Below are 54,822 nucleotides of genomic sequence, written 5' to 3' on the forward strand. Positions count from 1 at the left end.
CGGCACAAGCCGCGCCAGAAACGCTGAACGGGCTGTATTTTGCCACTGCCGAGGGCCGCGACGATCTGATCGTGCGCGGCGTGACGCTTGGCAGTCTGTTCGTGGTGTTCAAGGCCGCATCGCACGAGCTGTGGTATAATACCGGCGGCGCGGGCGCACAGGCGTTTGCACGCGTCACAGGCGGCGTTCGCGATGTTGGGCTGGCAGGTTATGACCTGATAGCCAAGCTGCCGTCATCGGGCAGCGGGCAGGCGGCCTTTGTGGGGTCTGACGGGCGGCTTTACCTGTTCACGGGCGGCACGGCCAATGCGGTGTCAACGCGGCCTGTCGAGACAGCCATCGCCCAGTGCGAGGCGCTGTCAGTGCTGGCCTATGAGGACGAGGGCCACACATTCGTGGCGCTGGTGTTCCGCGACGAGGTGGCGTGGGTCTACGATCTGACAACGGGTCTGTGGCATGAGCGGGCCGAGGGCGCGGATCAGCGGCCATGGTCGGCGCGGCGGTCGGTCAAGCTGGGCCGGAAATGGTATGTCGGCCAGAATGGCGGGCAGATCGTGGAACTTGTCCGGTCGAACCGCGACGGGGTGACGCCGCTGTTTCGCGAGGCCACATCGTCCACGCTGACGATGGACGGGCAGCGCTTTTTGACGCGTGAGCTGGAGTTTTTTCCGCGCCAAGGCATCAGCAGCGCCGATGTGCAGCTTTCGCTGTCGCGCGACGGCGGGATGACGTGGACACGTGACAAGCCGCGCCCGATGGGTGGGCAGGGCAACTATGGCAAGCGCCTGATCTGGCGCAATCTGGGGCAGGCCCGTTCGCTGACGGCGCGCATCAGATGGACGAACCCCGAGGACGTTTCGTTTTCGGCAGAGGCAAGGGTGGTGGTGGGATGATGAAGCCGTTGCAGCCCACGACACCGGTCACGCAAGGCGGCGATCTGCCGTCCGTGGATCTGGTCATCATCATTCAGCAGCTGGTGCGTGAGATCGAGGCGCTAAAGGCGCAGGTCGCGGCGCTGACACCATGACCCGCGCCACATTGGACGACTTGCCCACGCTGATCCAGCGCATGGGCCGGTTTCACGCGGCATCTGGGCTGGCGTCACGGTTTGATCCCGAGGCGACCGGCGCTTTCCTGACCGCCTGCGTCATTCAGGGCGCGGTGTTTCTGACCGATCGCGGCTGCATTGGCGGGATGCTTGCGCCGCATTGGTGTGACCCGTCCCACATCATGGCCGTGGAAATGTTCTGGCACGCCGATGGCGACGGGCTGGCGCTGCTGCGGGACTTTGAGGCGTGGGCCAAGGGCGCGGGCGCATCGGAAGTGCGGATGACCTCACTTGCCTCTCTGCCGCGCGCTGATCGGCTGCTGAAAGCCAAGGGCTACGCGCCCTGTGAAATCTCTTATTCGAAGGTGGTCTGACATGGCGATTGGAACCGGCACGGCCCTGTTGGGCGGCTCGCTTATTTCCGGCCTGATGGGCGGCAGAAGCGCGAAAAAGGCCGCGAAGGTGCAGGCACAGGCGGCCACGCAAGCGGCGGACCGTTTGGAAAGCGCAGCGCGTGAGGGGGCGACGGCCCAACAGAACGCCTACACCAACGCAGGGCAGCTTGCATCTGACGCGCTGGGGCAGTCGGGCAATACGCTGACCAACGCAAGCAATGCCGCGCTGCAACAGCAACTGACCGGCGCGAGCGGCGCGCGGGATGCGGCGCTGGCGGGCGTGAATGGCGCGCAGGCAGCTTACCAGACCGCTGGCCAGCAGATGTTGGATCAGAACCAAGCGGTTTATGACGGACAGAGCGCGCTTTATAACCCCTACATCCAGAGCGGCACGAACGCGCTGAATGCGTTGAATTATGAGCTGGGCCTTGGTGCTGCGCCCGACGGGTATAGCGGCTACAGCGCGACACCGGGCTTTCAGTTCGCCTTGGACAGCGCAAACCGCGCCATCGAGGGCAGCGCATCGGCGCGCGGCGGGCTTTTTTCCGGAGCGACCATGCAGGCGCTGTCGGACAACACCGTCGGCATGGCGCAGCAGGATTACGGCAACTTTCTTGATCGGCTGACTGGTCAGTCAAACGTCGGCTACGGCGCGTCGGGGCAGATGGCAAATGCGCTGGCTGGCTTTGGCACCAGCAACAATGCGGTTTACGACTATCTAGGGCAGGCAAACGCCAATGCGGCGACGCAAACCGGTAACATCAATGCCGGATATGCGGAAAATGTCGGCAACCTCGGCGCACAGAACGCGCTGGATATCGGCAATATCGGGTCGAACGTTCTGCTGGGGCAGGCTGATGCGATGGGGCAAGCGGGCGTGAATTCGGCCAATGCGCTGGCCAATGGCTTGAATACAGCTGCGCAGGCTGGGGCGGCGGGCATCACCGGCGCGGCCAATGCCAACTCGGCGGGCATCATCGGGGCCAATAACTCGTGGCAGAATGCACTAGAGGGTATCACCGGCGGGATCGGTATCATCAACGGACAACTGGCCGGACAGAACAAGCTGGCGCAAAAGCCCGCCAGCGGAACCTCAGCAACAACCACGACGACAAGCACCCCGTTCTGGAGGTTCTGATATGGCCGACTTCCGCAATGCGCTGGCCATGGCCGAAAGCGGTGGCGATTACGGCGTCACCAACACGCTGGGCTATATGGGGCGGTATCAGTTCGGCGACGACCGGCTGACCGACTTCCAGCGTGCCACGGGCCAGCAGTTCACGCGCGAACAGTTCCTTGGTTCGCCCGATCTGCAAGAGGCGGCCTACGCGTGGCACATCGCGGATATCGATCGGCAGCTTGCGCCGCTGGTTGGGGCGGTGGTGGGCGGCCAGACCATGGACAGGGACGCATTGCGCGGCATGGCGCATCTGGGCGGGGTGGGCGGCGCGCGGCGCTATGTCGAGAGCGGCGGGGCCTACAACCCATCTGACGCCTACGGCACGGCGCTGAGCGACTATGCCGGCCGATTTGGCGGGCAGGGCACACAGGAGGCCCCAGCGGCCACTGTGAACGCGCTAGCGACGACCCCAGCGCCGCAAGAGCCGCAGCAGAACGCACTAGCCCTGCCGCCGCGCTGGCAGCCAAACTACCTCGATCCGCAAGCCTTCCAGCTTGACCTAAGCCAATTCGTGAGGCGCACATGAACGCACTGAACATCGACCACCGCATGATCCTTGGCGGCGAACAGCCGAACCTGACCAATGCACTAGCGGGCGGGGTGACGCTGGGCGGCCAGATAGCGGACATGCAGCATCAGGGCGCTTACCGCAACGCGTTGGCCGAGTACGGCGCGGGCGCACTGGGGGGCGAGCAAACCGCGGTCAATGCGCTGGCTGGTTTCGATCCTCAGGCCATGCAGAACCTGCAAATCGGCAGTTTGGGTATGGATCAGACGCGTTTGAGCATGGACAGCACCCGTCAACAGATGCACCGCCTTGACGCGCAAGAACGCCGTGCTGCCGAGGAATATGCACGAGGGTTGGCTGCTGACGAAGCCCAATCCATGCGCGCGCAGACCGAAGACATGTTGAAGCAGGCTGCATATCTATACATGACAGGGCAGCGGGATGCGCTGCCGGATTTTCTGGAAACGAACGGATTTGCCCGCGATGCAATCGCATGGGATGATATTCCGCGCGAAATCTACCGCCAAAACGAGTTTACTACCATTCTAGGGGATTTGTTCCCTGCGCAGCCAGAATACAGCCTAGTCACAGGCGATCAGGCTGCCGCGATGGGGCTTGACCCCGCTGGGGCATATAACCTTGGTCGCGACGGTAAGGTGTCGGCAGTCGGCGGAGGCGGCACGAATGTGACCGTGAACAACGGCGGTGAAATTGATCAGGGCAAGCTATACGAGACGCTCGATAAGGCCATTGGCGATCAGTTTGCGGGTCAGATCACGACGGGCGTCCAAGCGCAACGCAACCTCGCGCGGGTCGATGCGCTGGAGCAGATGCTGCAAGGCGCGCCGGGCGGGTTCATGGCTCAAGCCCAGATGCTAGCTGGTAACTTCGGCATCCAGACCGAAGGTCTCGCACCCTTGCAGGCGGCCCAAGCGTTGATCAACGCCATGGTGCCTGAACAGCGCCAGCCGGGTTCAGGCCCAATGTCGGACGCCGATCTGGAATTGTTCAAACAGTCACTACCGCGCCTTGTGAACACCCCCGAGGGCAACGCCTACATCATCGCGACCCTGCGCGGGCTGAACGGTTACGACATGCAGATGGGGGATATTGCCCAACGGGTCGCAAACCGGCAGATCACACCAGCCCAAGCGGCAACACTGCAATCGCAGCTGGAAAACCCACTCGCAAACCTTCGGCAACAACTGGATGTGGCGGGAACGGCGCCACCGGCAGCGCCCTCGTTGCAGCCCGCTACTGCTTTGCAATCTGCGCCGCAGCCGGAGGCCGAGCAAGGCGGGTACCGCCCGGGGCGTGGCGGCACAGGAAACACGCCGTCACAGCGTCGAAACCAAACGCTTGCTGCCCCGCAGGGCATCGATCCCAGTGAATGGGAATACCTGACCCCCGAAGAAAGGGCTTTGTGGCAATGACACCTGAACAGCAACGCGCCCTTGCTCTGGCCCGTGCCCGCCGCCGCCGCGCCGAGGCAGAGGGAACGCCGCGTGAAAGCCGTGGCTTTTGGACGGAACTGGCCGACAACGTGATCGGCTTTGACGACGGCGTGGACACCCCCGGAGAGAACATCGGCAAGTGGGTCAATCGCGCGATTGAAAGCGCCACGTTCGGCCTCGTCGGTGACGAAAGTAACGCCGCCGCCAACGCGGTGTTGCTGGGCCGCGATTACGAGAACGAACGTGACCGCTTCCGCGCGAACGAGGAGAGCCTCGGCACAGCAGGCCAGATCAGCGCGGACATTGCGGGTGCGCTGGTGCCCGGGCTGGGCATGGCCGGTGCGGCTGTGAGGGGGGCAAATGGAGTGGGCCAGATGGCGATCCGTGGCGCGGCGATGGGGGCCGCCGGTGGGGCAACTCATGGGTTTATGGAAGGCGAGAGCGGGGCTGAACGCGCTGTCGGATTTGGTGTCGGGACGGGTGTCGGTGGCATCCTCGGTGGTGCCGCACCCTATGTCGGCGCGGGCATCCAGCGCGGCGTTCGCGCCTACCAAGAGGGCGCGCGCAATCGTGCTATCGGCAACCAATTCGCCAATGAGTTGGGCATTGACCCAATTGCGGGGCGATACGTTCAGCAGACGCTTGCAGCTGAAAACCCCGAAGTCATTGCGGATGCAATCCAGCGTGGCGGACCGCGCGCTATGCTGGCAGATTTGCCTAGCATTGCAGGAGATGTGCGATCGCATGTCAACGCACCGGGGCCCGCGGCATCGCTTGCCTTTGGCAGGCTGAACGAGCGTGCCGCCGCCGAGGCCCAAGACCTCACCGCCGCACTGGATCGCACCATGGGCACCGCGACGGGCGTTCGACAGGCGCGCGGCGATGTGGCCACCCGAACCGCCGACGCCCGCAGGCAAGCCTATGACGCCGCCTATGCGCAGCCCATCGACTATAGCGCCGAGGCTGGCTCGCGCCTGCTGGGGCTGCAATCTCGCCTGCCTGCGCGTGCCGTCAGCTATGCCAACGAGCTGATGCGCCTGCGCGGCGAGCAATCGCGGCAAATCATGGCGCAGATCGGGGAAGATGGGGCGGTCGCATTCTCGCGCCCGCCGGATGTTCGCCAGTGGGACTTCATCAAGCAGGCCCTCGACCAGATGGCGGAGAGCGGCGACGGGGCAGGTGCCTTGGGCGGGCAGACCCGCATGGGGGCGGCGTATCAGGGCCTATCCCGCGATATCCGCAACAGCCTGACTGAGGCCGTGCCAGCCTATCGGACGGCCATCAATACGGCGGCGGATGCCATCGGCGAGAGCAACGCCATTCGCTATGGATCGGAACTGCTGCGGGACGGCGTGACGCGCCATGACGTGACGGCTTGGATGCAGAACGCCACGCGGCCCGAGATTGAGGCAGCACAGACCGGACTTCGCAGCCAGATCGACCATATCCTTGGCCGCGTGCGTCAAACCCCGAGCAATCTTGACGACGATGCGCAGGAGATTTCGCGCGTCTGGGGCCAGTTTATGAGCCGCAACAATCAGGAAAAGATGAGCGCCATTCTGGGCGACGAATGGCCGTCGCTGCTGGAGCAGTTGGAAAGGACAGGTGCGGCGATTGGGACGCGGCGCGGCGTCAGCGGTAACTCTGCCACCGCAATGAACCAAGCCACGCAAGACCGGCTCAACGAAATGACCCAGCCGGGGCCGATACGTCAAGGTCAGGTGCTGCCGACGGCGCGCGGGTTGTGGCAAAACCTAACAGGCGCAAGCCCAGAGGCACTGGGGCGTTTCCGCGCGGATCAGAGGCTGGATATCGTTGATGCCTTCACACGGGGCAGCCCGCAAAACGTGCTGAACCTCGCCAACCAGTCGATGCTGACAAATCCGCCCGTGAACGCGCTTGCAGGAGTAGGCCCACTAAACGCCGTCAATGCGCTTAGCCTAGGATACGCTCCACAAGCGGCGACGAACTGGCTGTTAGGCATACTACCAATAGGGCAATAGATGCGAAAACTAGGGCATAGATCGCATAGCCTCTATGCCCTGGGCGCTTCATGAACAGCATGGCGTAGATGAAGCCAAGAAAAATACCGTTGGCCATGAGCCCAGCGAGTACAGCTTGTGAAAACGTCATGTGGTCACCCAGTAGAGGCATGTCGATCGTGATCTATTTCGGGTTCGGCTGCGTGCATTGTCACGGCCAGCCGCAGCAAGGCTTTCATTCAGTGGCAGGAGGATTAGTTGGCGGGAAATAGTGAGATTTCTTAACCTTTAATTCCTTCGACAACTCGTTGATTTGCCTCGCGATCCTATCGCGCTTGATCGGGTCATCCGTATCTTGATAAGCATTTAAGGCGCTTTCGAAGAGATCAAGAAACCTATCGAATGAAGCCCAGTCCATCTTGGGAGCGGGATACTTTTCCTCCAGCGTCGCCACGATCTCGGCATTCATGCTGCGATTGTTAGCCTCGGCGGCAGCCTTGATCCGGTCGCGCAGTCCATCAGGGAACCGGACAGTATATTGCTCTGCGCCTCTGCCTACGGTTGCCATGCGATTCTCCTTTGGTTGATCGCATTACTGTAATTTTTTTTTGTTGACGCGCAATCGCATCACTGTAATGTAAGGTTACGGTAATGCTACATGGAAGGATTGGCGAAGTGACGTTGCAGCGCACCCCGTTCGGGCTTCGGATGCCTAAGGATTTGCAGGACTGGATCAAGATGAAGGCCGGGCGCGAAGATCGTTCGCAGAACTATGTGATCAACCAAATTCTGATGAAGGCGATGGCAGATGAGCATGCAAAGGCATGAAACGAATGAAGGCGCCGGGACGGCCATCCCAACGCCTTCGAAGAACCCAACCACTACGAAAGGGCTTCGGCCATGAATATGATCGTAAACCAAGACGATTTCAACGGGCTTGTTAATTCCAGCCTGAAAACGAACAGCCGTATCATCGCGGAGAAGTTCGAGAAGGAGCATCGCAATGTGATGCGCGATATCCGCGCACTGATCGACGCGAACCCAGATTGGGGTCTGCTCAATTTTGAGCAGACCCCCTATGTCGATGCCCAGAACGGCCAGACCTACCAGATGCATGAAATGACCCGTGATGGGTATTCGATGCTGGTAATGGGCTTCACTGGTAAGAAGGCGATGGATTGGAAGATTAAGTTCCTCGCCGCGTTCAACGCGATGGCAGAACAGCTGAAGCGGACGGCGGTGTTGAGCGGTCCGCAGTTGATGGCGGCGGCGCTGATTGAAGCCAACGCCACTATGAGCGCTCAATCGATCCAAATCGAAGCGATGAAGCCCAAAGTTGAAGCCTACGACGACCTCATGAACGCCGACGGTCTCTACGGGCTGCAAAATGCGGGTCGCGCCCTAAGCGCCCGTCCAAATCTGTTCGTTCGCTGGCTCAAGCAAGACTATCTGTTCTATCGCGGAAACGCCTTGGTTGCGCGAACACAGTTTGTCCAGCGGGGTTACTTCGAGGTGCGGAGCAAAATCATCGATGAGACAGCTCGACCTGAGACGTTCGTGACACCAAAAGGCCTGCTACATCTTCGCGACAAGGTACCATCCGAAATTCTGATCAGACTTTGAGCCAACCCGACGAAATACGTCGCCTTGGTTTCCATATCCGACGTATTTCGTCGGATGTTGTCAAAGTTTAGGTAGCACGTGCCCCATTGGGGGGTGTCGATATTTCTCGCTCATCCCCCATTGGGGGTTGGACGATATCGGCCCTTGGACGGTCTAGACCACCAACCAAGGGCCTAACCACCAATCAGAGAGAACCTGACCAATGGCTAAACCCCATACTAATGTCGCTTGTGCGGCAAATGAAGTCTCACGCAGAGGTATTCTTGCCGCGCTGCCATTTCTGGCACTGGCACCCGCTGCGGCAGTCAAAGCCGAACCAACCCGAAAGGAGCTTATCGAACAGCATGCCCAAGCGCTGCTAGACCTGATCCGCGAGGAATATAGCGGGCAGGTGGATGCGCTCGGCATTAGCATCCGCAGCAACCCTGACCAGCCGCTGGACGTGTCCGCATCGGCCAATCGCATCACCATATCGGAGCGCGGTTATCCTGTAGCCAATGCCGCCGGGGACTGGTCGCTCAAGGTCGGCTGGATCGGCTGACGCAGATATGAAAAAGCCGCGTCCCTAGCGGGGCGCGGCGGGAAATACGAGGTAGTCGCCTTGGATGGTCATTCAGCCGCGAGCAAATGCAGGCGCGCTGCGGGTATTTCCGCGACATCCAGTTCCCGACGGCCTGCTGCCAAGTCGTAATTCAGCTGCATATTCAGCCAGAATTCTGGTGTCGTCTCGAATAGCGCAGCGAGGCGAAGCGCGGTGTCGACCGTGACAGCAGTCTGCTCCTTCACCAACCGCTCAATGCGCGTGCGTGGGACTTTGATTTCCTTGGCAACCACTCCTGCGCTTAGGTGGTAGGGGATAAGATACTCTTCGCGAAGGATTTCACCCGGGTGCGACGGTGTTACAAGCATGCTCATTTTCGCTCCTTTCAGTGGTAATCCACAATCTCAACATTGTCTGGGCCTGCATCAGTCCAGACAAAACATATCCGCCACTGATCGTTGATCCGTATCGAGTGCTGGCCAGCTCTATCTCCTGCTAGTGCCTCCAGTCGGTTGCCTGGAGGTGATCGCAAGTCATCCAAAACGTGGGCAGCATCGAGCATGGTCAGCTTTCGATGTGCGGTCTTTAACAGGTCCTGAGGGAAACGACGTGGGCGGCCACCGTCGGCAACCTCTTTCGTCAAGCGATCCCTAAATCCCTGTATCATGTCGTGATACATATCATTGAATATGTTTCCTGCAAGTAAAACGTGCAAACCAAAGTGAAATAAAACTGAATTTTCCCAAATCGACATTCGAAATATGCCGAAGAACAGCTGAAATTTAATCGCGATTGAGCCGAGATTTCGCCGAAGTCCAGCCGGACAGTCAACAAAATCGCTTCGTAAGCCACCCCCACGGGTGGCTTTTTCATTTTCCGAGAGGCCCCATGAGCAACCTCATCAACTTCAACGTCATTCGTGCGCTGGATCTGGACGGCGTGCCGGTGTCTGGCGCGCAGGCGTTCTTTTATGACAGCGGCACGGATCAGCCCCGCACAGTCTATGCCGACATCGGGGCCACGGTTCCGCACCCGCAGCCGGTCATCGCGGATGGCGACGGTGTGTTTCCGGCCGCCTATGCCGAGGGTGGAACGCCCGTGCGCGTGGTGGTGCGAGACGCGGATGGCGCTATGGTCGCGGGTTACCCCGTCGATCCGGTGATGATGACGCCCGCCGGTGATGCGCAGGCGTCCGCGATCTCGTTCAACCCCACGGGGTCGATCCCAGCGCTGAACGTGCAGCAGGCTATCGAGATGGTGCAGGCGTCCAACGTGGAGCCGCTGAACGACGTGGGCTGGGGTGTGACGGGCAACGCGGGGCTGATCGTTGATATTGACGCGATCAATACACCGTCCGGCGTCTATCGTTTCGACGGTACCACCTTGGGGTCATTCCCCGAGGGCGTGACCAAAGCTTGGTCCGGCATTGTCCGCGTCGAGCGGCGCTCGGCCGCCTATGTCTTGCAGACCCTGCAAGCGGGAACGGAGGCCGTACCATACAGCCGAGTGCTGGACCAGAGCCTTGGCGGCTGGCAGCCATGGTTCCGCTTTTTGGACGCCAGCACGCACAATCAGGCAACGTGGAACGCTGGCCTGAACGCGGTGCCGAAGGCCGTGTCGCCGCTGGCCCTGCGCGGCGCGGCGCTGTCGCTACCAATCGCCACGCGCGAGGCCAAGGGGCTGATGGATGCGTGGCAGGTCAACCAGCTTACATTTGGAACCGCCCCCATCGGTGCAATTTTTATGTTTGCTGGGACAACCGCACCTGATGGTTGGGCGTTCTGCCGTGGGCAGGTTTTTTCCCGCACAAATGACTCCGCTCTGTTCGCAGTCATTGGTACCACATATGGCGCCGGAAATGGTACTACCACCTTCAATTTGCCGAATTTTTCAGGCCGGTCGCCTGTAGGGGCGGGCGCGGGGGGCGTCTACGGCGTGTCACAGCGGTGGCTCGGCCAGATGGACGGCACCGAAACTGTCGCGCTAACCGAGGCACAAATGCCGCGCCACAACCACTGGTTTTCTCGCCTGACGTCTTGGGCGGGCCGCCACAGGCACCGCATCCCTAACGTCGAGATAATTAACGGTGGTTCGACATTCCGGGGGCGATGGTCCGAGGGGGTCGGTGAAATGTGGACGGATGAGGTTGGCGACCACCAGCACCTTGTTGAAGGCGACACTGACGCCCGAGGCGGCGGCGAGGCGCACAACAACATGCACCCGTTCATCGGCATCAACTTCATCATTCGGGTGCGCTGATGGAAATCGTAAACCTTCCCCCTCTGCGAATGATCCAAGGGCAGCCATTCACCCAGACATGGCTGTTCCGCGACAAGGCAACGGGTCAATCGGTCAACATGGCGGGCTGGACGGGGCAGGTCAGCTTTGCGTGCGGCCAAGCCATCGAACCACTGCCGCTGTCGATCCTGCCTTCGGGCCGCATCATGCTGAACTTGACCGCCGAGCAGGTCGATGACCTCGGCCACGGCACCTATCAAATCAATCTTAACGCGCCGTCACCGGACTTCAATGAGGTCTGGCAAGGCACAGTTTTCGTTGCGGAGGCCGTATAATGGCGAAGCGGTATGAAGTTATTGTCGAGCGCGACAGCGGAGCAACCAGTGTCGCTGTTTTGGAGGTTATCGACGCTCTGCCGGTGATCGAAGCCGCTCCACAGGCGGCACGTGATGCGGAAGCTGCTGCGCTGGCTGCTGAATTGTCGCGCGCTTCGGCACTTGCTTCAGAGGGGGCTACACGAGCCAGCGAACAAGTCGCATCTGAGCACGCGGATAATGCGATGCGGAATGCCGCACGGGCGACCACCGCTGCTACATCCTCCGAAAATAGCGCTACTGCTGCCATTGCTGCAGCGACCGCAGCCGAAGAAAGTGCGGAGCGAATTGATCTTGGCGCATTAGATGATGCAGTTGCCGCCACAGCGGCGGATCGCGCTGCGACAGGTGGCTATCTCGCATCAACGCAAAGCCTAACTGTTGATGCCGAAAACGCAGCTTCGATCGCGAATGCAGCTAAGGAACAATCCGAAGCTAACGCGGCGACTGCGGCAGGATTTGCGGGAGATGCGGCCGCATATGCTTTGCAGGCACAAGCCAGCCAGTCCAGCGCAGCAGATCGTGCAACGATGGCAGCCAATAGCGCGGCCAGCGCTGCCGAAAGCGCGGAGGAAGCCGCAATAAAGGCGGGCACTGCTCAAACCAGCGCAGCATCGGCGGCAGTTTCAGCGACATCAGCGGCGAGCCAAGCAAGCGCAGCCGAAGTGGCGGCGTCGGATGCGGCATCTAATGCAACCAACGCATTGGCGGCGGCGAGATTAGCGGAAGATAGCAGGGATTTAGCCGCTGCGAGTGCTTTTGCGGCTTCCGAAAGCGCTGAAAACGCAGAGGCGCTTCTTGCGGGGAAGGCGGACAAGGCGGTGGTCGATGATCTGGCGGCCAAAACTGTCGGGCCCCGTGATGCAGATAGCGGGCAGGGTGTGACGTGGATCCTGTTTGACCGGAATAGCAACGCGCTAGCGGGATGGGACCAGACCGGCGCGCGGATCATCCTGTCGGACGAGACGGTAGCGGACATCACACGCCGTATAGATTTGCCCGAAGTTGATCTGGATGCGAAAGCAGACAAGGCAGATGTTGAGGCGCTGGCGGCCGAAACTACCGGCCCGCGTGATGCTGAACGGTTCGATGATGTCGCGTGGGTTCTGTTCGACGTGAACGAAAACGCGTTGGTCGGATGGGATCAGACGGGCGCACGCATTGTCTTGTCGGACGATACTATCGATAACATCGGTCGCCGCCTCGATCTGTCTGGGCCGATCGATACCGACTTCGATGTATCGACCGGCTTTCGACTATCCGGCCTTGCTTGGGATAGTGACGGTAATGTCGTAATCGCCTCGCGACCAGACGGCCTCGACATGATTATGGCGCAAGCGTTCTGGGATCGGGGCCGTGCGGCGTTGGGGATTGATGATCCGCCACCTGAGCCACAGCCGGGGGATGCGCTGTCAAAGACTGCGTGGCAGATCATCAGCGTGCAGGGGCAATCGCTGTCGGTGTTCGGCCCATATTCCGACCTCTGGAATAAGGCCAGCGTGGACGCAACGAACGCATCGCTGCCGGGCTATGCCTTGCAGCTTGCGGGCCTGACCGCCCAGCAGGAAACCGACCCCAGCCCTGTCGCGATCAACTCGACCGTAGGGGCGCGGGCGCGGGATTATGTGAAGACCACGCGGGCGTCAGGTGTCGCGCAGGCCACGACCGACGGGACGCTAGGGGCCGCGTGGCCGCTGGCGGCGCTGGTCAACCTGCACCGCGCCGACCTTGGCGTCGATCAGGTGCCGGTGTTGACCACGGCCCACGGCATCAGCGGGGTGGCGATCGAGAACATCGACCCCTATCCCGAGACCGGCACGGGTATCACTACGATCTGGGACAACATGGTGTTCTGGTATGGCGAGGCCGCGCGCGTGGCAGCCGAGGCAGGGAAATCGCTGACCGTCCCATGGCACGATTGGGTGCATGGCACATCCGCCGCGCAGTATCCGGCGGGGTCATACATCGACCAACTGTGGGACTATCGCCGCAACTATCTGGCGATGCTGCAAGATACGGGGATCGAGGGCGGCACGCTGATGATCCTGTCGCAGCCCGGTGGTAATGCCAACACGTCGCACGTCAACATGACGTGGCACTGTGTTGACGAGATTGAACTTTTCTGCGCGGCGGGTGGGGGTGTACTGGCGACGCCGGAATATGCCTACCAGATCGCCGACAACAACGTGCATCCCGACGCCTATTGGACGCTGCAGTTCCAAGAGGTGAAGGCGTGGGCGATTGCCGAGATCGAGGCGGGCCGTCAGTGGCAGATCCTGCGCCCGACCGCGAGTGTGGCGGGCAATGTGGTGACGCTGCAGTTCGACTTGCGCCCTGACGAATACCTCGTCGCGCACGACGCCAACCGCTACGGTGGCGTAGGGATCGACGGTAACCTCGGCTTTACGGCGGTAGGAGCCAACATCACCGGCACAGTGCTGCGCGGCCACCAGGTCGTGCTGACATGTGACGGGACGCCTACCGCCATCCATTACGCCTTCCAAAAGCAGGACGTGCGTGCCGTGCCGGATAACCTGTGGAACGCGCATCGCGGCCTGCTGCGCACGTCGCTGTCCAAGCCGTCTAAAGTTCTTGCTGGGGTGCAGCTTTACCGCTGGGCCCCGTCCTTCCGTTTGCCCCTGTAAGAGGATCGCATCATGCGTTTGCAGTTTGACTTCGTCGCCCCGACGGGCACTCACTTTGGCAAGGTCCAAAGCCTCGAGGAGGTGCTGGCCAGTATCAGCGCCCCTGTTGATCGCTGGGAGGATACCCCCTCATCCCTGACCTTGGTCGACGGGCGGGTATCGGAATGGGCAGGCCTGATCAATGGCCGCACGCTGACGCAGGCCAATGCCAACTTCCGCCCGCCTTATGCCGATGGCGTTGTCCAGTTTGGTAACCCAGCGACAGGGGCGGCTGCCGCCGCGATGGGTTTGACCGGCGCGGCTATCGGTCAGCAGGAAAAACTAACCTTGGCACTGCGGCTGAAGCTGCTGCCCGATCAACTGCTGACAGACAACCAAGGGATCGTCAGTTGCCAGACGGCCCCGCAACAGCGGTTGACCTATCGCTATACTGGCGGGGCGAAGCAGGTGCGCACAAGTTTTGCGGGTGTGTCGCCCTTCGTTGCATCGCCGCTGGATCTGGCGAATGACGGCAGCATCGGGATGGTGGTGGTCTATAACGGCCTGCGGTGCACGGCCCATATGCCGGGGGCCGATCCGGTCAGTGTTGAAATGCCAGCGCTGACGAATTGGTCAGAGTTCTATGTTGGCAGCATCAGCAACCTCAACAACCCCTCGCTGCGCGGGTCCATCAGTCGCATCGGCCTGTGGCAGTCAACGCCCACCGACGACCAGCTGGCCGCGCTGATGAATTGGGTGGCGTAACCGCACTCCGGCCCATTGTCGTCCCGCCCCGCCGCGGGCTTTTTATGCGCAGGAGGCGCTATGTCTGATCCATCCCCGCTGCGCAGTCCCGAGTTCTGGGGCGGCGTGGCCGTCGCGCTGATTGTGAAAGTGCGCACCAGCAAGCAGCTTGGCCCGTGGCAGGTCATCACGACGATTGTGGTGGCTGTGCTGGCGGCGTGGGTCGCCACGGAATGGGTGTCCGCCTTGACTGGCGTGCCCCAGCCTGTGGCGGCCGCCATCGTCACCCTGACGGCAGAGGGCGTCATGCGCTGGGTGCTGATCGCGGTGAACGACCCTAAGCAGGCCATCGAGTTGTGGAAGGCGTGGCGGAAGTAATCAGCCAGCGCCAACCAGCTCGCGGCGGGCGGCGCTGGCAAGGAATGATGAGCGGGTCATCTTACGCGACTTAGCGGTCTCATCGATCGCGCGTAGCAATCCGCGCTCGATGCTGATGTTCACGCGCTCGAGCGCGGTATCTGCGGCGATGTAGGGCACGGGCATCAGCACCGCGCCAGCGGCTAATTCTGCGGCGACATCGGGGCGTGCGCGAACAGCGTCCAGCGGAGCAGGGGCAACGTCCGGCTGATCCTCGAACCAGAGATCGAGGGCTTCTGTTGCAGCCTTGGGGATATCGTCCCATGTATCGGCGGCAGCGAAGGCACCGGGCAAATCAGGGAAGGTCAGGCCGTAGGCGCTGCCTTCGTCTTTGTGGATGATGGCGGTGTAATAACGCATTGGGGTTTCCTTTCCGGCGGGCGGGCGATGGTGGGCGGGGCTAGAGCAGCCCCGCCTGTTGGTAGATGCTTTTGACGGTTCCGAGCGGCAGGTCTTTCTTGGGGTGGGGCAGGATCACGACCTGATCCCCTTTACGTAGTTTGAGGTGTGATCCGCGTTTGGATACTTCCTCGAACCCTGCATCTTTCAAAACCTTCAGAAGCTTTCGTGAGTTGGTCTCTAACTCCATCGCCCTCCCTTTCATGTGTATTTATATACACAAGGGCAGCGGGATGCGCAAGGATAATGTGTAAATAAATATACAATAACTTCATCCCAGATCCCCATCAGCCCCGCCATCGTGCGGGGTTTTTCATTTCATAGGAGGCAGGCCATGGCGGTCAGCATCGACAGCGAGCACGCGCGGCGGATCATCATCGTCGCGCGTGAACAGCGGCTTACGCGCGCGCAAACGGCCTATGTGCTGGCGACGGCGTGGCACGAAACGGGGGCGTTCAAATGGCTGCGGGAAATCTGGGGCCCGACCCCCGCGCAGCTGCGGTACGAGGGGCGGGCCGACCTGGGCAACACCGTGCCGGGCGATGGTAAGCGCTTCATGGGGCGGGGCTATGTGCAGATCACCGGACGGCGCAACTATACCGATTGGTCAAAGCGCACGGGAATGGCCCTGATCTTCCAGCCCGAGCTGGCCGAACAGCCTGCCGTCGCCGCGCGCATTTTGGTGGAGGGCATGCGCCTCGGCACGTTCACCAAATATGCGCTGGCCGACTTCATTAACGACGCGTGCACCGACTTCGTGGGCGCGCGGCGGATCGTCAACGGCACCGACAAGGCCGCGCTGATCGCGGGCTATGCCGAGGCCTTCATGGCCCTGCTGCCCGACGACAGCGGCAGCCTGTGGGCGCGGATCATCAAAGCCCTGTGGGGCATCATCAAGGGGAATGCGAAATGATTGCACCGGTTGCACGGATCATCCTGCGCTATGTCGCCGCGGCGCTCGTTACCTATGGCGTGGTTGCGGCGGACATGGGGCGGCAGATTGCAAATGACCCCGACATCCTGAACGCGCTGACCATCCTGATCGGGGCGGTGGTGGGGGTCGTCACCGAAGCCGCATATTTGCTGGCCAAGCGGCTGGGGTGGACGACGTGATCGATTGGCTGATTGCGGCCATCATCGGGGCGGGGGCGCTGGCCCTCGCATGGTGGCAGGGGCGGCGCAATGGCCGCGCGGACGAACGGCAGCGGCAGGGAAAGACGAATGACCAGACACGCAAGCGCATGGATGACGTGGACAGCCCTCGGGGTGCTGATGATGCTCGTGAGTGGCTGCGCAAGCGCGGTCAGTCAGGGCGCGATCTGTGATGGGACGCGGCAGGCCCGCGCTGATCACGCCCGCGCACTGGCCGAAGATGGCGGCGATTTGTCGGTGGTGACTGGGGCGCGGTTGATCGGGCTGATCGACGCTGGCTGCGGCTAGAACTGCGTTTCCAAAACGCCAGCTAAGCTATTGATTCCTACGTGGGTTGGCTTGGGGTGTTTCCACGGCATCTTATTGAAAGATATGAACTTGCGCGCTCCTGTCGGGTGCGCCATCATCCAAATTCAGACATTTAAGACGCTGATAATTCAGGTTTTATTTTTCGAGTTGGAACTTATCTTTAAAAAGTTGGAACTATCGCGTTCGTCACTTGTTCCCATCAGGATGCGACGGCGTTCAGCCTTGCGGCTGTAATGGTCGATTTCCGCCAGAGATTCATGTCCTGTCCATGCCCCGATCTGGTGGGTCGTCGCGCCGTTTTCAGCAAGGGAAGAGGCGCGGGCCTTGCGTAGGCCGTGTGCCGTTTTGCCGACCAAGCCCGCTGTCGATGCCGCTTCTGAAAACCATGTGCTTGCCCCTTTGATCGACCGGGGTTTGCCATGTTCCGTCACCATGATGACCACATGGCGTTGCGGCCGTGCGTTCAGGGCATCGATCAGCAAAGCCTGATCTGTGGGATCTGCAAACTTGGGCGCTGGGGTCATAACGGGGATCGAAACCTCGCCGCCGGTTTTCTGTTGATTGAACGTCAGCCAGCCGTCGCGGCCGACCATACCTTCGGAAATTCTCACCGCGTCTGACATGCGCGCCCCCGTCCAATACAGCAGCTCCATTGCGAGGCGTTGTGAGAGGTGGTTCGGTTTATCTGAATATGTTCCGGGCGTTTTCCAAGTGGTTTTCCGCTTCGGTTAGGCGTCTGCCACTTCGGGCATTGGATGGTTGAAGTAAGCGTGATCGGGGGTTTTCCCGTCAAGCGATGAATGCGGACGGCGGGTGTTGTAGAAGTTCAGATATCGGCCGATCCCGGCGCGGGCTTCGGCCAAGCTTGCATAGGCCCGGAGATAGACTTCCTCGTGTTTGATGGTCCGCCAGAGGCGTTCAACGACGAGGTTGTCGCGCCATGCCCCGTGGCCATCCATGCTGATCTTGATTTCCCGGGCGTCCAGCACCTTGATGAAGTCTGTCGAAGTGAACTGGCTGCCGTGGTCCGTATTGAAGATCTCGGGCGTGCGGTATCGCGCCAGCGCCTCTTCCACAGCTTCTATGCAAAAATCGGCCTCCAGCGTGATCGACGCCCGTCATGCCAGGACGCGCCGTGTGAGCCAGTCCAGCACGGGCGCGAGGTAGATGAACCCACGCGCCATCGGAATGTAGGTTCCATCCATTGTCCAGACCTGATTGGGCCGGGTGATGGGCAGCTTCCTGAGCAGATAGGGGTAGCTCTTGTGCCCCGGCGCCGGCTTCAAGGTGTTCGGCCGGCGTTAAAGCGCCTCGATGCCCATGGTCTTCTCCTCGCTCGCAGCATCATGCCGCTGTTGCGCGGAAAAACCACTTATCCCAGATGTTCAGATTTCCGGAACCACCTCTGATAACCGCCGTTGGCCGGAGTGGCTGATCGAGGGCTGCCCGATTCACGACACAATCGACGCTGTGTGGGGTAAAAACGATGAACCTTGAAAACGTCCCAGCCCCCCGCAGCACCAAGGCGCAGGCCCAAGGCTGCCGGTGCGAGGTGCGCAATGTCGAGCCGCAGGACTACGCGAAATGGCCCAACTGGTTGACGCGCGGTTGCCACCTGCACGATGCCACGTGGCTTGCCGCCAGACATGGTCGTACTTGATATCATACCCGCCTCGTGCGGGCTTTTTTTATGCGCAGGAGGCGCTATGTCTGATCCATCCCCGCTGCGCAGTCCCGAGTTCTGGGGCGGCGTGGCCGTCGCGCTGATTGTGAAAGTGCGCACCAGTGAGCGCAGCTTGGCCCGTGGCAGGTCATCACGACGATTGTGGTGGCTGTGCTGGCGGCATGGGGCGCCACGGAGTGGGTGTCCGCCTTGACGGACGTGCCCCAGCCTGTGGCGGTCGCGATCGTCACCCTGACGGCAGAGGGCGTCATGCGCTGGCTGCTGATCGCGGTGAACGACCCTAAGCAGGCCATCGAGTTGTGGAAGGCGTGGCGGAAGTGACGCCCTTCACTATGATTGCATTACGCCGAGGCTTGGATCGACTTGTCGTTGGTTGCATGGCGTTCAATCAAGGTCTTGATAGCGCGACCTGACGGTACTGCGCGGGCCAGCTCTCGCTCTGCGCCGATTTCCTCCAGCTCGGGGAATATCGCAAAGATTTCGGCGCGCGACGCTGCTGGAAGGCTGGCGAGGGCAATCGGGCCGGTGTGAAGGCTTTCACTTTCAGCGCCATTGGCGAAGACGATTTCGTGCTGGTCAAATAGGATGTGGAAATATTCGACGCTCGCGGCGGCTTCATCGACGTAAATGCCGGGCAGGGCCGTCAGCTTGACTGCGGGCACCAGCACTTCGCCGCCAAACATACGCTCGGCGATTTTCGAACGCACAAGCATGCGGTGCTGCGGCGAGACGCGCAGGTCTTGGGCGGGTAGATTGTCCCCCAGCGCGCCAGCCGTGATGCAGATCGGGCGCATGTTATCAGTCTTCGTCCCCAAAGCAGCTCTCATTGCGCCGACCCATCTGATGGGCTGGGGGCCATGATCGGTCGTAAGGACCATATCACCCGCGCGGAGATCTTCGATTGTGCGATAACCTGTAGGGGTGGCAATCAACGTGCCGCGTGTAAAGCAGACGGCTTGTCCAGTCTTGGTATTAAAACCAACTTCGGAAAACTCGATTGTAACGCCAGGCGCGAACGAGACGGGACCAAGTGATATAATCGTTCCGACCTCTCCGATAACGTTGTATTCGGTTGCGGTTATTATAGCATATACATTTCCGCCCGACGTGCCCAGATATTCGATAGTTATTCCTGGCCCCGTTGGACTGTCAGGAAAGAGAATTTCGAGCTCATCTCCTACCCGAAAGACGGTGTCTGTCCCTTCTTTAGCAACTCCCCATGCGGTCTCCGGTCTTCCAAGTGAATAGGACCAGTAGGTAGAGGTAACGGTGCCGTCGTCGTTTGACGTGAATTCCGTGGAATACTGCACATTGAAGCGAATCATACTTCACTTAACCTTATCTATGCCATTGATTTCATTTAATATAATGCAATCAATAATGCTTGTCGTGTAGACGGGCGCTGTACGCCTCTTTCTTTAATCATTGGCGGGAGGGGACCTTAGTTCCCAATGCTAACCAATTCCTAACCTAGTATATAATTTCATATAAGCCCATAGCATATACGTATGATATTTGGCCGCACACCCCGCCATCGTGCGGGGTTTTCCATTTCATAGGAGGGCAGGCCATGACGGTCAGCATCGGCAGCGACCACGCGCGGCGGATCATCACCGTCGCGCGTGAACAGCGGCTTACGCGCGCTCAAACGGCCTATGTGCTTGCGAAGGCGTGGCACGAAACGGAGGCGTTCAATTGGCTGCGGGAAATCTGGGGCTCGACACCGGCCCAGCTGCGATACGAGGGACGGGCCGACCTCGGCAACACCGCGACAGGGGATGGCAAGGGCTTCATGGGGCTGGGCTATGTGCAGATCACGGGCCGCAGCAGTTACACCGATTGATCTAAGCGCACGGGCCTTGCCCTGATCTTCCAGCCCGAGCTGGCCGCCAGCGCCGGTGAAACTGCGTGCGGATGCACGGGCCAGCAGCTTCATTTTACGAAAGTTCAAGCGGCCGGCACTGGCTGTCGTGCTGGCTTTCGTGGTTTTGGTCGTGCTATTGTGGCTAGCGGCGCGCTGGGTTTTCGGCGGTTGAATTCAGTGCCTGCCGCTTTGATCCGATAGGCCGAAAGAAATGCATGCGCCCACCCATCGTTAATATATTGACATTTCATTCGCGCGGTGCGTCAAGTTGACGCATGGTAAGTCTAACGCGCTTGAAAGGATGGGCCAATGGTCGATACCAGAGCATTTAGAGACGAACAAACAACAGCTTGGGGCGCAGTCATCGCCGGTGCGGTGACCGTCTTCGCCATTTCCATGGTCGTGACCATGATTGGGGTCGGCCTAGGATTGGGGGCGGTAGATGTTAACGCCGCGAACCCCGTCGATGGCGTCGGAATGGCGTTCGGCCTCACCTCCGCCATCGGGTTGGTGATCAGCTTGGCCGCCGGTGGCTTTGTGGCGGGCCGCCTTGCCGGTCGCTCGGGGGCGATCCATGGCTTTCTGACGTGGGCATTGACGCTGTTCATCGCAGCGATCTTCAGCATCCTTGGTGCGGCGACAGTGCTGCGCGGCGCATCCGCGATTGTGGGCGGCGTTGCCAGTGGCGCTGGCCAAGTGGTGGGGGCTGCCGCGGATGGGGCAGGTGCCTTGGCGGGTGCGATCGACGGCGACATGCTGCCGCAAATCGACCTGACCGCCGCGACGCGCGACATCCGCGGCGCCCTGCGCAACACCGATATTGAGGCCTTGCAGCCCCAAAATATCGACGCTGCTGTTTCTGGGGCACGAGCCGATATCACAACCGCCGCGCGCCGCTTGGCGGTGACCCCCGGCGATTACGAGGCCATCGCGACCGATCTGGGCCAAAGCCTGCGCGGCCGCGTCGAAGGCATCGCAAACGACATAAACCGCGACGATATCGAGGCCGCACTGGTGCAAAACGGCTTTACGCAAGACCAAGCCAGCGATGCGACCGACCGCGCTATCGCCGCGTTTGATCAGGCACGCAACACCGCCACCGACGCGATCAACAACGCCGAGAAGATGATCGCCGACACGCAAACCCGCATCGCCGACCTGCAGGTTAAAGCGCAAGAGGCCGCCGCCCAAGCCGCCGCGGCCAGCGCCGCCGCAGCACTTTGGGCAGGCCTAGCGGCGATTGTCGGGGCTGTCTTGGCCGCCTTCGCAGGCCTTTACGGCGTCAATAGTCGTAACCGCGCCCGTCCGTAAGGCGGCTGCTTTACGGCAAAAGCCCCGCTTCGGCGGGGCTTTTTACCTTTGCCGCTGCTGGCGGCGCCAATCCCAAGGCGCGATGAATTCGCCCGCCCACATGCCGCGTTTCTCGCGGCGCGCGGCGCGCTCTTGGCCGTCGTAAACCGCACCGCCATATTGCCTGTAGGCTAGGGCGTGGCCATTGCGCACCATCACCGCGCCAACATCAGCGCCGTTCGCGTGACAGGTCGCCACGACGCGGCCATAGCGGTCGGTGTCGCGGTAGCGGCAGGCCACCGTCGCGCGCCCGATGAAGTCGGACAGGAACAGCGCAGCCTCGGTCCCGCAGCGATAATCATGCCCCCCGCGTGCGCAGGCCTGCCGCCCTTCGGGGGCGTCGATCCCATGTAAACGGATGCGCTGGCCGTGCATATCCAACGTGTCGCCATCGATGACCGAGACGACGCCGGTCAGGTTTTGCTGCGCATGCGCGGGCGTCAACGAAAGTGGCCAGATGGCGGCGAACAGGATCAGCATCAGTTTCATCGCGCCTGATTAGCAGCCGCTGCGGGGCACGGCATCAGGAAAATCGCTCGAATTTGCGCAGGTTTGCGCGTATTTCCGCGCGCGCGGCCCCGACCGGTTTGCACCCTTGGGCCTACTGCCTATCTTTACCCCCACACACTGACGAGATGCAAAACGCAGATTAAAAAGGGGGAAACCATGCGACTGACGGGCTTGTTCTACACCGCCCTTGCAGGGCAAATGGCCGCCACCGTGCCGGTTCTGGCAGATGATTTGGCCGACGGCGCACAGATTGCGGCGGCCTTTGTCGCGGGCGATACCGACCAAATCTGGGCCGCCGCCACGCCCGATATGCAACAGGCTTTCGGATCGGCCAAAGATCTGGCCGCTTGGCGCACTAGCCTCGGCACCGAATTCGGAACCGAGGAAGAGGTGATCGACGAACAGACCGCCGAAAGCGGCGGCTTCACCGTGTATAGCCGCGTTGCCCGCTGGTCGGACACACCCGACCCGATGGAAATCGTCATCTCGCTGGACGAGGGGCAGAAAATCGCGGGATTCGTGATGCGCCCGCAACCCGTCGCCGCCAATAGCGCCCAGATGGATTATGAAACCCAAGCCAATCTGCGGCTGCCGTTCGATGGGCCTTGGTTCGTTTATTGGGGCGGGCGCGACATCGCCGATAACTACCATGCTGCCGATCCTGTCCAGCGTTTTGCAATGGACTTTCTGGTCCAGCAAGACGGCCAAAGCTATGCCGGCGATGCATCGATTTTGGCGAATTACTATTGCTGGGGGCAACCGATTTTGGCGCCTGCAAATGGCACTGTGGTGGCCGCAGAAGGCGGCTGGCCCGACCAACCCATCGGCGAGACCGACCCCGTAAACCCGCTGGGCAACCATGTGGTGATCGACATGGGTAACGGCGAGTTCGTGTTCCTGGCGCATTTGCAGCAAGACAGCCTGACCGTTTCCGAGGGCGACACCATCAGCGCGCGCCAGCAAGTCGGGCGCTGCGGGAACAGCGGTAACTCGACCGAGCCCCACCTGCACATGCATATGCAGAACGATCCCACCTTTGGCCAAGGCGAGGGGTTGCCCGCCCAATTCAACCGCTATACCGCAGACGGCGAAACCGGCTTGCAGGGTGAGGTGCGCAAGGGGCAGACCGTCCAGCAGGATTAATTATATTTCAGGCGAGTCACCCTCGGCCTGTATCCGTGCGGCCTGTACCGCGTGCAAATGGCCGATCGACCAGCGGTGCAGGGCCGCCGGCAGCGTTTCCAACGACCGCCCCAGATTGGTGATTGCGTATTCAACCGAAACGGGCAAGCTGGCGATGAATCGGCGACTGATCAAGCCGTTATGTTCCATCTGCCGTAGGCACTGAGCCAGCGCTTTTTGCGTCACCCTCTCGATATGGCGACGCAATTCGTCAAAGCGTATAGGACCGGCTTTCAGAACGCTCAGCGCCATCATTGTCCAATTGCCGGTCACCTGTCCGAACAGAATCCTGCAGGGACATTCGGCCGAAAAATACGCGCAATCGGTCATGGGGTAGTTTACGCCGGTATACTTGGTTGGCATTTGGTGTCTAATTGACACTAGATTTACAAGATATACTACGCCTGATCTATGCCATAGCATCGGCTGTCTGTGTGGCGGCCGGTTGGATGGGAACGGACTGATAGCGTGAAAAACCTATTGATCTTCAATGGCCACCACAGCGTCAGCGCGTCTTCCGGCAGACTGAACTGCAGCTTCGTCGAGAAGGCAGAATACTTATTTGAATACAATGGGTTAAACGTATATAATTCGATTAGAAACGATGTATAGGGCATTCGCCCGGGGTCATCAAATCCATCCGCGCCGACGTCGTCTTCATGCGAATCTCGGTCAACTGGATGAGGTCTGGATGCTGGGCCTGCGCGGCACACTCTCGGCAGGCGACGGCGCACGGCTGCCGCCCCCAAGGAAAACTACGGCCTTGGCGGTAAGTTTACGGACAAATACATGCTCTCGGTCACCGGGAATACCCCTGAATAGGCGTTCAACAACCCCGCCGAGGATTATTTTGCTGCTTTTAGCGAAGTTGGCATGCTGCTGCCGCTGCACCTGGACTTCAAGTGAATCGGGCTAACACACTTCCCGACCTTCTTAGCTTGTGGTGTCGTGAAAGAAAATAAATTCAATAATGATATCAATATTTTATATTTCAATTTGAACGAGACATTTTAACACCACAGCGCGCGGATCAACCCCGCGCGCCGCTATCGTCAAAGCTTGACTGCCTAGCTTTGCAACAGGTTCAACAGGTATTGGCCATATTCATTCTTGCCGAACAGTTTGCCGCGAGCTGCCAGCGCGTCGGCGGTGATCCAGCCTTGCTCATAGGCGATTTCGTCGGGGCTGCCCGCTTGCATGCCTTGGCGCTGTTGCAAGGTCCGCACAAAATTCCCCGCATCCAACAGGCTGCTGTGGGTGCCGGTATCAAACCACGCGAACCCCCGGCCCATCCGTTGCACCGTCAGCGCGCCATCGTGAAGATAGCTTTCCAACAGTGTGGTAATTTCCAATTCGCCCCGATCGGACGGTTTCACCCCACGCGCACGTTCGGGTGCGGTACCGTCCATAAAATAGAGACCCGTCACAGCATAAGGCGAGGCCGGGACGGCAGGCTTTTCTATGATGCTTTCGACGCGGCCATCGCCATCAAATGCGACGACGCCATACCGCTCGGGGTCGGCGACGCGATAGCCAAAGACGGTTGCACCGCTGTCTTGCGCATCGGCCGCGCGTAGCAGGTCGGTCATGCCGTGGCCGAAAAAGATGTTATCGCCCAGCACCATGCACGACGGCGCTCCGTCGAGGAAACTTTCCGCCAACAGATAGGCCTGCGCTAGACCATCGGGCGAGGGTTGGACGATCCACGTCAGCGACAGGCCCCATTGGCTGCCATCGCCCAAGGTGCGCTGGAACTGGTCTTGATCTTGCGGGGTGGTGATAATCGCAATCTGTCGGATGCCGGTCAGCATCAGCACCGACAGCGGATAGTAGATCATTGGCTTGTCATAAACCGGCAGTAACTGTTTGGACACGCCGACGGTAATCGGATAGAGCCGCGTGCCCGAGCCGCCCGCCAGAATGATGCCTTTACGCTTCGTCATTGGAAATCTCTCAATTCTATCAATGTTGACGACAGATCGGCGCGCCAATCGGGGCGCGCCAGGCCGAAGATCGAAAGGGTGCTGCAGTCCATACGACTATTGGCGGGGCGCTGTGCGGGTGTGGGGTAGGCGCTGCTGGGTATATCGTTGATCGTGCAGGGTAATCCCGATTCGGCCATGATGGCGCGGGCAAAGTCGGCCCAAGATACATCGGGCGCGCCCGCGAAATGATACGTCCCGCTTTTGGTGGCATCTTGCTGCAGGGCTGCGGTGATTGTCAGGCACGCTCGCGCGATGGCTCGTGCCGATGTCGGGCCACCGATCTGGTCAGCCACCACGTTCAGGCTGGCCCGTTCCGCCCCAAGGCGGCGCATGGTTTTCACGAAGTTCTGCCCATGCGCTGAAAACACCCAAGAGGTGCGCAAGATGGCATAAACCCCACCTGCGGCGCGTGTGCCTTCCTCGCCCTTCAGCTTTGACCGCCCGTATGCGCCCAACGGTGCAGTAGGGCTGTCGGGGGTGAAGGCTTGCGTGCCTTGGCCGTCAAAGACGTAATCCGTCGAAATCTGCACGAAAGGCACGCCGATCTGCGCGGCGGCGGCGGCCATCGCGGTGGGGGCCTCGCCGTTGATGATCGTGGCGGTGGCTTCCTCGGCCTCGGCCTTGTCGACGGCGGTCCATGCAGCGGCGTTGATCACCGCGCTGGGGCGGTGGGCCAAGATCGCAGCGGCGCAGGTTGCGGGGTCGGACAGATCCGCAGCATCGCGCCCCAAAAACACCGCGTCAGGCGCCAGCTTCTGCAGCTCCAGCGCGACTTGGCCGGTGCGGCCAAAAACCAGAATCGTCATGCCTTGACACCCAAGCGGACACCAACACCCGCGCGCGCTTGCAGCGGGCGCCACCAAGCCTCGTTCGCCAGATACCAGTCTACCGTCCGCTCCAACCCCTCCTCGACCGTGACCGAGGGGGCCCAGCCCAGTTCAGCCCGAATACGGCTGGGGTCGATGGCATAACGCGCGTCATGGCCCGGGCGGTCGGCCACGAACGTGATCTGGTCGGCATAGCTGCCCGAAGCTTTGGGCAGCTTGCGGTCCAAAATCGCGCAGAGGGTTTTCACCAGTTCAAGGTTCGTCCGCTCGTTCTCGCCGCCGATGTTGTAGCTGCGCCCGACCGCCCCTTTTTCAACGGCCAGCAGCAGCGCGTCGGCGTGATCCTCGACAAAAAGCCAGTCGCGGATGTTCGCGCCATTGCCGTAAATCGGCAGCGGCTTTCCAGCCAGCGCATTCAGGATGATCACGGGGATCAGCTTCTCGGGGAAGTGGAAGGGCCCGTAATTGTTGGAACAATTCGTCAGCACCACCGGCAGGCCATAGGTTTCGTGCCACGCGCGCACCAGATGGTCGGACGCCGCTTTCGATGCGGAATAGGGGCTGCGCGGGTCGTAGGGGGTGTCTTCGGTGAACTTGACAGTGGGGTCGGCGGGCAGCGACCCGAACACCTCGTCGGTCGAGATGTGGTGAAAGCGGAATGCGTCGGGCTTGCCGCGGCGCGTCCAATAGGCGCGCGCGGCCTCAAGCATGTTGTAGGTGCCGGTGATGTTCGTTTCGACAAAATCACCCGGCCCGTCGATCGAGCGGTCGACATGGCTTTCGGCCGCCAGATGCATGACGACATCGGGCTGGTGGCGGTCGAACACCGCATCCAGCGCGGCGCGGTCGCGAATATCGGCTTGCTCGAACGCATAAAGCGGGCTGTCCGCCACACTTGCGACATTATCAAGGCACGCGGCATAGGTTAGCGCGTCGACATTCACCACAGCATGGCCGCGCTGCACCGCCAGCCGCACAACCGCCGAGCCGATGAAGCCCGCGCCGCCCGTCACCAAGATCTTCATCGTTAAGCTTCCCACTTAAAAGGGCTGTCAAAATCTGCCAGCATCGGCGCTACCGTGTCTTTGGCCGACAAGGTGGGCTGCAGGTCGCCCAAGCCCCAATCGATGCCGATGGTCGGGTCATCCCAGCGGATGCCGCCATCGCAGTCAGGCGCGTAAAAATCGCTGCACTTGTATTGCACTTCGCAATCGGGCGTGCGTGTGACGAAGCCGTGCAAAAAACCCTTGGGGATCAGCAGTTGATGGCCGTTCGCGGCGCTCAGATCGGCCCCGACCCACTGGCCGTAGGTCGGGCTGCCTTTGCGAATATCGACAGCCACATCGAAAATCACACCGCGCGTGCAGCGCACCAACTTGTCCTGCGCGTGGGGCGGGCGTTGGTAGTGCAAGCCCCGCAGCGTGCCGATTTGGGCCGAGAAGGAATGATTGTCCTGCACGAAGTCGATCTCGATCCCGGATTCGGCCATCTTGGCCGCGTTCCATGTCTCGGAGAACCAGCCGCGTGCATCGCCGAACTTGGGCGGCACGATCAACACGACCCCAGCCAACGCGGTCTTTTCAATTTGCATTCTGAAATCCCAGCATCTTAAAATTTTAACCCACGCGCTGTCACACAACCACACGCACGCTGTTATGATAGCTTTATTGCGACAATCTATACTATTGCGGCAATACGAATTTACGCATTTTTCTGCCTGAAAGTTTTTTTTAGGGCAAAGGCGATGTTGCGGGTGGCGCCGCAGGTGCGCCGCGTAGTGTCAGGGCGATGCCATGACGGGCGAAACGATCCGCGACCTTGTCCAGTGCGGCGCGGGCGGTAATGTCCATAAATTGCGCGCGGCGCAGGTCGATGGTGACAGGCTGGCTGTGGAAAGTGGGGTCGAACGCCTCGACAAAGGCATCGGCCGAGGCGAAGAAAACCGGCCCGCTGACGCGATAGGTGTCGCCATCGCGCACCACGGTTAGCAGCCGAGCCGCCTTGCTGGTAAAGAACACGCCGCTCATCAATACGCCGACAAGCACCCCCAGCGACAGGTTGTGGCTGGCCACGGTGACGGCCACGGTTGCGCCCATGACGCAGGTTGATAGCGGCGGCGTATGGGTGATTTTGCGCAGCGATCCCCAATTGAACGTGTCGATCGACACCATGATCATAATTGCTACCAGCGCCGCCACCGGCACCTGTGCGATAAATTGGCCAGCCGCAACCATAAGCCCCATCAGAATGACGCCCGCCGCCAGCGTGGACAGGCGACCACGTCCGCCGTACTTCACGTTCGAAACCGTCTGCCCGATCATGCCGCATCCGGCGATCCCGCCGAACAGGCTGGCGGCGATATTGGCAAGCCCAAGGCCGCGCGCCTCGGCGTTCTTGTCGGATGGTGTTCCGGTTTGGTCATCGACGACGGTAGCGGTCATCAGGCTTTCCAGCAGACCAACCATGGCAATGGCCAAGGCGGGCAGGGCGATGATCTGCAGCAGCGCCCAGTCGATCGCAACTTCGGGCAGTTTGAAGGCGGGCAGCCCTTGCGGCATCTGCCCCAAATCGTAAACACGCGGTACGGCGATGCCGAACACCCAGCACAGCGCCGTCAGGGCGACTACGCAAATCAACGGCGCGGGGATGGCCGTGGTCAGGCGCGGCGCAAGATAAATAATCGCAAGGCCTGCAGCCATCACGGCATACCCACTTACGCCCGCGTTGACGATATGCGGCAGCTGTGCGGCAAAGATCAAAATAGCCAACGCATTTACAAAGCCCGTTCTGACCGAGCTGGAGACATAGCGCATCAGCATCGCCAGCCGCCCGACCCCGAAGACAATCTGGAACAGCCCCGCCAGAATGCCCGCAGCAAACAGATATTCGATCCCGTAATCCCGCACCAACGGCGCGGCCACCAGCGCCACCGACCCCGCCGCAGCCGAGATCATCGCGGGGCGCCCTCCGAAGATTGCAATCACCACGCTGATTACAAACGAGGCATATAGCCCCACCGCAGGGTCGACACCTGCCGTGAACGAAAACGCGATCACCTCGGGGATCAGCGCAAAGGTGGCAACCGCGCCGGCCAATACTTCGCGCACGGGGTTATCGCGCCATTGGCGCAGATAAGTTCGGGTCATCATGCAGTGTCACACAGCCAGTTGTTGCAGATAGATGCGCACCGCATCTTGAATATGGCGAAAACGGTCGCCGCCCAAATGTTTGCCGCCAAACCAACGCGTCACAACGATGATGTGGTTTTGCAGATTATCACGCTCTAACATCCGCAGAATGACCATGCCTGCGCCAGCCTCGCCATCGTCGTTTTTGATGGGGGTGCCATCCAGCAAAAGTCCCCAGCTGTTATGCGTGGCCTTGGCGAATTTCTTGTTTTTCTTCAGCAAACGCAGAAATTCTTTTGCGGCTTCCTCGGTCTCGCACGGACCACCAGCAACCGCGTATTTTGAACCGCGATCACTGATCACCCCCTCTATTACCAGCATCAGCCCAAACCGATCCGCTGGGCTTTGGGCAGGCTGTCCCGCACCAGCGCGTAGGCGTCCGAGATCAGATCGCGCAGCAGGTCATCGTCGATATCTGGCCCGGCCAGAACCGAAATCCAATGCCGTTTGTTCATATGATAGCCGGTGCGAATGCTGGGCAGATGCTCGCGCAGGAAATGGCTCCGCTCGGGGTCGCACTTCAACGTGACGGCGGGGCGACCATCAACGGCGCCTATCAGGCAGAACATCTTGTCACGCAGCTTGTAAACGACGGCATCAGGGCCAAACGGAGTCGTTCTGACACTGGCCAGCAAGCTTTCGGCGTGTTCACTGGCAATGGCGTGGATGTCTTGGTCGCGCATGGGGCCCCCCGATTTTCACAACACCTAGCGCGGGCGGTGGGAACGGGAAAGGGCAGCAAAGCAAAGGCGGGCCGTTTTCAGGCCCGCCCTTAATTTTTTAGCGTGTCGCAGCAGCGTCAGCTGGCGTCAGAATGCCAGCATCATTGCCCCACGAATTGCGGATATAGGTGCTGACTGCGGCCACCTCCTCGTCGTTCAGACGGGTCGCGAACGAGGGCATGTACCCGAAACCATGGATGATCGTGCGCGGCAGATAGTCTTTGTCTTCCATCAGATCCGCACGGGCAGCCAGTGCGGGCCCTTGCATTCCCTGACCTGCGGCACCGTGGCAGGCGGCGCAGGCGCTGCCGTACAGGGTCTGACCTTGGGTGAACAGCGTGTCGTAATCAACATCGGCGGTGGCGGTTGCATCGGCGGTTGCAGCACCCTCGGTCGCGACCGAGGTGTATTGCGTTTGCGGTGCAGGGGCCGTCATCATGCCAGTTTGACCATCCGCATCTTCGCCCAGATAGGTGAAGACCAAAATGGCACCGGGGTTATGCAACACGTTGGTAAAGCCGGTGTTGCCGTATTTCTGCGCCGAGGTGCCGAAGTTGTCGGTCGCCACGAACACCTCGTTACCCGGCCCGATTTCGATATCGCGGTAGCGGTTTTGCGTGCTGAACCACAAGGTGGGCAGGCCGTCGACCGATTGGCCGTCATCGCTGAGGTGTTGCACATAGATGCCGCCGTGCTTCAGCGTCGGGATCAGGATCGAGTTGTCCCAAGCCGCAATCCCGTCTTCGCCCGCAGCATAGTAATAGGCCGACGACGGCGCGATGGTCGGGTTACAGATCCAGCCGCAGTTGGCGGTGAAGTCGTAATCGTTGTCGACCGTCCAATAGGTGGTCATCGGGTCGTGCATCTCGGGCGCAAATTCCAGCTCGGGGAATTGCGGCACGGTGTCGGGGATGCCTGCACGGCCGGTGTAGCGTTGACCCTCGGGGGCTTGGCTCCAGTCGGCATAAATATACGACTTACCGTCGCGATAGCCTGCAACGTTCGGCCAGCCGTAGTTGCTACCACCCGCGATGATGTTCAGCTCGTCATCGGTGTCGGGGCCGTGCTCGGTCGCGTAGATTGTGCCATCGGGGCCGAAGGTGATGCCCTGCGGGTTGCGGTGGCCATAGGTAAAGATGTGGCTGCGCACGTCGTCTATCGTCGGGTTGTCTTCGGGGATCGTGCCGTCCAGGTTCACGCGCAGGATTTTGCCGCTGTAGGCGACCCAGTCACCACCATCGACCTGTTCTTGCGTCGGCAGCAGTTGGGCGTGGTTCGGCTTGCGGTAGTTGCCGCCGAAGTTCGCGCCTTGCTCGCCCAGCGTGTAGAAGATGTGCTGGCCATCGGGGGCGAATTTGATGCGCCCACCGTTGTGGTCATTGCCTGCCGGAATACCCGAAATCAGGTCAACAGGGTTCACCAGTTGCTGCGCATCGGCGTCATAGGCGTAACGTACCAGCTTCTGCTTGGGGTCCGGCGCATCTTCGGTGCCCGTATTATAGGTGTGCACCAGATAGACGTAATCATTGCCTGTACCTTGCATGAATTCGGGGTGCAGTGCCAAACCCAGCAGCCCTTGGTGCTGCACATCGACCGAAAAGTCGGTCAGCGTCAGCAGCACTTGTTGCTCGCCCGTTGCGGGGTCGACGCGGGTTACCTCGCCCGAGGAACGCTCGGTCACCCACAGCATGCTGTCGGGGCCCCAGGTCACTTCCCACGGGTTCGACAGACCGGTGGTCAGCACGCGCGAGGTAAAGGTGTTGTTCGCGCCGACCTCGACTTCAACCGGGTTGACTTGGGCCATCGCGCCCGATGCGCCGACAACCACAGCCAGGACTGAAGCGGCCAGCAGCTGCTTGGCACGTGCTTGCGCTAACATGCCGGGCGCAGCAAAATGGGATAGTTTAGACATTTCCGTCTCCTTGCTTTCTGGCTTGGACGTCAGAATCGCTCGCGATGTGCGAAGATTCGCGACACTATGTCGCGCGCAACCTTTCAAAATTGTGATGGGATGTAAAGGTGCGGGGCATGTCGGGCGGCCCTTGCGCCGCTTCTTTGGGCAGAATATCCGGCGGTAATGAAAGTCCTATCACGCCTGCGCACCGCTATTCCCGAACTGTCCCTGATCGGCATTACCGTCATCTGGGGCGCCAGCTTTATTGTTGTCCAGTTCGTCGTCACCCAAACGGGGGTTCTGTTCCTGATGGGGGGGCGCTTTGCCGTGGCGGCGGCGCTGACCAGCGTGCTGTTTGCACGCTATCTGCGAGGGCTTACGGCGCATGAAGTGCTGGCCGGCGGCTTGATCGGGCTGTCGATTTTTATCGGCTACGGCCTGCAGGCCTATGGGTTGCAAACAATCCCCAGCAGCACATCGGCTTTTCTGACAACGCTTTACGTGCCGCTGATCCCGCTGCTGCAATGGGCCGTATTTCGCCGCCCGCCGCATCTGTTCAGTTGGTTGGGGATCGCGCTGGCGTTCATCGGCCTGTTGCTGATCACGGGCGAAGGGATCGCGACGCTCTCCCTCTCGCGCGGTGAAGTGGCGACGATTCTATGTGTCCTCGGCGTCGCGGCCGAGATCATGCTGATTAGCTATTTCGCCCCCACGGTTGACAGCCGACGTGTGACTATCGTGCAGCTGTGGATTGTTGCAATTCTGGCTTTCGGCACTATGGCGGCGACAAGCGCGCCGCTGCCAGCGTTTTCGTGGGGCTGGGTCGCGGGCTTGGTCGCACTGGGCGCGGCCAGCGCGCTAATCCAACTGGTGATGAACTGGGCCCAGCGCACCGTGTCGCCTACACGCGCCACGGTGATCTACACCGGCGAGCCTGTCTGGGCGGGCCTGATCGGGCGCATCGCGGGGGAACGGCTGGCCCCGCTGGCGTTGCTGGGCGGCGTTGTCATCGTAATTGGCGTTTTAATCAGCGAACTTGGTCCGACATTGTTCAAAAAGCCGCGGCGCAAGTATTAATACCGCCGCTGGGGCTTGCCGCTGCCGGCAAGGTGCGCGTATGAAATACGTATGAAAAAAACATACGGCACACCGGCGCGTCAGATGCGCAGTCTCTGCTTCGGGGCGGCGCTCGCGATGGCGACGGTGGCCAGCGCACAGGGCGCGCCCGCCCTTGTTCTTGCCATAGGGGGCGAGCCCGAGACAGGCTTCGATCCGCTTTTGGGCTGGGGCAGCTATGGCAACCCGCTGTTCCAATCAACGCTGCTCCGCCGCGACGCTGCACTGAAGACCGAACCCGATCTGGCGACAGGCCTGCAACTGTCGGACGACCGCCTGACGTGGACGATCACCCTGCGCGATGGCGTTTTTTTCACCGACGGCACGCCGCTGGATGCTGATGACGTGGCCTTCACCTTCAATCAGGCGAAAGCCGCCGCAGGCGCGCTCGACCTGCAAGTACTGCGCGAGGCCGTCGCTATCGACCCGCAAACCGTGCGCCTGACGCTGGATCGCCCTTGGATCACCTTTGCCGAGGCGTTCTTCACCCTCGGCATAGTGCCATCAGGCAGCTACGGGCCCGATTATGGCCGCCATCCGGTAGGGTCGGGCCCCTATAAAATGGTATCGTGGGACGAGGGCGCACAGCTGATCGTGTCCCGCAACGACGAATACTACGGCGCGGCCAGCGATTTCGCGCAAATCACCTTTCTCTTTACCGGCGAGGATGCTGGACTGGCGGCCGCGCAGGCGGGGGCGGTGCAAATGGTCGCCGTGCCTGCGCAACTAGCCGACAGCGTGCCGGCCGGTTTCCATGCTCGCAGCGTTGCGACGGTTGACAACCGTGGCATCAGCCTGCCGTTTCAATCGCCCACCAGTATCGATGGCCAAACCATCGGCAACAGCGTTACAGCCGACCCCGCCATCCGCCGCGCGATGAATATGGGGCTGGACCGCGCAACGCTGATCGATGTTGCACTGCATGGTCATGGTACGCCAGCCTTCGGCCCGGCCGATGGGTTGCCGTGGGGCGGCGCAGACGACCGTGTCGATTATGACCTGCCCGCCGCAAACGCGCTGCTGGACGGCGCGGGGTGGAAGGTCGGCAGCGATGGCGTGCGCGCCAAGGGCGGCCAACGCGCGGCCTTTGCACTGCACTACCCAGCCGGTGACACCACGCGTCAGGCGCTGGCCGAAACCGCCGCCGCTTTGCTGCGCCCCTTGGGTATCGAGGCGACGCCGACCGGCGGCAGCTGGGATGCGATCCGCCGCGTGATGCATACCGATCCGGTGGTTTTTGGCTTTGGCAGCCATTCACCCTACCAGCTTTACAGCCTGTTCGATTCCCGCAGGGCGGGCGTCGCCTACGACAACCCGTCCTACTACAGCAACCCGCAGGTCGATGCGCTGTTCGCGGGCGCGCAATCTGCCGTCGGGCTCGAGGCCTCATACCCCCTTTGGTCCGAGGCCGCGGCCATCTACGGCGTCAACGGCGATAACGTTTGGCTGTGGCTGGCCAACCTCGACCACGTCTATCTGATCAATGATTGCCTCGACATCGGCACCCCGCAAATCGAGCCGCACGGCCACGGCTGGCCCATCACGGCCACGCTGACCCAATGGCGCTGGACGTGTGACTAAGTGACCACCGCATTCCGGATCATCCTGCGCCAGCTTGCGCTGCTGGCCACCGTGGCGCTAGCCGTGTTCATGCTGATGAAGGCCGCGCCCATCGACCCGATCGACGCCTACCTCGGGCCGGCGATCGCCACCGTCGGCCCCGAACAGCGCGCGCAGATCGCGGCAGACTGGGGGCTGGATCAGCCCGCGTACCAGCAGTTTCTGGCGTGGGCCGCGCATATTCTGCGCGGTGATCTGGGGTTCAGCCACGCGTATAATGTGCCGGTCGCGCAGGTTCTGGGCGACCGGCTGGGGCCATCGCTGGCGCTGGCGGGTCTGGCGTGGCTGCTGTCGGGCGCACTGGGGTGCGTGCTGGGGGCGCTCGCCGCGCTGTTTGCGGGCCGCTGGCCCGACAGGGTGATCCGCCTCTACTGCTATGTACTGGCTGCAACGCCCACGTTCTGGCTGGCGATGATCATGCTGATGGTGTTCGCCGTCACATTGGGGTGGGCGCCCGTCTGCTGCGCGGGGCCGATTGGCGTGCCGCCCGATCAGGTTAGTTTCGCGGCGCGCGTTCATCACCTCATGCTGCCGCTGGTCGTGCTGACGCTGTTCGGTGTCGCGCAAATCGCGCTGCACACCCGCGTCAAACTGATCGAGGTGCTGCAAAGCGACTACGTCGCCCTTACGCGAACGCAAGGGGCGGGCGCACTCGACATTCTGCTGCACCACGGCGCGCGTAACGCCGCACTGCCCGCCGTCACTGCAATGTTGGCATCGGTGGGCGAGGTGATGGGCGGCGCTATTTTGGCCGAGCAGGTCTTTGCATGGCCGGGCTTGGGGCGCGCGACCGTCGCCGCAGGGATGAAGGGCGATGTGCCGCTGCTGCTGGCTATCGCGCTGCTGACCGCGCTGGTCGTGGCTGCGGCGACGGGGCTGGCGAATATACTTTATACCCGTATCGACCCACGGATGGCTGCCCGATGAACGCGCGCGGGTGGGCCGTTTTAACATCGGCTTCGGCCGCCAGCCTGATCGGCGCGGTCGCGCTGGCGGCGTGGGGATTGGGCGACGCGGGTGTGCAGCCCGACTTTGCCGCCCGCATGCTGCCGCCCAGCATGCGCCACCCCTTCGGCACCGACCAGATGGGGCGCGATATGCTGGCGCGCGCGGTGCACGGCCTTGCCCTCAGCCTGCAGGTGGGGGTTATCGCGGCGGGGCTGGCGGTGGCGATTGCGACTGGATTCGCGCTTGTTTCAACCTTCGGGCGGCGGGTCGACAAGATTGCGGCATTTATCATCGACGCGATGCTGGCCATGCCGCACCTGATGCTGCTGATCCTCCTCAGCTTTGCGTTTGGGGGCGGCACGCAGGCTGTCATCGCCGCCGTGGCGATTAGCCACTGGCCCCGCCTTGCACGCATCCTGCGGGCCGAGCTGCTGCAAATCGCCGCCGCCCCCTATATCGAGGCGGCGTATGCCATGGGTAAATCGCGCGCCTTTGTCGCGATGCACCATATTCTGCCCCACTTGGTCCCGCAGATGATGGTGGGTTTCGTGCTGATGTTCCCCCACGCCATCTTGCACGAGGCGGGGCTGACCTTCCTTGGCTTCGGGCTCGAGCCCTCGCGCCCGGCCATCGGCGTGATGCTGGCCGATGCGATGCGGCATATCAGTGCCGGGCGTTGGTGGCTGGCGCTGTTTCCGGGTCTGATGCTGCTGGCGCTGGTGCTGGCGTTCGATGCATTGGGCAACGCGATCCGCCGCCTGACCGCGCCGCGCGTGGCCCCATGTTGAGGGTCGCGGGCCTGTCCGTCGGCGTCGCCCGTCCTGTCGGTTTGCGCGGCACGCAGGTGTTGCCGCTGCTGACGGACATCAACTTGACCGTGGCTGCGGGCGAAATTGTTGTCGTGCTGGGGGCATCTGGCGCAGGCAAAAGCCTGCTAGCCCATGCGATCATGAACATTCTGCCCGCAAATGCCCAATGCAGCGGGACGATCGCCTTGCACGGGCATCCCATTACGCCCTTGCACCCCGTGGCGCTGCTTCCGCAACACCATGGTTTTCTGGATCCGCTGGCCCGCGTGGGCGCGCAGCTAAGCTGGATGGCACGCCGCAAGGGGCAGGCGGCGACCCCCGCCGCGCTGCTGGCCAGTGTGGGGCTGGACGCGAGCGTTAAACGGCTTATGCCGCATCAACTGTCGGGCGGCATGGCGCGGCGCGTGCTGCTGGCGCTAGCCCTAGGGGCCGCGCCCGACCTGATCATCGCGGACGAGCCCACGGCGGGCCTTGACCCCACCAACAGCACGATCGTGACAACCCATCTGCAAACCCTGGCCAAACGTGGTGGCGCGGCGCTGGTCATCACCCACGACCTGATGTCTGTGCTGCCCATCGCCACCCGCGTCATCGTGCTGGACAATGGCCGTATCGTCGCGGCGGCGCCTGCCGGCCAGTTCACGGGGGCAGGCGAGGCTTTGCCGCTGCCCGCACGCAACCTGTGGCGCGCCTTGCCTGAAAACGGCTTCACCGATGCTTGAGGCCCGCGCGATCACTGCCACCCATGGCCGCCGCATCGTGCTGGAAAACGCTAGCTTGGCGCTGCCTGCGGGCGAGATCGTGGGGCTTTCAGGGCCATCAGGGCAGGGTAAAACGACCCTTGGCCGCGTGCTGGCGGGGCTGCATCGCCCAAGTGCTGGCGTTATCACGATGGACGGGGCTGTGCCCGATTTTCGCGCTGTGCAATATCTCTACCAAGATCCATTGTCCGCCATGAACCCGCGCTGGCGGATCGGGCGGATCATTACCGAGGGGCAGGACACGTCCCCCGACCTGCGCGCCGCCATCGGCGTGCCAGCGGCGTGGCACGACCGATTTCCGCATGAACTCTCGGGCGGCCAGTTGCAGCGTGTTGCCCTGCTACGGGCCTTGGCGCTGCGCCCGCGCTATCTGGTTGCCGACGAGATCACATCCGCCCTCGACCCGCTGTCACAGCTGCATATCTGGCGGCTGCTACAGCGCGTCGCGCGCGATCAGTGTGTTGGCATTCTTGCGATCAGCCACGACAGGGCGCTGCTGGGGCAAATCTGCACGCTGGGTCAGGTTACACTGTAGCGATCAGCCAGGGCGCAAACGACCAAGCGGACGGCATCGGCGATCATAACCTCGACATCCGGCCACGCGGGGTCTTGGCCCATCATGGCGCTGTTGACGGCATCGGTCACAATCATGTCATGGAAAAAGATTGCTAAACGCCGCGCCTGCGCGTCGTCGCCCAGAAAGCGCGCGATCATCGCTTGGCTTTGGCGCGGGCCAACATCGTACCACTTCGCCATCAGCGCGGGGAACTGGTCCGACACCGCCAGCACCATGCGCTGAAACGCGATATGGCGGGGCTGTAACAACTGGCGCATCAAGGTGCGGGCCAGAATATCCAGCCCGACCGCAGGGGTCGCCCCGCCCAAGTCCAGATGGGCCAAGGGCGAGAGGAGCGTCGCGCAAAGCTGGGTCACAACCTCGGCGAACAGCCCCTCTTTCCCGCCGAACTGGCGGTAAACGCTGGTTTTCGACCCGCCCGCAACGGCCACCACCTCGTCAATCGTGACATTGGCAAAGCCTTTGGCCAGAAATAGCTCGGTCGCGGCGGCGATTAACGCTTCTTGACGGGCAGCGCCGCGCGAGGACAGTGGGGGGCGTGCGGACATGGTCTTTTCCTTAGCCCTTAGCGGGTTTGCGATCAGCAAACTGCCCCAGCAGCAGCGCGCCAATCACCACAACGACACCCAGGGCTTGCAGCGGGCTGGGCAAGACGCGATGTACCAGCGCATCCAGTACAAAGGCCACAATCGGCGTCAACAACATGAACGGTGCGATGGCCGACGGGCCCGCGCCCTGAATGCCGGTGAACCACAGCACGAACGGCACTGCGGTCAGCAGCACGGCCAAGATGACAAGGCCCAGCACGTTGGTCGCGCTCAGCGACGTGGGAACGTCGCCCATGATGACGGCCACGATGGCGAGTTCAACGCCGGCAATCAGCATTTGCCACGCCGTCAGGCTGACAACCGAGGACGGACGGCCCCATTTGTGCAGCAAAATTCCCCCCAGCGACAACGAAACAGCCGAGCCGAAAGCCGCCAGAATGCCGATCGCATCCAGACCCGCGCCGCCCCGCAAGACGACCATCGATACGCCGACAGCACCCGCCAACACAGCAATCAACTTAACGCGCGAAGGGGCGACCCCCAGCAGCGGCAGCGCCAGCAATACGGTAAACAGCGGTGTCAGCGCCTGAAACGTCGCCGCAACGCCGCCGGGTAGGCGCACAGCGGCTACAAACAGCAGCCCGAAGAACAACCCGTTGTTCAACGTGCCCAACACGGTCAACTTGCCCCACCAGGCGCGCGGCGGAACGTCACGCGCCAGGAACAGCAAAATGACCCCGCCCCCCAGCGCGCGCACAGCGGCAAGGAACATCGGGTTCGGCGGAAGCATGGTTGTCGTGAGGATGTAGGTGAAGCCCCACAAGATGGTTGCGGTCGCAGCAGCGGCCCGAGGTGAGAGTGGCATCTTATTGATCCATGATGAAGGCGGCGCAATGTGTACGATTGCGTCTACTATATGTACGAATTAGTATCATGACTGCCGCGGGTCAATGTTTTGGGGGCGCGAAGACTGTGCGCCAACGCGACGTAGTCTGTGCGCCGCCGCACAGCTTTGATGCTGGCGCGGGCGCCGCCTTTACACTAATTTTTCGCATAGTGACGATTTGTGTTGATTTTTGGTTCAAGTAAAACTATTGGCCCCTTCGCAGCCGCCAAACGGCTTGCGAGCGGGGCCAAGGTGCCTTCTGGCGCAGATAGAAAAAGCGCATAGAAAGCTATGCCATTTCTTCAATGAACAGCGCTTCTCACAACATCCATTTCCATTTTCTTCGTTAATAAATACGACGAATCTGTAATGAAAATTACGAACAATCGTATTAATACATTTTCACCTAGGGTTAATACAACCTAAAGTAGAAAATATCATGTTGATTACAATTTTAATAATCTAAAAATTGAGATCCGTTAACCAATTTCGGCTAAAACGGCATATTTTGGTTAACAAGTGGCATGCAAAATACGCAATGCAGCAATGCAAAAAGCGGCAACAGTTTCCTGTTGCCGCTTTTTATTTTCGTAAAACCTTAAGGTTCGAACCTTAAGCAGCGACCAACGGACGGTTGCGGCCAATGTGACGTACTACCAAGCGGCGCGCTTGGCGGCCGGTCAGCAGAACGCGGGCAGGGGTCGGCGCGTAGTCGCGGGCTTGCAGCTCGGGGAAGATCGCGAAGATTTCGGCGACAGCCTCGGTCGGCAGCGACTTCAGGGCCATCGGGCCAGTGAACAGAGACTCGGTTTCAGCGCCATTCGACACGACGATCTCGTGACGGTCGAACAGCATGTGGAAGTATTCCACACCGGACAGATCATCAACGATATCAATGCCTTCGATTTGCAGAAGTTGTTTGGCCGCGACCAAAACTTCGGTTGCGTCAAACATGTTACGCGCGATTTTCGAGGTCAGCAGGACGCGGTGCTGCGGCGACACGGTCAGGTCTTGCACGGGCATATTGTCACCCAGCGCACCAGCGCGAATGCGGATCGGGCGCAGGTTTGCACGCTCTTGCAGCTTGGCGGCGCTGACTTTGCTGGAGCCGATCCAACGCAGCGGTTGCGGGCCGTGATCCTTCGTCAGAACCAGATCGCCCTCACGCAGCGTTTCGATCGCGACGTCCCCTTTGGGCGTAGCGATCAGCGTGCCGCTGGTGAAGCACGCGATCATGTCTTCGTAGGGGATTCCAACGGCGGTATAAGAGCCGTCGGCGTTTTGCGTGCTGTCTTCTACCTTGGTGATCGTCAATTCGACGCCAACGGGGGGCACGCCGCCTTCAGCCGCAAACGAGAAGCCGATAACGTTGTTGTTACCACCGGTTGCGACAGCAACAGCAGTGTAAGTGTTTGTTCCGTCAGACAAAGTGATCAGATACTCGGCCTCGATCTTGGTCGTTGTACCCTCAATCGATTGGCCAACACCATCCTGACCCCAAATAGCACCTTGGCCTTCAATATCGTCGTCCGAGAACATCGGATCGTCGTCGTTGACCAGGACTTCTTTGAGTTCTGCGTTGGCGGCGATGGTGAACTTGCCGTTGAGCAAAGCGGCACCATCGCTGGAGTTCACGGGCCAGCTAGGGGAAATGGTAAGATCAGAAATCGCGTAGTAATGAACGGTATGGATCGCCACGGATTATCTCCACAAATACAATGTTAAGCCCCAAACAAAATGCCGGGGAACGCGTTAGTGTTAGAGATGAGGGAAGGTCGTTTGTGCCGGGTTGGGCATGTTCAGACGGCTATCAGCTCATCGATGCGGCCTTTGGGGCCAAAGCTTCTAAATCCCAGTTCCAGCGGCTTTGCAATACGTCATTAAAAAATTTTTAATGGATAATGTTTTCCGTTAATTCAAAAAATACCTAAGCAGATAGAAAATAATAAATTTCGGCGTCTTAAGATTAATGAAACGTAAACAATTCTACGTGTTTTTATCGCGCAGGCGCAGCAGTTCCCTCTCGATTCGCGCCAGCGCGTCGGGATCTCCCGCTTGGGCAGCCTTGATCGCAGAATCGATTCGTGACCAAGAGGGGTGATCATCCGCGATCAGACGGCCCTCCATATGCGCGACCATCACCGCATGCGCGTACACCGCGCGAAACTTCGCCTGACGAAAGGCCGCATAGCGCCACGTGCGCAGCCGCTGATGAATGGTTGTGCCTTGCATCGCACCGATATGGGGCGTGGCTACTGAAATACAACTCGCCTCAACTGGCCAGCGCGCGTCCCTAGGTGGCGGCTTCTTGCCGCCCCAAACCTGCCGAACCGGCAAGCTTTCGCCAAAACCAAAGAAACCCGCCCCGCCGCAAGTGATCTGCGGCGGAAGGGATTAACTTTCATCGATCAACTACAGAAGTGACCAAAGCATTTGAAGCGCATAGAAATCATAGACGGACTGCGGGGTTGGCTACTGATCAGCATGGTGCTGAGCCATCTCGTGTTCCCGCAGGGCTTTTGGCTTCTCAGCCTGCACTTCCGCTCGGTCATGTTTACCGAGAGCGCCCAAGCATTTGTTTTTGTGTCAGGGCTGGTCTTCGGACTGGTCGGCCAACGTCGTCTGTCGCAGCGCGGATACCCCTTCCTGCAAGGCATGGCCAAGCAACGCATTTGGCAGCTCTGGCGGTATTGTCTAGGCCTGCTTGCCGTCATCTTCCTGATGCGTCTGGCGCTGCCCGATGGGGGCGACATCTTCAAGAATTGGACCGGAACCGCCGAGCCGTGGGACCCGTGGCGTACTATCGCATTGCTGGGGTTGGTCTATCAGCCGACCTTTGCCGACATTCTTCCGATGTATATTTTGTTTATCGCAGCCTCGGTTCCCGCGTTGCGTTTGGTTGATCAGGGCCGCTGGAAAACCGTGATGGCTGCCTCGGCGCTGCTGTGGCTGTCGGTTCAGCTGAAGGTCTGGGTATATCCCGAGGTCGCGCTAGACTGGATCTTTGGCGCCTCGGACGGGCAGGGCCTGCGGATGGCATTTCACCCATTTGGCTGGCAACTGCTGTTCATGGGCGGGCTGGTCATCGGCGCACAGCTCAGCCGCGGGGCCTTGAACGTCGCCGCCATTCCGCCGCAACGCGCGGCTTTCTGGGCCGCGATCGCAACCGGCGTTCTGCTGCTGATGCTGCCGCTGCGTGTGCTGTCCGCAAACGTCCCCATGCCCGAGGCCTTCTATCACGTCTTCCGCGTGATCGAGAATCGCCGCGCGCTGGGGCCGCTGTTCGTGATTAGCTTCGCCGCCGTCGGCTACCTTGTGGCATGGCTGCTGGTCTATGGGCGCTATAGCCGCTTGCCGGTGGTCGGCCACGTTGGGCGCGGTCTGGCGCAGATGATGCAATGGCGCCCCGCCGTAATGATGGGGCAGCACTCGCTTCAAACCTACGTCTGGCACGTGCCGCTGGTGTATCTGGCGTTCTACTTCTCGCAACAGCTGGGGCCGCTGGGGCAGGTTGGCATGACTGTCACGGCTGTGGTCGTCTACGCCCTGCTGCCGCTGCCCGCGCTGTGGCGCAGCCACCAATTGGCACCAAACAGCCAAAAGAAATCTGCCTAGTAGCGAATCTTAAATCTAGGCTGTAGGCTGCTGCTATTCTTTCCCTTTTTCGGAGAAAAAACATGAAAAACCTCATCATCCTCGTCGCTCTGGCCGGTCTCGCCGCTTGCTCGACTATCGAGGGCGCTGGACGTGACCTGCAAAGCGCCGGCCAATCCGTCAGCCAAGAGGCGCGCCGCGCGCAAGCGGCCAACTAATCTTCGAAAAGCGCCCCGCGCAGTCCGTTGCGCGGGGCTGTTTGCGTTAGAACGTCGGCGGGGTGCACGCGCTGACAACCTCGCAAACGACGCTGCCTGCATTGCGAAACCTGTGCGGTAGCGTGCTGTCGAACGCATAAGCGTCGCCAGCGCCCAAAACCTTTTTGCGGCCATCGACGGTGACTTCCAATCGCCCGCTCAGCACCAAGCCGACTTCCTCGCCCGCATGGGTCAGGGGCACACGGCCGGTGTCGGCGCCGGGCTGGTAGACCTCTTTCAACATCTGCAGCGCGCGCCCCGCGCCGCCGTGGCCGACCTGCCGGAACGATATTTTCCCCTTTCCGATCTCGCGCAGCTCCTCGGCGGCAAAGAACACCTGCCGCTGGGCGTCGGGGTCGTAGGCAAAGAATTCGGCCAAGCCAATCGGCAGCCCGTCCAAGATTCGCTTCAGCGACCCGACCGAGGGGTTCGCGCGGCCCGATTCAATCAGCGATATCGTCGAATTGGGCACGCCCACGCGTTGCGCCAAAACGCGCTGCGACATCCCCCGCGCCACGCGCAGCGCGCGCAGTTTGCCGCCAATATCCAGCTGGTCCATGACCGCCCCCGCTGCCCGTTGTTGATGTTGTGCAGTATATGCAAACATTTTGCGGCACACATCCATAAATCAATACCTTACGCCCACCATAAAAAGGCTTGTGCAAAACCAGATGACGTGGCGAGATAAACCATCCCCACACCCCAGAGGTTCCGATGGACGGCAACAACGACATTTCCCACGTGGTCAAGGCTGACAAGGCCCATGTCTGGCACCACCTGACGCAGCACAAACCCTACGAGGTCAGCGACCCCCGCGTGATTGTCGAGGGGCAGGGTATCCACGTGTGGGACCAGCACGGCAAGCGCTTCCTTGATGCCGTCTCGGGCGCCGTCTGGACGGTGAACGTGGGCTACGGCCGCGCCGAAATCGGTGACGCAATCCGCGATGCCGTCATCAAGATGAACTACTTTGCTGGCTCGGCTGGTACGATCCCCGGCGCGCTGTTCGCCGAGCGTCTGATCGAAAAGATGCCCGGCATGAGCCGCGTCTACTATTGCAACTCGGGGTCCGAGGCGAACGAGAAAGCCTTCAAGCTGGTGCGCCAGATCGCGCACAAGAAATACGGCGGCAAGAAAACCAAGATCCTGTATCGTGATCGCGACTACCACGGCGGCACGCTGGCGACCATGTCGGCGGGCGGGCAAGACCAGCGCAATATGCAATACGGGCCGATGGCGCCCGATTTCATCCGCGTCCCGCACTGCCTGGAATACCGCGCCCAGTGGGATCTAACTGGTGCAGCCTATGGCAAGCGCGCGGCCGAGGCGATCGAGGAAGTCATTCTGCGCGAAGGCCCTGAAACTGTTGGCGCGTTGTGTCTGGAACCTGTCACCGCTGGCGGCGGCGTCATCACCCCGCCCGAGGGGTATTGGGAGGCCGTGCAGGCGATTTGCAAGAAATACGACATTCTGCTGCACATCGACGAAGTCGTCTGCGGCATTGGTCGCACCGGCACATGGTTCGGCTACCAGCACTACGGCATCAAGCCCGACTTCGTGACCATGGCCAAGGGCGTCGCATCGGGCTACGCCGCGATTGCTTGCTGCGTGACGACCGAAGAAATCTTCGAGATGTTCAAGGACGACCCGTCCGACATCCTGAACCACTTCCGCGATATTTCCACCTTCGGCGGCTGCACCGCTGGCCCCGCCGCCGCGCTGGTCAACATGGACATCATTGAACGCGAAGGCTTGCTGCAAAACACCGTTGACCGCGGCCACCAGATGATAGCGAACCTCACCGCGCTGATGGCCAAGCACTATGTCATCGGCGACGTGCGCGGCAAGGGCCTGTTCTGCGGCGCGGAACTGGTCAGCGACCGCACCAGCAAAACCCCCGTCTCCGAAAAAGACATCGGCGCTGTCGTCGCCGAATGCAGCAAAGAGGGTGTGATCATAGGCGCATCGAACCGCTCGATCCCGGGGTTCAACAACACCCTGTGCTTCGCGCCCGCGCTGATCGCCACCCCCGAGAATATCGACGAGATTACTAACGCCGTCGACATCGCCTTGGGCCGCGTTTTCGGCTGATACTGGGGGGCGGCCTAAACGGGCCGCCTTTCACCCATGGTGGCGCCGCAGGAAGCTTTCTATAAATTCCAGTAGCCGCCGCGCCGCCATGCTTTGGTGGCGCGAAACCGAATGGCTCAACTCCAGCAACGTCTCGATCCGGTCTTTCTGAATGAACGGGCGGGCGACCAGATAGCCTGCATCCAATTCACGCTGCACCGCCATTTCGGGCAAGATCAGCACCGCAACCCCGCGCATCGCCAGTTCTTTCTGCAACTCCAGCGATGATGTGGTGAAGCCCGCCTCGCTGGCGTCAAACCCGTGGGCGCGCAAGCGGGCGTCAAACGCGCGGCGCACGCCATAGCTGCGGTCGGGCAGGGCCAGCCGGTGGCGCACCAGATCATCGACCGTAATCGTCTTTTGCGCGGCAAGCGGGTGGTCGGCTGCCATGATCGGCTCGTGCCGGACGGGGATTTTGAACCGGTTGACGATGCGCGTGTCGACCGGCGCAAACATCGTCACCGCCATATCGGTCAGCCCGCCCGCTACCGCATCCAGCGCCCCCTGCGCGGAGGAGACAGACACTTCGATACTGATGCGCGGGTGTTTGTGCGAAAAATCATACAGCACTGGCGCAAGGATGGAACTGATCGCCGCCCCGTTCACATGGATCGACACATGCCCGCGCCGCAGCCCCTTCAGGTCATCCATCCGCTGCTGCATGGCCCGCAATTCGCGGGCAATCTCGCGCGATCCGGCCACCAAAACTTCGCCTGCAGCGGTCAGCCGCACACCGCGCGGCGTGCGATCCAACAGCGTTGCGCCAAACTCATGCTCGATCTTGTCAATTTGCCGCACCACGGCGGTGGGGGACATGCCCATAACCTCGGCCGTCTGCCGGATCGAGCCAGAACGGGCCAATTCGTTGAAAAGTTCAATCGCGTCGATGTCCAAAACCAGCCCCTGCTGCAGGCAGCACTTCAGTGCTACGTTTTTCGGTGCACAGTAGACACATTTTTTCAGATTTCAAATCACTCGCACATGCGGTCTAGTGGTGGCATCGTATGGCACGAACTGCCAACAGGGTCGTAATATAAAAACAAAGGAAAGATAATGACGCCGCACCTGCGCCATCTTGCCAAAGCCGTCTCGCTTGCTGCTTTGTGCGCCGCTGTCCCGTTCGCCGCCATGGCCGCGGGCGAGGTTACCTTCATCCAACCCGTTGAACCCACCGGCCTGGACCCGAGCGAGGATTCCCCCGTCGCCGCAGGTCAGGTCACGTGGCAAAACGTGTTCGAGGGGCTGGTCACCATCGACCGTAACGCCGAAATCCAGCCCCAACTGGCCGAAAGCTGGGATATTTCGGACGACGGCCTGACCTACACCTTCCATCTGCGCCCGAACGTGACCTACCACAATGGTGCCGCATTTGATGCCAATGTCGCCAAATTCAGCCTCGACAAACTGATCGGGCCGGATTCAACTAACGGGCAGAAGGCCCTTTATGCCGCGATTGCAAGCGTCGAAGTCGCCGACGACATGACGCTGGTCGTAACCCTGTCGCAGCCGAATTCGGACCTGCTCTACTGGATGGGTTTCCCCGCCGCCGTCATGGTCGAGCCGACCTCGGCCGCCACCAACGCCACCGCTCCCGTCGGCACAGGCCCGTTCAAGGTTGACGAATGGCGCAAGGGCGACCGCGTCATCATGTCGGCCTATGACGGCTATTGGGGCGGCCGCCCCGAGCTGGATACTGTCACTGCGCGTTTCATCGCCGACCCACAGGCACAGGTCGCCGCGCTGAAATCGGGGCAGGCGCAAGTGATCGCCGAACTCGGCGCGCCCGAGCTGTTTGAACAGTTCACATCCGACGCAAAATTCACCGCCCATGCCGGCGCGGGCGAGATGGAAGTCGTCGCGGGCATGAACAACACCCGCCCGCCGTTTGACGACCCCCGCGTGCGCCAAGCGCTGATGATGTCGATTGAACGCAGTGCGCTGGTCGATGTGGTGACCTCGGGCTACGGCACGCCGATCGGCTCGCACTTCTCGCCCGCCAGCCCGTTTTACGAAGACCTGACTGGCACCTACAGCTACGACCCCGAAGCGGCCAAAGCGCTGCTGGCCGACGCAGGCTATGCCGACGGGTTTACCTTCACGTTCTCGGTGCCGAACCGAACTTACGCGCAACGCTCGGCCGAGATCATGCAGGCGTTCTTCCAACAAATCGGCGTGACGGCAAACATCGAAATTACCGATTTCCCCGCCGCTTGGGTCACGCAGGTGATGACAGGCCGCGATTACGACATGACCATCATCGGCCATGCCGAGCCGCTGGACATCAACATCTACGCGCGCCACCCGTACTACTTCAATTACGAAAACCCCGATTTCGACGCGACCATCGCTGCCATTGCCGCTGCGACCACACCCGAGGCCCGCGCCGAAGGATATAAGACCGCGCAAGAAATCATTGCCACCGACGTGCCTGCGCTGTTCCTCTACTCCAACCCCAAACTGGGCGTTTGGGATGCGGGCCTGCAAGGCGTGTGGGAAAACGGCCCCGTGCCGTCGAACGACATGACCGACGTTCGCTGGGCGAACTGACCACCCATTCGGGGCAGGCCGCGCGCTTGCCCCGCACTTCACCGCACGTCGGGGCGCTGCCCCGCTTGGCATGACTGAAAGTTACCACGCTATGCCACGTCTTCTTCGAATCCTGAAACAGGCGGCCGGACTGGCCCTTGTCTTGGGGATCTCGTCCTTCGTCATCTTTGCTCTGATCGAAGCCGCCCCCGGCGACGCCGCCACGATCATGCTGGGCACAAACGCCGCGCCCGATACGCTGGCCGCCTTGCGCGCCGAACTCGGCCTCGACCGGTCGTTTCTTGTCCGCTACGTCGAATGGCTGCTGGGGCTGCTGCGCGGCGATTTGGGCATGTCCTACATCTATAAGACCCCCGTGGCCGACCTGATTGGCGAACGGCTGATGGTCACGCTGCCGCTTGCGGTGTTGGCGACCGCGCTGTCGCTGGCCATCGCGCTGCCGCTGGGTGTTTGGGCGGCAAACCGCCCCAGCGGGCCTGTCGATACGGTGGCCTCGCTATTCTCGCAGGTGGGTATCGCGGTGCCGAACTTCTGGATCGGCCTGCTCCTCATCCTCGGGGTTGCCCTCGGCCTAGGGCTGTTTTCGACCGGCGGCTTTCCGGGCTGGTCGGCGGGCATCGGCCCCGCGTTCAGCGCGCTGATCCTGCCTGCGGTGGCGCTAGCCATCCCGCAATCCGCCGTACTGACCCGCGTGACCCGCGCCTCGGTGATCGAGGTGATCAACGAAGATTTCGTCCGCACCGCCCGCGCCAAGGGCCTCAGCCGCACGCGGGCGCTGTGGCGCCACGCGGTGCCAAACGCCATGCTGCCGGTGGTGACGATGCTGGGGCTGCAAATCCCGTTCCTGATTTCGGGCGCGGTGCTGGTTGAAAACGTCTTCACGCTGCCGGGTCTTGGCACCTTGGCCTACCAATCCCTGTCGCAACGCGACCTGATCGTGGTGCAGAACGTCATCTTGCTGTTCGCCCTGATCGTTCTGGTCGCAAACGCAGTCGTCGACGCGCTTTACGCGGTGATCGATCCCCGCCTGAAGGGCCGGACATGAAGAAGCTACCTCTTTCGCTTTATATCGGCGGTGCCATCACCGCCGTGCTGGTGGGCGCCGCAATCGTCAGCCAGTTCTGGACACCTGCCGACCCCACTGCCATGAATATCGCCCAGCGTATGAAAGGGCCGGGCGTGGCGGGCCTGCTGGGCACCGACCAGATCGGCCGCGACGTTCTGTCGATCATCATGGCCGGCGCTTGGACATCGCTAGGCATCGCCTTTACCGCCACGGTGCTGGGCAGTGCGGTCGGCACGCTTATCGGCATCACTGCCGCTGCTTTGGGGGGCGCGTTCGACCGCGCCGTGATGGCCGTAAACGGCGTACTATTTGCCTTTCCGCCCATCCTGTCCGCCATTTTGCTGGGCGCGCTGCTGGGCGGCGGGCCAACGACGGCCATTATCGCCATCGGCCTGTTTATGGTGCCGGTCTTCGCCCGCATCACACGGGGCGCTGCGCTACAAATCTGGTCGCGCGACTTCGTGCAAGCGGCGCGGATGGCCGGCAAAGGCCCCGCGCTGATCACGCTGCAGCATATCGTGCCGAACATCTCGGCGCAGATCATCGTTCAGCTTGCCATCCAAACCGGCCTTGGCATCCTGTCGGAAGCCGGCCTCAGCTTTCTGGGCATGAGCGTCGCGCCCCCCACACCCAGCTGGGGACGTATGCTGATGGAATCGCAAACGTATATCTCGTCCGCGCCGCATCTGGTGCTAGCCCCAGGGCTGGCTATTGCCATCGCCGTGCTGGGCCTGAATCTGCTGGGCGACGGCCTGCGCGACCTGATTGACCCGCGAAAGGGGCAAGCATCATGATGCTCTCGGTTCAAGACCTGCGCGTGTCCTTCGCGCGCGCCCACGGCCCCGCAGTCGAGGTTGTCCACGGCATCAGCTTCGATCTGGAAAAAGGCGAAACGCTAGGGATCGTCGGCGAAAGCGGCTCGGGCAAATCGGTGCTGTCGCTGGCCACCATGGGGCTGCTGCCACGCACGGCCAAAGTCTCGGGCAAGATTTTGCTGGACGGCCAAGACATCCTGCCGCTGCCCGAGCGTGACATGTGCGCGCTGCGCGGGCGCAAAATCGGCATGATTTTTCAAGAGCCGATGACAGCCCTAAACCCCGCCATGCGCGTGGGCGCGCAAATCGCCGAAGGGCTGATCCTGAACAAAGGCCTGTCCAAATCCGCCGCGCGGGCCGAGTCCCTGCGCCTGCTGGAAATGGTGAAAATCCCCCGCGCGCCCGAACGTATCGACAGCTTTCCGCATGAAATGTCGGGCGGGCAGCGTCAGCGCGTCGGCATCGCCATCGCCTTGGCCTTGCAGCCCGAACTGCTGATTGCGGATGAACCCACCACTGCGCTGGATGTGACAGTTCAGGCTGAAATCCTTGATATTCTGGATGATTTGGTGACCGATCTTGGCATTTCCCTCATCCTCATCTCGCACGACTTGGGCGTGATCGGCCGCATCGCCGACCGCACGCTGGTCATGTATCGTGGCGATCCGGTCGAGCAGGGCGAGACCGAGCAGATCCTGCGCCGCCCGACCCAAGACTACACGCGCAAGCTGATTTCCGCGATGCCGCGCCGTGTCCGCAACTCGCTGGGGGTGCAACATGCCTGAGATCCTCTCTATCCAAAACCTGTCGCGCCATTTCGTGCTGGGTCAATCCACAGTCAAGGCGGTGGACAACGTGTCGCTCTCGCTCGACAGCGGGCGCATATTGGGGGTGGTCGGCGAAAGCGGCTCGGGCAAATCGACGCTGGCGAAAATCGTCATGGCGCTGGATCGGCCGACATCGGGCCGCATCTCCGTCGCGGGGCAGAGCCTGTTCGACCTGTCGCCCGCTGCCTTGCGCGCGGCGCGACGCAACTTCCAGATGGTTTTCCAGGACCCTTATAGCTCGCTCGACCCGCGCCATGATGTGGGCAAAATCATCGCCGAGCCGCTGCATTTGGACCCCAAAGCCCCCAAAGGGGCCGAGCGGCGCGAGATGGTCGCCCAACTGCTGGAAGATGTCGGCCTGTCTGGCAAAGACATGACGCGGTTTCCGCATGAATTCTCGGGTGGTCAGCGCCAGCGCATCGCCATCGCGCGCGCGCTGATCACCAAACCCCGCCTGCTGGTCGCGGACGAGGCGACATCCGCCCTCGATCTGACGGTGCAAAAGCAGATCTTGGACCTGATCCTGAAGCTGCGTGACGAACACGGCATCGGCGTCATGTTCATCACCCACAACATCGGCGTCGTCGACGAAATCTGCGACGAAGTCGCCGTCATGCAGCACGGCAGGCTGGTCGAAACCGGCCCCGCACGCGCCGTGCTGGATCACCCGGTCGAAGCCTACACCCAGCGCCTGCTTGCTGCCGAGCCGACGCTGGAAGTTATTGGTCGAAAATCACGCCGCGTGGCGTAAAGGTCTTTTGGAACAATAGTATGAACGATATTCTTGATAAAACCGCCCGCGAGACTGTTGCAGCTTTCGCGGCCAAACAGCTGTCGCCCGTCGAGTACATGCAGGCCCTGATCGCGCGGGTGGAGGCGAGCGAGCCGCAGGTCGGCGCGCTTTATGCCTTCCGCCCCGAACAGGCGCTGCAAGACGCCAAAGCCGCCGAAAGCCGCTATATGGCGGGTGCGCCGATGGGGCGGCTGGACGGGATGCCGGTTTCGGTCAAAGAACTGATCGCAACCAAGGGCGACCCCATCCCCCAAGGCACCGCCGCCGTCGATCTGGTGCCCGCGACCGCCGATGCGCCGACCGCCGCGCGCCTGCGCGAAGATGGCGCGATTATCTTCGCCAAAACCACATGCCCAGATTACGGGATGCTATCCTCGGGACTGTCGACCTTCCACCAGCTCAGCCGCAATCCGTGGAAGCTGAGCGAAAACCCCGGCGGCTCGTCCGCGGGGGCCGCATCGGCAGGCGCGGCTGGCTACGGGCCGCTGCATATCGGCACGGATATTGGCGGTTCGGTGCGCTTGCCCGCCGGCTGGACGGGGCTGTTCGGGTTCAAACCCTCGCTGGGGCGGATGCCGATCGACCCCTATTATACGGGGCGCTGCGCGGGGCCGATGACGCCCACCGTCGATGATGCGGCTTTCGTTATGCCCACCGTCACACGCCCCGATTGGCGCGACGCCACATCCTTGCCCTACGAGGCGCTGGACTGGGATGTGCCCGCCGCCAATGTGAAAGGGATGAAAATCGGCCTCATGCTGGACGCGGGCTGCGGCCTTGATGCCGACCCCGAGGTGAAAGCCGCCGTCCAGCGCGCGGCAGACACCTTCGCGGCGCAAGGCGCCGAAATCATCCCAGTCGCGCCCGTGCTGACACGCGAAATGCTCGATGGGCTGGACGTGGGCTGGCGTGCCCGTTTCTGGGGTATCATGCAGGGCCTCAGCCCCGAAAAGCGCGACAAGATTCTGCCCTATATTCTGGAATGGGCCAGCAGCGCTGTAAACTACTCGCCCATTGAGGTCGCGCGCGGGTTCGACCAGACTTTTGGCATGCGCCGCACCTGCGCCGCAGTGTTCCAACAGGTCGACGTGATCTTGTCGCCGGTCAACCCAAGCGTCAGCTACCCCGCCGATTGGGCCTCACCGACGAACGATCCGATGCGCCCGTTTGAACACATCGCCTTCACCATGCCGTGGAATATGGGCGAGCAACCTGCCGCGTCCATCAACTGCGGGTTCTCGGCGTCTGGCATGCCTATCGGGCTGCAAATCGTCGCGCCGCGCTTTGCCGATCTGACTGTGATCGCCGTCGCCAAGGCTTACGAGGACTGGCGCGGACCGATCAACAACTGGCCCCGTTATGACGCATGACATCCTGACCCGCGCTGCTGCCTTGGCAGATGAACTGACGCTGGATCAGCAAATCGACCTGATGACCGGCGCCGATTGGTGGAACCTCGTTTCCTTCCAGTCGCCGGCCATCGGTGCGCTGGGGGTGACCGATGGCCCCAGCGGGGCGCGCGGGGCAGGTGGGGTGATGGGCGGCACCAAAACGGCCGCGTTTCCGGTCGGCATCGCCATCGGTGCCAGCTGGTCGCCCGCGCTGGCTGAACGCCTCGGCGCCGCGCTGGCGGACGAGGCGCTGGACAAGGGCGCAGCCGTGCTGCTGGGCCCGACCATTAACCTGCATCGCGGCCCGCTGAACGGGCGAAACTTCGAATGCCTGTCCGAAGACCCGATCCTGACGGCGACGCTGGCAACTGGCATCGTCAAGGGGTTGCAGTCAAAAGGTGTCGGCGCGACCCTCAAGCATTTCATCGCGAACGAAAGTGAAATCCGCCGCACGACCAATTCATCCGACGTGGACGAGCGGACGCTGCGCGAGCTGTACATGATACCGTTTGAACGCGCCGTCAAAGATGCGGACGCTTGGGCGGTGATGTCGTCGTATAACCGGGTGAACGGCACCTATGTTGCCGACAGTCACTGGGCGCTGACGCAAGTTCTGCGCGAGGATTGGGGCTTCACCGGCACGACCATGTCCGACTGGTTCGGCCTGCGCAGCACCGCTGCTGGCGCCACATCCGGCCTTGATCTGGAAATGCCCGGCCCCACGCGCTGGCGTGGCGACAAGCTGCGCGCAGCCGTGGCCGAGGGCACAGTCGACCCCGCGCACATACGCGCCGCTGCCGAAAACATCCTGCGGCTGATCCTGCGCACAGGCGCCATCGACAACACCGCCGAGCGGGTCGAGCGCGCGCACGAGCGTCTCGAAACTCGCGCCCTGATCCGCGCCGCAGGCGCCGAATCTGCGGTTCTGCTGCAAAACAACGGCGCGTTGCCCTTGCCGGAAAACGTGAAAATCGCGCTGATCGGCCCCAACGCCAAGGTCGCCCGCGTCATGGGGGGCGGCTCGGCGCAGGTGAACGCGCATCGCCGCGTCTCGATTTGGGACGGGATGGCCGATGCGATCGGCGAAGACCAACTGACATTTGCCCAAGGCTGCTCCAACCACCGTTTCGAACCCGTTCTGAAGGGCGAATTCACCCGTACATGGTTCGATAGCGAAGACCTGTCCGGCAACCCTGTTTTCACGGATAGCGACGACAAAATCGCCTGTTTCCTGGAATACATGCCCGTCGGCATCGACAAGCTGCACCATTCCATCCGCATCAGCGGCACGTTCACGCCCGACGTGTCAGGCGATTACCGCTTCGGCATGCACTGCACAGGCCGTGGCCGCCTGCTGGTGAACGGCACCGTCGTCGCAGAAGCGTGGAACAGCTGGACGCGCGGCAGCACCCTGTTCGAGGAAGGCTGCGACCCCATCGTCGCCGCCTTGCCCCTAACCGCAGGCACGCCGGTCGAGGTGACATTCGAATTCGCCACCAAGCCCACGTTCGATTTGCATTTCCACGCCTATCATGTCGGCGTCGGCCCCGTGCTGGCCGAAGATGCCCTACGCGCGGCGGCCGATGTAGCCGCCAACGCCGATATCGCGATCCTCTGCCTTGGCCGATCCGAGGAATGGGATACCGAAGGATGGGACTTGCCCGATATGACCCTGCCGGGCGGACAAGATGCGCTGGTCGCGGCTGTAGCGGGCAGGGCAAAGAAAACCATCGTCGTGTTGCAAACCGGCGGGCCGGTCGAAATGCCGTGGCGCGATAGCGTCGATGCCATTGTGCAAGCGTGGTACCCGGGGCAAGAGGCGGGCTTTGCCATCACCGACGTGCTGACAGGCACTGCCTATCCATCCGGTCGCTTGCCGCAAAGCTTCCCCGTCACCTTGCGCGACACCCCCACCGCTGGCGCGAACGACCCCGCGATCTACC

Annotated in this window: 60 protein-coding genes and 2 pseudogenes (2 of these 62 running past the window's edge); 38 read left to right on the plus strand and 24 right to left on the minus strand. The window is 61.4% G+C overall.

Annotation, left to right across the window (positions count from 1 at the left end; translation table 11 throughout):
• The 7 genes in view from BVG79_RS05410 to BVG79_RS05435 are tightly spaced (at most 1 nt apart) and all read left to right on the plus strand, a layout consistent with a single transcriptional unit that may run on beyond the window.
• Positions 1-893 carry the 3' portion of a hypothetical protein gene (locus BVG79_RS05410; protein ID WP_085785989.1) on the plus strand. Its footprint begins 460 nt before the window's first position, so only the last 893 of its 1,353 coding nucleotides appear in the window; its start codon lies off the left edge, out of view; the stop codon is at positions 891-893.
• Positions 890-1,027: a hypothetical protein gene (locus tag BVG79_RS13480; RefSeq protein ID WP_157115632.1), complete on the plus strand. Its 138-nt coding sequence runs from the start codon at positions 890-892 to the stop codon at positions 1,025-1,027. The genes BVG79_RS05410 and BVG79_RS13480 overlap by 4 nt, the downstream gene beginning before the upstream one ends.
• Positions 1,024-1,422 (plus strand): hypothetical protein, encoded by a 399-nt coding sequence (locus tag BVG79_RS05415; protein WP_085785990.1) that lies wholly within the window; start codon positions 1,024-1,026, stop codon positions 1,420-1,422. Before BVG79_RS13480 ends, BVG79_RS05415 begins: the two co-directional genes overlap by 4 nt.
• A gap of 1 nt (position 1,423) precedes the next feature.
• A complete protein-coding gene (locus BVG79_RS05420; RefSeq protein WP_085785991.1) occupies positions 1,424-2,581 on the plus strand; it encodes a hypothetical protein in 1,158 nt (385 codons plus the stop codon).
• A gap of 1 nt (position 2,582) precedes the next feature.
• Positions 2,583-3,149, plus strand: coding sequence for a hypothetical protein (locus BVG79_RS05425; RefSeq protein ID WP_085785992.1), 567 nt, complete (start codon positions 2,583-2,585; stop codon positions 3,147-3,149).
• Positions 3,146-4,564, plus strand: coding sequence for a hypothetical protein (locus tag BVG79_RS05430; RefSeq protein ID WP_085785993.1), 1,419 nt, complete (start codon positions 3,146-3,148; stop codon positions 4,562-4,564). The genes BVG79_RS05425 and BVG79_RS05430 overlap by 4 nt, the downstream gene beginning before the upstream one ends.
• Complete coding sequence (locus BVG79_RS05435) at positions 4,561-6,588, plus strand: hypothetical protein (protein ID WP_085785994.1); 2,028 nt, start codon at positions 4,561-4,563, stop codon at positions 6,586-6,588. Before BVG79_RS05430 ends, BVG79_RS05435 begins: the two co-directional genes overlap by 4 nt.
• A gap of 214 nt (positions 6,589-6,802) precedes the next feature.
• Here the strand turns inward: BVG79_RS05435 and BVG79_RS05440 are convergent, their stop codons facing one another.
• Positions 6,803-7,135, minus strand: a complete 333-nt coding sequence (locus BVG79_RS05440) for an Arc family DNA-binding protein (protein ID WP_085785995.1) — start codon at positions 7,133-7,135, stop codon at positions 6,803-6,805.
• 107 nt (positions 7,136-7,242) lie between these two features.
• Here BVG79_RS05440 and BVG79_RS05445 point away from each other — a divergent pair, with 107 nt between their 5' ends.
• From BVG79_RS05445 to BVG79_RS05455, 3 genes are all read left to right on the plus strand, one after another.
• The gene (locus BVG79_RS05445) at positions 7,243-7,395 is read left to right on the plus strand and encodes an Arc family DNA-binding protein (protein ID WP_198167893.1); all 153 of its coding nucleotides are present in this window, start codon (positions 7,243-7,245) and stop codon (positions 7,393-7,395) included.
• Between the two features lie 72 nt (positions 7,396-7,467).
• The gene (locus tag BVG79_RS05450) at positions 7,468-8,190 is read left to right on the plus strand and encodes a phage regulatory protein/antirepressor Ant (protein ID WP_085785997.1); all 723 of its coding nucleotides are present in this window, start codon (positions 7,468-7,470) and stop codon (positions 8,188-8,190) included.
• 202 nt (positions 8,191-8,392) lie between these two features.
• Complete coding sequence (locus BVG79_RS05455; RefSeq protein ID WP_085785998.1) at positions 8,393-8,731, plus strand: hypothetical protein; 339 nt, start codon at positions 8,393-8,395, stop codon at positions 8,729-8,731.
• Positions 8,732-8,799: 68 nt separating this feature from the next.
• Here BVG79_RS05455 and BVG79_RS05460 read toward each other — a convergent pair whose 3' ends face one another.
• Entirely contained in the window at positions 8,800-9,105 is a 306-nt protein-coding gene (locus BVG79_RS05460; RefSeq protein WP_085785999.1) for a HigA family addiction module antitoxin, read from the minus strand.
• A gap of 11 nt (positions 9,106-9,116) precedes the next feature.
• Complete coding sequence (locus tag BVG79_RS05465) at positions 9,117-9,485, minus strand: type II toxin-antitoxin system RelE/ParE family toxin (protein ID WP_269466767.1); 369 nt, start codon at positions 9,483-9,485, stop codon at positions 9,117-9,119.
• 134 nt (positions 9,486-9,619) lie between these two features.
• Between BVG79_RS05465 and BVG79_RS05470 the strand changes: the two genes are divergently transcribed.
• Genes BVG79_RS05470 through BVG79_RS05490 form a run of 5 tightly spaced genes read left to right on the plus strand, consistent with a single transcriptional unit; the run spans position 9,620 to position 15,089 of the window.
• A complete protein-coding gene (locus BVG79_RS05470; RefSeq protein WP_085786000.1) occupies positions 9,620-10,990 on the plus strand; it encodes a phage tail protein in 1,371 nt (456 codons plus the stop codon).
• Positions 10,990-11,304 (plus strand): hypothetical protein, encoded by a 315-nt coding sequence (locus BVG79_RS05475; RefSeq protein WP_085786001.1) that lies wholly within the window; start codon positions 10,990-10,992, stop codon positions 11,302-11,304. Before BVG79_RS05470 ends, BVG79_RS05475 begins: the two co-directional genes overlap by 1 nt.
• Positions 11,304-13,988: a hypothetical protein gene (locus BVG79_RS05480; protein WP_085786002.1), complete on the plus strand. Its 2,685-nt coding sequence runs from the start codon at positions 11,304-11,306 to the stop codon at positions 13,986-13,988. The genes BVG79_RS05475 and BVG79_RS05480 overlap by 1 nt, the downstream gene beginning before the upstream one ends.
• Positions 13,989-14,000: 12 nt before the next feature.
• The gene (locus BVG79_RS05485) at positions 14,001-14,732 is read left to right on the plus strand and encodes a hypothetical protein (RefSeq protein ID WP_085786003.1); all 732 of its coding nucleotides are present in this window, start codon (positions 14,001-14,003) and stop codon (positions 14,730-14,732) included.
• A 60-nt stretch (positions 14,733-14,792) separates the two neighbouring features.
• Complete coding sequence (locus BVG79_RS05490) at positions 14,793-15,089, plus strand: hypothetical protein (protein ID WP_085786004.1); 297 nt, start codon at positions 14,793-14,795, stop codon at positions 15,087-15,089.
• Here the strand turns inward: BVG79_RS05490 and BVG79_RS05495 are convergent, their stop codons facing one another.
• Both BVG79_RS05495 and BVG79_RS05500 read right to left on the minus strand, forming a co-directional pair.
• Positions 15,090-15,488, minus strand: a complete 399-nt coding sequence (locus BVG79_RS05495) for a type II toxin-antitoxin system HicB family antitoxin (protein ID WP_085786005.1) — start codon at positions 15,486-15,488, stop codon at positions 15,090-15,092.
• 40 nt (positions 15,489-15,528) lie between these two features.
• A complete protein-coding gene (locus BVG79_RS05500; RefSeq protein ID WP_085787265.1) occupies positions 15,529-15,717 on the minus strand; it encodes a type II toxin-antitoxin system HicA family toxin in 189 nt (62 codons plus the stop codon).
• A 144-nt stretch (positions 15,718-15,861) separates the two neighbouring features.
• Between BVG79_RS05500 and BVG79_RS05505 the strand changes: the two genes are divergently transcribed.
• The 3 genes from BVG79_RS05505 (at position 15,862) to BVG79_RS13485 (ending at position 16,967) form a co-directional block, all read left to right on the plus strand.
• Positions 15,862-16,440: a hypothetical protein gene (locus tag BVG79_RS05505; RefSeq protein ID WP_085786006.1), complete on the plus strand. Its 579-nt coding sequence runs from the start codon at positions 15,862-15,864 to the stop codon at positions 16,438-16,440.
• Complete coding sequence (locus BVG79_RS05510; protein ID WP_085786007.1) at positions 16,437-16,640, plus strand: hypothetical protein; 204 nt, start codon at positions 16,437-16,439, stop codon at positions 16,638-16,640. Before BVG79_RS05505 ends, BVG79_RS05510 begins: the two co-directional genes overlap by 4 nt.
• A gap of 108 nt (positions 16,641-16,748) precedes the next feature.
• Positions 16,749-16,967, plus strand: coding sequence for a hypothetical protein (locus tag BVG79_RS13485; protein WP_157115633.1), 219 nt, complete (start codon positions 16,749-16,751; stop codon positions 16,965-16,967).
• 149 nt (positions 16,968-17,116) lie between these two features.
• Here the strand turns inward: BVG79_RS13485 and BVG79_RS05520 are convergent.
• Both BVG79_RS05520 and BVG79_RS05525 read right to left on the minus strand, forming a co-directional pair.
• Positions 17,117-17,662 (minus strand): annotated as a pseudogene (locus BVG79_RS05520) (tyrosine-type recombinase/integrase); the annotation flags it as partial.
• A 54-nt stretch (positions 17,663-17,716) separates the two neighbouring features.
• Positions 17,717-18,319, minus strand: a pseudogene (locus BVG79_RS05525) (IS3 family transposase); the annotation flags it as partial.
• 533 nt (positions 18,320-18,852) lie between these two features.
• Here BVG79_RS05525 and BVG79_RS13740 point away from each other — a divergent pair.
• A complete protein-coding gene (locus BVG79_RS13740) occupies positions 18,853-18,993 on the plus strand; it encodes a hypothetical protein (RefSeq protein ID WP_236951428.1) in 141 nt (46 codons plus the stop codon).
• 20 nt (positions 18,994-19,013) lie between these two features.
• On the opposite strand, the gene BVG79_RS05535 is transcribed toward BVG79_RS13740, so the two are convergent.
• Positions 19,014-19,997 carry a Hint domain-containing protein gene (locus tag BVG79_RS05535; RefSeq protein ID WP_085786010.1) on the minus strand — a complete coding sequence of 328 codons (984 nt, stop codon included), beginning with the start codon at positions 19,995-19,997 and terminating at the stop codon, positions 19,014-19,016.
• Positions 19,998-20,242: 245 nt separating this feature from the next.
• Here BVG79_RS05535 and BVG79_RS13635 point away from each other — a divergent pair, with 245 nt between their 5' ends.
• Both BVG79_RS13635 and BVG79_RS05545 read left to right on the plus strand, forming a co-directional pair.
• Positions 20,243-20,515: a hypothetical protein gene (locus BVG79_RS13635; RefSeq protein ID WP_085786011.1), complete on the plus strand. Its 273-nt coding sequence runs from the start codon at positions 20,243-20,245 to the stop codon at positions 20,513-20,515.
• A gap of 330 nt (positions 20,516-20,845) precedes the next feature.
• Positions 20,846-21,847 carry a YrzE family protein gene (locus BVG79_RS05545; RefSeq protein WP_157115634.1) on the plus strand — a complete coding sequence of 334 codons (1,002 nt, stop codon included), beginning with the start codon at positions 20,846-20,848 and terminating at the stop codon, positions 21,845-21,847.
• Between the two features lie 42 nt (positions 21,848-21,889).
• Here BVG79_RS05545 and BVG79_RS05550 read toward each other — a convergent pair whose 3' ends face one another.
• Complete coding sequence (locus BVG79_RS05550; RefSeq protein ID WP_198167894.1) at positions 21,890-22,375, minus strand: thermonuclease family protein; 486 nt, start codon at positions 22,373-22,375, stop codon at positions 21,890-21,892.
• A gap of 177 nt (positions 22,376-22,552) precedes the next feature.
• On the opposite strand from BVG79_RS05550, the gene BVG79_RS05555 reads away from it, so the two are divergent.
• A complete protein-coding gene (locus tag BVG79_RS05555; protein ID WP_198167895.1) occupies positions 22,553-23,539 on the plus strand; it encodes a M23 family metallopeptidase in 987 nt (328 codons plus the stop codon).
• Here BVG79_RS05555 and BVG79_RS05560 read toward each other — a convergent pair whose 3' ends face one another.
• From BVG79_RS05560 to BVG79_RS05600, 9 genes are all read right to left on the minus strand, one after another.
• Positions 23,540-23,941, minus strand: coding sequence for a winged helix-turn-helix transcriptional regulator (locus BVG79_RS05560; protein WP_198167896.1), 402 nt, complete (start codon positions 23,939-23,941; stop codon positions 23,540-23,542).
• 704 nt (positions 23,942-24,645) lie between these two features.
• A complete protein-coding gene (gene rfbA, locus BVG79_RS05565) occupies positions 24,646-25,521 on the minus strand; it encodes a glucose-1-phosphate thymidylyltransferase RfbA (protein ID WP_085786013.1) in 876 nt (291 codons plus the stop codon).
• A complete protein-coding gene (gene rfbD, locus BVG79_RS05570; RefSeq protein WP_085786014.1) occupies positions 25,518-26,369 on the minus strand; it encodes a dTDP-4-dehydrorhamnose reductase in 852 nt (283 codons plus the stop codon). The genes rfbA and rfbD overlap by 4 nt, the downstream gene beginning before the upstream one ends.
• Positions 26,366-27,415: a dTDP-glucose 4,6-dehydratase gene (gene rfbB / locus BVG79_RS05575; protein ID WP_085786015.1), complete on the minus strand. Its 1,050-nt coding sequence runs from the start codon at positions 27,413-27,415 to the stop codon at positions 26,366-26,368. Before rfbB ends, rfbD begins: the two co-directional genes overlap by 4 nt.
• Before the next feature lie 2 nt (positions 27,416-27,417).
• Positions 27,418-27,981, minus strand: coding sequence for a dTDP-4-dehydrorhamnose 3,5-epimerase (gene rfbC, locus BVG79_RS05580; RefSeq protein ID WP_085786016.1), 564 nt, complete (start codon positions 27,979-27,981; stop codon positions 27,418-27,420).
• A 139-nt stretch (positions 27,982-28,120) separates the two neighbouring features.
• On the minus strand, positions 28,121-29,539 hold the full coding sequence (locus BVG79_RS05585; RefSeq protein ID WP_085786017.1) for a SulP family inorganic anion transporter: 1,419 nt from the start codon (positions 29,537-29,539) through the stop codon (positions 28,121-28,123).
• 6 nt (positions 29,540-29,545) lie between these two features.
• Positions 29,546-29,899 carry a YigZ family protein gene (locus BVG79_RS05590; RefSeq protein WP_085786018.1) on the minus strand — a complete coding sequence of 118 codons (354 nt, stop codon included), beginning with the start codon at positions 29,897-29,899 and terminating at the stop codon, positions 29,546-29,548.
• Positions 29,899-30,261, minus strand: a complete 363-nt coding sequence (locus BVG79_RS05595) for an MmcQ/YjbR family DNA-binding protein (protein ID WP_085786019.1) — start codon at positions 30,259-30,261, stop codon at positions 29,899-29,901. Before BVG79_RS05595 ends, BVG79_RS05590 begins: the two co-directional genes overlap by 1 nt.
• A 97-nt stretch (positions 30,262-30,358) precedes the next feature.
• Positions 30,359-32,212, minus strand: a complete 1,854-nt coding sequence (locus BVG79_RS05600) for a glucose/sorbosone family PQQ-dependent dehydrogenase (protein ID WP_236951429.1) — start codon at positions 32,210-32,212, stop codon at positions 30,359-30,361.
• 165 nt (positions 32,213-32,377) lie between these two features.
• On the opposite strand from BVG79_RS05600, the gene BVG79_RS05605 reads away from it, so the two are divergent.
• Genes BVG79_RS05605 through BVG79_RS05630 form a run of 6 tightly spaced genes read left to right on the plus strand, consistent with a single transcriptional unit; the run spans position 32,378 to position 37,983 of the window.
• Complete coding sequence (locus BVG79_RS05605) at positions 32,378-33,271, plus strand: DMT family transporter (RefSeq protein ID WP_085786021.1); 894 nt, start codon at positions 32,378-32,380, stop codon at positions 33,269-33,271.
• 51 nt (positions 33,272-33,322) lie between these two features.
• Positions 33,323-34,891 (plus strand): ABC transporter substrate-binding protein, encoded by a 1,569-nt coding sequence (locus tag BVG79_RS05610; RefSeq protein WP_236951430.1) that lies wholly within the window; start codon positions 33,323-33,325, stop codon positions 34,889-34,891.
• Positions 34,892-35,857: an ABC transporter permease gene (locus tag BVG79_RS05615; protein ID WP_236951431.1), complete on the plus strand. Its 966-nt coding sequence runs from the start codon at positions 34,892-34,894 to the stop codon at positions 35,855-35,857.
• Positions 35,854-36,666 carry an ABC transporter permease gene (locus tag BVG79_RS05620; protein WP_085786022.1) on the plus strand — a complete coding sequence of 271 codons (813 nt, stop codon included), beginning with the start codon at positions 35,854-35,856 and terminating at the stop codon, positions 36,664-36,666. Before BVG79_RS05615 ends, BVG79_RS05620 begins: the two co-directional genes overlap by 4 nt.
• Positions 36,660-37,409: an ATP-binding cassette domain-containing protein gene (locus BVG79_RS05625; protein WP_085786023.1), complete on the plus strand. Its 750-nt coding sequence runs from the start codon at positions 36,660-36,662 to the stop codon at positions 37,407-37,409. Before BVG79_RS05620 ends, BVG79_RS05625 begins: the two co-directional genes overlap by 7 nt.
• Positions 37,402-37,983, plus strand: a complete 582-nt coding sequence (locus BVG79_RS05630) for an ABC transporter ATP-binding protein (RefSeq protein WP_085786024.1) — start codon at positions 37,402-37,404, stop codon at positions 37,981-37,983. Before BVG79_RS05625 ends, BVG79_RS05630 begins: the two co-directional genes overlap by 8 nt.
• On the opposite strand, the gene BVG79_RS05635 is transcribed toward BVG79_RS05630, so the two are convergent.
• The 4 genes from BVG79_RS05635 to BVG79_RS05650 form a co-directional block, all read right to left on the minus strand.
• Positions 37,968-38,573 carry a TetR/AcrR family transcriptional regulator gene (locus BVG79_RS05635; protein ID WP_085786025.1) on the minus strand — a complete coding sequence of 202 codons (606 nt, stop codon included), beginning with the start codon at positions 38,571-38,573 and terminating at the stop codon, positions 37,968-37,970. The genes BVG79_RS05630 and BVG79_RS05635 overlap by 16 nt on opposite strands.
• 10 nt (positions 38,574-38,583) lie before the next feature.
• Complete coding sequence (locus BVG79_RS05640) at positions 38,584-39,438, minus strand: DMT family transporter (RefSeq protein WP_085786026.1); 855 nt, start codon at positions 39,436-39,438, stop codon at positions 38,584-38,586.
• A 633-nt stretch (positions 39,439-40,071) separates the two neighbouring features.
• Positions 40,072-41,157: a Hint domain-containing protein gene (locus BVG79_RS05645; protein WP_236951432.1), complete on the minus strand. Its 1,086-nt coding sequence runs from the start codon at positions 41,155-41,157 to the stop codon at positions 40,072-40,074.
• Positions 41,158-41,445: 288 nt separating this feature from the next.
• Positions 41,446-41,691, minus strand: coding sequence for a hypothetical protein (locus tag BVG79_RS05650; RefSeq protein ID WP_085786027.1), 246 nt, complete (start codon positions 41,689-41,691; stop codon positions 41,446-41,448).
• A 201-nt stretch (positions 41,692-41,892) separates the two neighbouring features.
• Here BVG79_RS05650 and opgC point away from each other — a divergent pair, with 201 nt between their 5' ends.
• Together opgC and BVG79_RS05660 are read left to right on the plus strand one after the other, a co-directional pair.
• On the plus strand, positions 41,893-43,074 hold the full coding sequence (gene opgC, locus BVG79_RS05655; protein WP_085786028.1) for an OpgC domain-containing protein: 1,182 nt from the start codon (positions 41,893-41,895) through the stop codon (positions 43,072-43,074).
• 62 nt (positions 43,075-43,136) lie between these two features.
• Complete coding sequence (locus tag BVG79_RS05660; protein ID WP_085786029.1) at positions 43,137-43,271, plus strand: entericidin A/B family lipoprotein; 135 nt, start codon at positions 43,137-43,139, stop codon at positions 43,269-43,271.
• A gap of 46 nt (positions 43,272-43,317) precedes the next feature.
• On the opposite strand, the gene BVG79_RS05665 is transcribed toward BVG79_RS05660, so the two are convergent.
• Positions 43,318-43,869, minus strand: a complete 552-nt coding sequence (locus BVG79_RS05665) for a cupin domain-containing protein (protein ID WP_085787272.1) — start codon at positions 43,867-43,869, stop codon at positions 43,318-43,320.
• Positions 43,870-44,024: 155 nt separating this feature from the next.
• On the opposite strand from BVG79_RS05665, the gene BVG79_RS05670 reads away from it, so the two are divergent.
• Complete coding sequence (locus BVG79_RS05670; protein WP_085786030.1) at positions 44,025-45,401, plus strand: aminotransferase family protein; 1,377 nt, start codon at positions 44,025-44,027, stop codon at positions 45,399-45,401.
• Between the two features lie 30 nt (positions 45,402-45,431).
• Here the strand turns inward: BVG79_RS05670 and BVG79_RS05675 are convergent, their stop codons facing one another.
• Positions 45,432-46,334: a LysR family transcriptional regulator gene (locus tag BVG79_RS05675; RefSeq protein ID WP_085786031.1), complete on the minus strand. Its 903-nt coding sequence runs from the start codon at positions 46,332-46,334 to the stop codon at positions 45,432-45,434.
• 159 nt (positions 46,335-46,493) lie between these two features.
• On the opposite strand from BVG79_RS05675, the gene BVG79_RS05680 reads away from it, so the two are divergent.
• The 7 genes from BVG79_RS05680 to BVG79_RS05710 all read left to right on the plus strand — a co-directional run.
• Complete coding sequence (locus tag BVG79_RS05680) at positions 46,494-47,987, plus strand: ABC transporter substrate-binding protein (RefSeq protein ID WP_085786032.1); 1,494 nt, start codon at positions 46,494-46,496, stop codon at positions 47,985-47,987.
• A 91-nt stretch (positions 47,988-48,078) separates the two neighbouring features.
• Positions 48,079-49,032 carry an ABC transporter permease gene (locus BVG79_RS05685; RefSeq protein ID WP_085786033.1) on the plus strand — a complete coding sequence of 318 codons (954 nt, stop codon included), beginning with the start codon at positions 48,079-48,081 and terminating at the stop codon, positions 49,030-49,032.
• Positions 49,029-49,847, plus strand: a complete 819-nt coding sequence (locus tag BVG79_RS05690) for an ABC transporter permease (RefSeq protein ID WP_085786034.1) — start codon at positions 49,029-49,031, stop codon at positions 49,845-49,847. The genes BVG79_RS05685 and BVG79_RS05690 overlap by 4 nt, the downstream gene beginning before the upstream one ends.
• The gene (locus BVG79_RS05695; RefSeq protein ID WP_085786035.1) at positions 49,844-50,653 is read left to right on the plus strand and encodes an ATP-binding cassette domain-containing protein; all 810 of its coding nucleotides are present in this window, start codon (positions 49,844-49,846) and stop codon (positions 50,651-50,653) included. The genes BVG79_RS05690 and BVG79_RS05695 overlap by 4 nt, the downstream gene beginning before the upstream one ends.
• Positions 50,646-51,446, plus strand: a complete 801-nt coding sequence (locus BVG79_RS05700; protein WP_085786036.1) for an ATP-binding cassette domain-containing protein — start codon at positions 50,646-50,648, stop codon at positions 51,444-51,446. The genes BVG79_RS05695 and BVG79_RS05700 overlap by 8 nt, the downstream gene beginning before the upstream one ends.
• A gap of 20 nt (positions 51,447-51,466) precedes the next feature.
• Positions 51,467-52,858, plus strand: a complete 1,392-nt coding sequence (locus BVG79_RS05705) for an amidase (RefSeq protein ID WP_085786037.1) — start codon at positions 51,467-51,469, stop codon at positions 52,856-52,858.
• Positions 52,848-54,822, plus strand: partial view of a beta-glucosidase gene (locus BVG79_RS05710; protein ID WP_085786038.1) — the 5' portion only. 485 nt of this gene lie beyond the right edge of the window; 1,975 of the gene's 2,460 nt are visible here — the first part of the coding sequence; it begins with the start codon at positions 52,848-52,850; its stop codon lies off the right edge, out of view. Before BVG79_RS05705 ends, BVG79_RS05710 begins: the two co-directional genes overlap by 11 nt.

Source organism: Ketogulonicigenium robustum, from assembly GCF_002117445.1.
Classification (GTDB): Bacteria; Pseudomonadota; Alphaproteobacteria; order Rhodobacterales; family Rhodobacteraceae; genus Ketogulonicigenium; species Ketogulonicigenium robustum.

Excerpts from the sequence above, each read along its gene's own strand:
- BVG79_RS05465 (WP_269466767.1), bottom strand. The coding sequence starts at position 9,485 with ATGTCGATTTGGGAAAATTCAGTTTTATTTCACTTTGGTTTGCACGTT.
- BVG79_RS05605 (WP_085786021.1), top strand. The coding sequence starts at position 32,378 with ATGAAAGTCCTATCACGCCTGCGCACCGCTATTCCCGAACTGTCCCTG.
- BVG79_RS05600 (WP_236951429.1), bottom strand. The coding sequence starts at position 32,212 with ATGTCTAAACTATCCCATTTTGCTGCGCCCGGCATGTTAGCGCAAGCA.
- BVG79_RS05635 (WP_085786025.1), bottom strand. The coding sequence starts at position 38,573 with ATGTCCGCACGCCCCCCACTGTCCTCGCGCGGCGCTGCCCGTCAAGAA.
- BVG79_RS05705 (WP_085786037.1), top strand. The coding sequence starts at position 51,467 with ATGAACGATATTCTTGATAAAACCGCCCGCGAGACTGTTGCAGCTTTC.
- BVG79_RS05640 (WP_085786026.1), bottom strand. The coding sequence starts at position 39,438 with ATGCCACTCTCACCTCGGGCCGCTGCTGCGACCGCAACCATCTTGTGG.
- BVG79_RS05535 (WP_085786010.1), bottom strand. The coding sequence starts at position 19,997 with ATGATTCGCTTCAATGTGCAGTATTCCACGGAATTCACGTCAAACGAC.
- BVG79_RS05485 (WP_085786003.1), top strand. The coding sequence starts at position 14,001 with ATGCGTTTGCAGTTTGACTTCGTCGCCCCGACGGGCACTCACTTTGGC.
- rfbD (WP_085786014.1), bottom strand. The coding sequence starts at position 26,369 with ATGACGATTCTGGTTTTTGGCCGCACCGGCCAAGTCGCGCTGGAGCTG.
- BVG79_RS05460 (WP_085785999.1), bottom strand. The coding sequence starts at position 9,105 with ATGAGCATGCTTGTAACACCGTCGCACCCGGGTGAAATCCTTCGCGAA.
- BVG79_RS05440 (WP_085785995.1), bottom strand. The coding sequence starts at position 7,135 with ATGGCAACCGTAGGCAGAGGCGCAGAGCAATATACTGTCCGGTTCCCT.
- BVG79_RS05680 (WP_085786032.1), top strand. The coding sequence starts at position 46,494 with ATGACGCCGCACCTGCGCCATCTTGCCAAAGCCGTCTCGCTTGCTGCT.
- BVG79_RS05550 (WP_198167894.1), bottom strand. The coding sequence starts at position 22,375 with ATGAAACTGATGCTGATCCTGTTCGCCGCCATCTGGCCACTTTCGTTG.
- BVG79_RS05500 (WP_085787265.1), bottom strand. The coding sequence starts at position 15,717 with ATGGAGTTAGAGACCAACTCACGAAAGCTTCTGAAGGTTTTGAAAGAT.
- BVG79_RS05480 (WP_085786002.1), top strand. The coding sequence starts at position 11,304 with ATGGCGAAGCGGTATGAAGTTATTGTCGAGCGCGACAGCGGAGCAACC.
- BVG79_RS05475 (WP_085786001.1), top strand. The coding sequence starts at position 10,990 with ATGGAAATCGTAAACCTTCCCCCTCTGCGAATGATCCAAGGGCAGCCA.
- BVG79_RS05470 (WP_085786000.1), top strand. The coding sequence starts at position 9,620 with ATGAGCAACCTCATCAACTTCAACGTCATTCGTGCGCTGGATCTGGAC.
- BVG79_RS13480 (WP_157115632.1), top strand. The coding sequence starts at position 890 with ATGATGAAGCCGTTGCAGCCCACGACACCGGTCACGCAAGGCGGCGAT.
- BVG79_RS05510 (WP_085786007.1), top strand. The coding sequence starts at position 16,437 with ATGATTGCACCGGTTGCACGGATCATCCTGCGCTATGTCGCCGCGGCG.
- BVG79_RS05685 (WP_085786033.1), top strand. The coding sequence starts at position 48,079 with ATGCCACGTCTTCTTCGAATCCTGAAACAGGCGGCCGGACTGGCCCTT.
- BVG79_RS05665 (WP_085787272.1), bottom strand. The coding sequence starts at position 43,869 with ATGGACCAGCTGGATATTGGCGGCAAACTGCGCGCGCTGCGCGTGGCG.
- BVG79_RS05590 (WP_085786018.1), bottom strand. The coding sequence starts at position 29,899 with ATGCTGGTAATAGAGGGGGTGATCAGTGATCGCGGTTCAAAATACGCG.
- BVG79_RS05690 (WP_085786034.1), top strand. The coding sequence starts at position 49,029 with ATGAAGAAGCTACCTCTTTCGCTTTATATCGGCGGTGCCATCACCGCC.
- BVG79_RS05620 (WP_085786022.1), top strand. The coding sequence starts at position 35,854 with ATGAACGCGCGCGGGTGGGCCGTTTTAACATCGGCTTCGGCCGCCAGC.
- BVG79_RS05650 (WP_085786027.1), bottom strand. The coding sequence starts at position 41,691 with ATGCAAGGCACAACCATTCATCAGCGGCTGCGCACGTGGCGCTATGCG.
- BVG79_RS13485 (WP_157115633.1), top strand. The coding sequence starts at position 16,749 with ATGACCAGACACGCAAGCGCATGGATGACGTGGACAGCCCTCGGGGTG.
- BVG79_RS05555 (WP_198167895.1), top strand. The coding sequence starts at position 22,553 with ATGCGACTGACGGGCTTGTTCTACACCGCCCTTGCAGGGCAAATGGCC.
- rfbC (WP_085786016.1), bottom strand. The coding sequence starts at position 27,981 with ATGCAAATTGAAAAGACCGCGTTGGCTGGGGTCGTGTTGATCGTGCCG.
- BVG79_RS05660 (WP_085786029.1), top strand. The coding sequence starts at position 43,137 with ATGAAAAACCTCATCATCCTCGTCGCTCTGGCCGGTCTCGCCGCTTGC.
- BVG79_RS05625 (WP_085786023.1), top strand. The coding sequence starts at position 36,660 with ATGTTGAGGGTCGCGGGCCTGTCCGTCGGCGTCGCCCGTCCTGTCGGT.
- BVG79_RS05490 (WP_085786004.1), top strand. The coding sequence starts at position 14,793 with ATGTCTGATCCATCCCCGCTGCGCAGTCCCGAGTTCTGGGGCGGCGTG.
- BVG79_RS05610 (WP_236951430.1), top strand. The coding sequence starts at position 33,323 with ATGAAAAAAACATACGGCACACCGGCGCGTCAGATGCGCAGTCTCTGC.
- BVG79_RS05425 (WP_085785992.1), top strand. The coding sequence starts at position 2,583 with ATGGCCGACTTCCGCAATGCGCTGGCCATGGCCGAAAGCGGTGGCGAT.
- BVG79_RS05455 (WP_085785998.1), top strand. The coding sequence starts at position 8,393 with ATGGCTAAACCCCATACTAATGTCGCTTGTGCGGCAAATGAAGTCTCA.
- BVG79_RS05420 (WP_085785991.1), top strand. The coding sequence starts at position 1,424 with ATGGCGATTGGAACCGGCACGGCCCTGTTGGGCGGCTCGCTTATTTCC.
- BVG79_RS05585 (WP_085786017.1), bottom strand. The coding sequence starts at position 29,539 with ATGATGACCCGAACTTATCTGCGCCAATGGCGCGATAACCCCGTGCGC.
- BVG79_RS05595 (WP_085786019.1), bottom strand. The coding sequence starts at position 30,261 with ATGCGCGACCAAGACATCCACGCCATTGCCAGTGAACACGCCGAAAGC.
- BVG79_RS05495 (WP_085786005.1), bottom strand. The coding sequence starts at position 15,488 with ATGCGTTATTACACCGCCATCATCCACAAAGACGAAGGCAGCGCCTAC.
- BVG79_RS05700 (WP_085786036.1), top strand. The coding sequence starts at position 50,646 with ATGCCTGAGATCCTCTCTATCCAAAACCTGTCGCGCCATTTCGTGCTG.
- BVG79_RS05430 (WP_085785993.1), top strand. The coding sequence starts at position 3,146 with ATGAACGCACTGAACATCGACCACCGCATGATCCTTGGCGGCGAACAG.
- BVG79_RS05415 (WP_085785990.1), top strand. The coding sequence starts at position 1,024 with ATGACCCGCGCCACATTGGACGACTTGCCCACGCTGATCCAGCGCATG.
- BVG79_RS05435 (WP_085785994.1), top strand. The coding sequence starts at position 4,561 with ATGACACCTGAACAGCAACGCGCCCTTGCTCTGGCCCGTGCCCGCCGC.
- BVG79_RS13635 (WP_085786011.1), top strand. The coding sequence starts at position 20,243 with ATGACGGTCAGCATCGGCAGCGACCACGCGCGGCGGATCATCACCGTC.
- BVG79_RS05560 (WP_198167896.1), bottom strand. The coding sequence starts at position 23,941 with ATGCCAACCAAGTATACCGGCGTAAACTACCCCATGACCGATTGCGCG.
- BVG79_RS05545 (WP_157115634.1), top strand. The coding sequence starts at position 20,846 with ATGGTCGATACCAGAGCATTTAGAGACGAACAAACAACAGCTTGGGGC.
- BVG79_RS05505 (WP_085786006.1), top strand. The coding sequence starts at position 15,862 with ATGGCGGTCAGCATCGACAGCGAGCACGCGCGGCGGATCATCATCGTC.
- BVG79_RS05630 (WP_085786024.1), top strand. The coding sequence starts at position 37,402 with ATGCTTGAGGCCCGCGCGATCACTGCCACCCATGGCCGCCGCATCGTG.
- BVG79_RS05695 (WP_085786035.1), top strand. The coding sequence starts at position 49,844 with ATGATGCTCTCGGTTCAAGACCTGCGCGTGTCCTTCGCGCGCGCCCAC.
- BVG79_RS05450 (WP_085785997.1), top strand. The coding sequence starts at position 7,468 with ATGAATATGATCGTAAACCAAGACGATTTCAACGGGCTTGTTAATTCC.
- BVG79_RS05670 (WP_085786030.1), top strand. The coding sequence starts at position 44,025 with ATGGACGGCAACAACGACATTTCCCACGTGGTCAAGGCTGACAAGGCC.
- rfbB (WP_085786015.1), bottom strand. The coding sequence starts at position 27,415 with ATGAAGATCTTGGTGACGGGCGGCGCGGGCTTCATCGGCTCGGCGGTT.
- rfbA (WP_085786013.1), bottom strand. The coding sequence starts at position 25,521 with ATGACGAAGCGTAAAGGCATCATTCTGGCGGGCGGCTCGGGCACGCGG.